The organism is Deinococcus betulae, from assembly GCF_020166395.1.
GTDB classification, from domain to species: Bacteria; Deinococcota; Deinococci; order Deinococcales; family Deinococcaceae; genus Deinococcus; species Deinococcus betulae.
Window position 1 is genome coordinate 1 of record NZ_JAIQXU010000032.1, and the last position, 50,056, is coordinate 50,056.

A 50,056-nucleotide genomic window follows, 5' to 3' on the forward strand; every position below is an offset into this window, starting at 1 on the left:
CAGAGCAAGTCAGCGCCTCTACCGACCCGCCTTTCTGCTCTCTGGTGCCGCCCGTTTTTTGTACCAGTAAGCTCAGTGGCGACTTACCGCCACTTCTGCCCATTCCACCCAGACCCGAACAGCGGGCATACGCCGCCTTCTGCCGGTGGGTGTCTTTTCCGCTCGGCTTGAATCGCAAGCTGTCTGGGAGTGGTTCTCAGTACGGTCGAGGGCAGCTCTTTACCGCACGGAAGCGAGTGACCTCACGAACAGTGGCTTCCGTGAAACTGAATGCCACTGTTACCGCTGGGACACAATAGACCTCCTGCGAAAGTGTAAGACTGAGTTGGTTGAGTGAAATACGATCGCTTGGAACGCACGTCAAAAGCAGATCAGACACGATTTAACCGTCATACGGAGATCCTCTTGCTCCATGAATTTTAAATGATATTCAGTCTTATTAAAGGAGTCTGTGCTAATCTTTGAACTACCGACAATTTTATTATCTTTTGTCTCTATAACTCTAACTTCCCCATCTTTATGGTAGGTACAATTCTCGTTAGTTCTTTTGCATCCCACCAACCGCTATATAATGAGATCCAAGTGTTCTCTGACGTGAGAACATTGATTGTGAATATTGCTGAATCCCCTTTCTTTAATGAGGCTATCTCGGATCGCATACCTTTGACTGTTAATGGTTTCTTAGGATCATCGTTTGTTTCGATTGTTTTTAGACTTAGCCCGCTGTCGTCACAACTCTTGAATTTCTTCAGTTTGTCCCAGCTGCTGGCCATACTAGGATTTTCAACGTCGAATGATAAATTACCGCTTTCAAGCAAAGACCTTTCGCAGCTCAGAATATATTGAATCTCAGGCTTGTTTAAGTCCAATCTATTCCCTGTGCCTTCCGTGATGTATGAAATTGGAAAATTATCTCCTTTCATATATTCTTCATGCAGCACGATTGTCTTTCCCGACTTTGATGTTACAGAAATTTGGATCGGACCATACTTTCTGCTCACCTCAATGCTCGAATGAAGGGAGAAATCCAAATCTAACCCAATGCTTTTATAATACGGAATTTCCCTCTCAACACCGACCACAGGATCGGCACAATTTGTGCTGATCAGTCTGCCATCACGAATATTCCGAGTGAAACTATCTGTGCAGGCCAAGAGAAGTTTATAAGACGATTCATCAATACCTTTCGGCACTAAACCTAATGCAGCAGAACTAAAAGTAGTTAAAAGAGCGAAGACAGCCTGAGGACGAAGCATTGTTGTGATTATAACGCCTTTTCCGTCCCCTGATTAGACCTCCTGAGGAAGTCATGTTTTGGTTGCTGTGGCGTGATTGCAGAGGGCGGCGATGAGATGCGCACGCAATGCAAATCGCCGTCTTCGATGACGATAGACCTCCTTGAGCACCCGAAAGATCTTCAGTTGCCGAATGACGTGTTCCACCCGCAGGCGGGTAGTGGCCAGGGCGCGGTTTTCGCATCGTTGCTCTACGGTCAGTGGTGTGTTTTTGGAAGCTTTATGCGGCGTGATGGCATGGCCGTGATCGACCCAGAGGCCCTGATAGCCCGCATCGCCAATAAGGGCCGTCTCGCGGTGCACCCGCAGACCGGAGTGTCGGCAGAGGGTCAGATCATGCATGGACCCAAAGGCGGTAGCAACACACGTAATCATGTGTGTCGCGACGTTGATGACCACCTGAGTCTTGAGGGTATGGCGTTTCTTCTTGCCGCTGTACCAGGGGCGCTGCTTTTTTTAGGCCGCTCACATGGCGTTTCCGCCGTGTCAATGGCGATGATCTGGAAGACGTTCTCCGCTTCCCTGAGACCCTTTTTGCCTGGGAGACGAAACTGCCCACTGGCAATCAGGGCCGCTTCGACCCGTTCCACTGCGCTGCACGGTGGTTTCATGAACGCCCCAATCATCGCCCAGGTGTGCGAAGGTGCGGTACTCTCGCCAGAATTCCAGAGTCAGCAGCAGTTGTTCGGCAGGACTGAGGGCTGCGGGTCGCCCCGATTTCTTCTTGGCAGCCTCCCGTTCCACGAGGACCGCTTCCATTAAGGTGAAGGTTTCCGGATAAATTCCCGTGCGCCGCTTAAACCGCGTCCGGTTCATCTTCAGCGTGCGTTCCAAGCGATCGTGCTTCACTCAACCAGCTTAGTACTGCACTTTCGCAGGAAGTCTAATGGACCACCGCTGTAAATCCTGTCTTATTCCTTCTCGAACACCCAGGTCTGCTCCTCGGCGGTCAGGGTCAGGGTTCGGCCGCTGACACGAAGGGTCGGGCCCCCCTCCAGAGCGCTCAGCAGTGGCAGCGTCTGGTCCTCGGGGCACATCATGCGGGTGCTGATCAGCGGGCCGTCTACCAGTAGGCGCCCGCCTTTTAAGCTGTAGGCGCCGCCAAATGAATTGCAGCCGTCGGTACCGCCCACCCGGGCCCCATCCAGGGTCAGGGTCACAGGGCGAAAGGTGGAGGGCGCCGCCTGGCCATCCAGCAGCTTCAGGCGGTAGGTGCCGCTGACGGCTGGGGCGGCGGGCGGCGTCACGGGCGCCGGGCTAACCGGGGCAGGGCTGACAGGCCCCGCGCCGGTCGCGCTGCGGGTCAGGGTTAAGGTGCCGGCGGCGCCGGTTAGGGTCAGGGTGGTGCCGCTCAGCGCGGGCGTCAAGGGGCCACGCAGCAAGGTGGTCAGCGCCTGCTCAGCCTGGGCCTGTGGGGCCGAACACAGCATACGGGTGCCTGCCAGCGGCACGAACTGGAACTGACCACTGCCCAGGCGGGTGCCCGCTGCGCGCAGAGTATTGCAGCCCACCACGCCCGTGACCGCCAGTTGGGGGCCGCTCACGGTCAGACTCAGCAGGCCGTGCAGGGGCACGTCCTGACCGCCCAGGGTCAGGCGGCGGGCCACATAGCCGCCGTCCAGAGCTGCAACAGCGGAAGATGAGGTCACGGCGCCTCCGGTGAAGGTCAGGCGGCCACCACCGGCCACCAGGGTCAGGGTACTGCCGCTCTGCTCAAAACGGGTGGTGCGGGCCAGCAGGCTCAGGTAATCCTCACGCAGACTCAGGGCGGCGTCGGGACAGGTCGCGCTGCTGCCGCCCTGAAGCCCACGCAGCAGCAGCGCCTGACCTTTGAGGGTGCCGGCGCCGGTCAGGGGACTGCAACCGGTGCTGCCCGATACCCGCAGCGCCGCGCCGCTGGTGTCCAGACGCAGGGTGGGCCGCGCCAGGGCCGGGCCGGGCGTGATGGGCACCCCCCCTGGCACCTGGATGCTTTGCAGCGTCCAAGTAGTCCCGACCGGAGAAGCGGCGGCAGTACCCAGCACCGCCAGGGTCAGAGAAGCAGCCAGAGGAAGGGCGGTCAGCAGCGCACACATGGCTTGGTTGTACACCCCTGGCCTGATGGCGGCGTGATGAGCTGACAGCAGCTGCTCGCTCCACCCTGGAGGTCACAGCACACCCCTCAATTCTGCCCACGCCGCTGCCTGTGGCAGCGCCTTACTTCGTTCGCCCCAGGGCGGCCAGGGGCGACACCCCTTGGCCCCTCTGGGTTCTGCTGTAAGTGGCGTCCAGGGGCGGCCTGCCTTCATAGGCCGCCCACCGCGTACAATGAAGGCAAACGCTCGTTAGGAGCGGGGACTGCAGGAGGAACGTATGGAAGACCGCCGCATTCGGGTGCTGATTGCCAAGCCGGGCATGGACGGCCACGACAGAGGTGCCAAGGTGGTGGCGCGCGCCCTGCGTGACGCTGGGATGGAAGTGATTTACACCGGCCTGCGCCAGACCGCCGAAATGATTGTGAATGCCGCCGTGCAAGAAGACGTGGACGCCATCGGCCTGAGCGTGCTGTCAGGGGCGCACATGCACTATTTCCGCGAGGTCATGGGCCTGCTTAGGGAGCGGCAGGCCGAGGACATCATCGTGTTTGGGGGCGGCATCATCCCTGACCAGGACCTGCCCACGTTGCAGGAACTGGGGGTGGGGCGCGTCTTTACGCCCGGCGCCAGCACCGAGGACGCGGCGGCCTACCTGCGCGGCGCGGTGCAGGCCCGCTGGCGGGCCCAGGGCGAGGCGTGACCCCCGCCCGCGCCCGTGAGTGACGCGGCCGGGCGCACCAAGCCGCTGACCTTCAGTCGCCTGGCCCCGCTCTATACAGCGCAGGCCCTGGCCACGGGGGCCACGACCGTCAGCACGGTGCTGTCCAGCCTCATCATGAGTGGGCTGGGGCACGAGGGCCTGGCAGGGCTGCCCGCCACCCTGATTAGCGCCGCTGCCGCCCTCTCGGCTGGTTTCTTTGGCGCGTGGATGCTGCGCGCAGGCCGCCGCACAGGCTTGAGTGCGGCGTTCGTGCTGGGCGCTGCGGGCGCCGTGGTCGGGTTTGTGGGCGCGCGCGCGGGCCTCCTGCCCATCTTTTTGCTGGGGGCGGCGCTGGTGGGCGCGGCGCAGGGGGGCTACCAGCAGGCGCGCTACGCCGTGGCCGAGAGTGTCCCCGACGCCCGCCGGGGCACCGCCCTGGGAACCCTGATGCTCATGAGCGTGGCCGGCTCTTTTCTGATGACCGGCCTGGCGCGGCCCATTGAAGCGCTGGGGGGCGCCCTGGGCAGCACCCCCGAACTGGCCGGCTGGCTGGTGGGCGCCGCCCTGCTGGGGCTGGCCGCGCTGCTCATTCAGACCTGGCAACCGCTGCGGGCGCCTGTCAGCGCGGCGCAAGCCCGCCTGAGCCTGCGCGCGGCCTTTGCCATTCCGGGCGTGAAATCCACCGCCCTGGCCCTGGCCACCGCCCAGGGCCTGATGGTTACCCTGATGAGCCTGACGCCGCTGCGCGCGCACCACATGGGCCTGGAACATGCCGGGGTGGCCGCGCTGATCAGCGGGCACATTCTGGGCATGTTCGGTTTTGGCTGGCTGACGGGACCGGCCCTGGACCGCTACGGCCTGCGCTTTGGCTACCTGGGCGGCGCGGCGCTGCTGGCGGCGGCGGCCCTGACCGCGCCCCTGCACGGCACGGCCTGGCTGGCGGTCAGCATGTTCGTGTTGGGCCTGGGCTGGAACCTGGCCTTCGTGGCGGGCAGCAAAGCCCTGACCCGCTTTCCCGCCGCCCAGGGCGTGACGGATGGCCTGGGCTATGTGGCGGCCGGCGCGGGCACTCTGCTGGGCGGCGCCGTGATTGCCCGCTTCGGCTTTCCTGCTCTGGCCCTGACCTGCGCGTTCCTGCCCGGCCTGCTGCTGGTCAGCGCGTGGCGGGTCAAAGGTCAGTGAGACAGTCACTGACCCCACCAGTTGCGTCAACGGCTCAATCCGGACAGATTGGGAAAGGAGCGGGGCCGATAAGGTCGCGCCGTGGCACAGGCAGACCTGTGTTCTTCCAACTCATAGGCGTGAGAGAGGGAACCCCAAAGCGGTAGGAGGCGTGCCATTTTTTGCACGCCTCCCACCGCTTTGGGGTTCCCGCACCTCTGCTGCCCACCCTGTCCCCTGACCGAGCCTTGAGGTCTGGCGTCAATCCCTCTGGAACACCCTCCAGCCCCGACTCGCTTTCCCTGCTGTAGCCACTCACCACCTCCAGCTTTTACGGATTGGGCGCACTGGCGAAGGTGTCGTCTCCCGGCGTCACCGTGCCCTTGCCGCCCTGCTGGTCGTAACGGACGCCGCTATTCATGCGGGCGGCGGCTGCCGCCTGGGTGTTGGCCGCGCTCACGGCGCCGCCGGGCGCAAAAGAACGGGTCCACATGTACCAGCGCGGGGCCACGCCATGCTTGCGGGCCAGGCCGCTGGCAGGGTTCAGGTCGAAGATGTATTCGGGGAAGATCTCGGTGCGGCTGACAAACCGGGCCATCTGCAGATTGTTGTCGCCGCCCAGGTCCAGCAGGCGACTGCTCTTGATCCATTCCACGGCCACGCCGCTGGCCTTCAGGGTCTGGGCAATGCGGGCGCTGCGGGCCGCTGGGGTGGCATCGGGGCTCAGGTAAGCGTAGCTGTGGCCGCCACCTGGGCTGGCTGGCGACCAGAACGGGTCGGCCAGAATGACGCGGCCTGGCCGCCTGACGGCAGGCAGGGTGGGGTCGCTGTACGCCTGGTTGGCCAGGGCCAGCGCCATCTGCGCCCCCAGCGAGTGCCCCATCACCCGCACGCGCTCGGGGCCGCTGTATGTCCAGGCTGACAGGGCGCTTTTGTAAGCCGCGTAGAAGAGCCCCCCAGCGCTGACCGTGGGCATCCCGGCCTGGGTGTAGCTGCCGTCCGGCTGGCGGTAACGCATGTTGATGGTCTGGGTGCGCCCCAGCGCGTCGCGGTAGCTGTAGGTCGGCGTCCAGATTTTGGCCTGGGCGTGATAGGGCACGGCGACCGTGCCTTCATCGTCGGCCAGCTGGGTCCAGTGGTACAGCGCCACGTTCCAGCCCGCCTGAATCCAGGCGTCGGCCACGCTCTGACCCGCCTCGCTAAAGTAAAAGCTGTCGCGCTTGCCGGCCTTGGTGTTGCCGTCCTGCCAGCCGTGAACAAAGATCATGACGGGCCTGGCCGGGTCGTAATACCCCGCGATGGCGCCGCCGTCTGTCCGGGCCTTGCAGCCCACGCCGCCCGGAGCCCCGCTCTCGGCCTTCGAGTACCAGTACACCCCCGTATCCAGTCCCGAGGCCCCAAACGGGAGCGCCAGCCGGGTGGGACAGGCCGCCGCCTGGGTGCTCAGGGCGCTGCTGCCTGACCCCAGGGCCGTCAGGGCCAGTTGCGCTTCACTGAAGCCTGCCGGAATAGCAGGGTCCGGGGTCAGAGCAGGCGAAGGCGCAGAAGTGCAGGCCGCCAGCAAACTGCTGAGCAGCAGTGCCGACGCAGGATGGGACAGGTAGGCAGGCATGAAGACCTCCGAAGGAGCAAGGCAGCCGCCGGAAACAGTCTTCCGGCACAGGGGTTCGGTTGTGTGTGCGGGCCGCACCGTACCCCACCCGCGCTCCGAATACCAGCCCCTGAAGTTCAACCAGCAGCCCAAGCGGCCGACCCAAAAAAGCCGGAACCTCTGGGCAGAGGTTCCGGCCGGGTCTGGCGGAACGGGAGGGATTCGAACCCTCGATAAGCTTGCACCTGTATACGCTTTGCAGCGCTCACTATCTTAGATGGAAAGATAATCCCTTTTACTCAAGGAAAGCCAGGCGCTTAAAATATAAATTGGAAAACTGGATTCATAATCATCAAATTTCTCCTCCTTCAGTCAAAATTTCTCAATCTTAAATCCAGATGCATTACATAAATGGTAGTAACAGCGTTGGGAGCAAGTAAAAGAACCCGAACATCACCCAGGCTTGACGCTCGTGACGAATCCCCAAGTGCCCTGACCAAACTAAAACTGGTAGGCCAATCAAGGCTATGATTAGGCACCGGTACATAGTCTCTTCCCAGGTCAAGCCTCTTATAAAACGGCATAAGCTGAGTGTGAGGATAGGTGGACCTCCCAAGTTTAGCCAAAGCGGAAACTCTATAGGTATACGCATGTAGATCTCTTAATTTAGCAAGAGTCTGAGGGAAAGATTTAAATCGGTAGTCAACTACCTACTTATAGGGTCACAAACAGACATACGACTTAGGCGGTATAAACTTGATAAAAGAACGTCCTGAACAGATTTTCTCCATTCAGGACGTTCTTTTGTTTTGGCGGAACGGGAGGGATTCGAACCCTCGATAAGCTTGCACCTATACACGCTTTCCAGGCGTGCTCCTTCAACCACTCGGACACCGTTCCAGCGGCAGACAATCTAGCGGGTGCCGGGGCGGAATGCAACCCGAAAGCCGTGCCAGCGACGGGAAAACTGGGTCAACCTTATCTCAGACGTGGTTTCTGACCAGAGGGGCGCTTCAACTCCTCTCCCCCGGCGGCAGCGGCCACCTCTCCCAGACCTGCCTGGCCCTGGACGCCTGCCTGCCCGCTTCACCTATGATGCGGGCGTGACTTTGCTGGCCGTGCTGACGGTACTCGCGTCCTACCTCGTCGGCTCGGTGCCGGCGGCGGCCTGGGTGGCCCGCACGCGCGGCGTGGATATTCGCAAGGTGGGCAGCGGCAACAGCGGCGCCACCAATGTGCAGCGGTCGCTGGGCAATGGCCCGGCCCTCTTGGTCGCCCTGTTCGACATCCTGAAAGGCGCGCTGGCGGTCTGGGGCGCGGCCTGGCTGGGGCTGGGGCTGCCTGTCATGGCGGCGTGCGGGATGGCCGCTGTGATCGGCCACAACTTCAGCCCCTTTCTGGGGTTCCGGGGTGGCAAGGGCGTGGCCACCACTTTTGGCACCATGACTGCCCTGCTGCCAGTGGCGGGCCTGGCCTTTGCGGCGCCCATCTTTTTCCTGACGGTCGGGCTCACGCGCCTGGTCTCGGCCGGCAGTCTGCTGGCCGCTGCCGCCGCCGCCCTGAGCGCCGCGCTGGTGGGGCCGCCCTGGCTGGCGCTGGTCTTCGCCGCCTTGGCCCTGCTGATGGCCTGGCAGCACCGCGAGAACATCCGCAAGTTGCAGGCCGGCACCGAGCGGCGCTTTGGCGAGAAGGTCTGAAAGCAGAAGTTAGCAACGACTCTTCGGAGCAGGGGTCCCGATGGGTTGCACGGCTTGTGGCTGACGCCATACACCGAAATTGCTCTGACTTCTTCCCTGACTGCGCCACCCACTGAAGCCCCAGACCCCCCTAGAAACAGCGCGGCACCCTGAGCTGCTGACCGCCTGGCCGTCCCGTCCTGGCCTGCGCTATGCTGACTGGGTCAAAACAACAGGGGCGCTGGGCAGGGCGGCGCAGATGCAGGGGGAACATGTCGGCCAGAATTCGGGTATACGGCAAAGAAGCGGTATTTACGCAGGGCCAGTGGGACTGCGAGGACGAGAGCTTACAGGCGATGCTGCAGGCCCTGGCCGACCCGCGCGCCGTCACGGACGAGCAGGAGCGCGAACATGCCCTGTACGCCGCCGGACGACTAGGCGGCCTGATCGCCACCGCCTACGGCTGGGAAGCCGCTCCGCACCCCGAGGCCGAGATTCGCATGGAAGATTTTGCGCCGGCCCGGAAACCTGAACGCGCCGGCTGGCTGGGATTTCTGAAGAAAAAGCGGTGACCGCAAGGCAGCGGGATGCGGCGCCCTCTTCCGGCTGGGCGGCCATCAACAGCGGCCCCATCAGCCTCACTTGAGGTCCGACCCTCTGACAGAGAGCAGAGGGTTGCCGCACGCCTGCCCAGCGAATCTACTGGCCTGCGTCCCGCCTCTTGCTGACAGCCTCCCCTGCCCCCGCTTGACCCCACCCCCCCAACCCCCTACCCTGAAGCGCATGAACGCCCGCACGGTGACCACGACCACGTAAGGGCGGTGTCTGTGAGGACGGCCGCCCTGCGAGACACGCGGGGCGGTTTTTTGTAAAGAGTTGCCAGGAGGGGTGCGTATGCGCGTAGCGATTGTTGGAGCAACCGGAGCGGTCGGCCACGAACTTCTGAAGGTGCTGGAACACAGCAGCCTGCCTATCGACGAGCTGCTGCTGTTTGCCTCGCCCCGTTCGGCGGGCAGCACCCTGACGTTCCGGGACCAGGCCTTGACGGTGCAGGTCACCCCCGACGGCCCCATTGACGCCGATGTCGTGCTGGCCTCGGCGGGCGGCAGCGTCAGCAAGGCCCTGGCGCCCGCCTGGGTGGCGGGCGGCGCCCTGGTGATTGACAACTCCAGCGCCTTCCGCTACGACGCCGGCGTGCCGCTGGTGGTGCCCGAGGTCAACGGGGACGCTGCGCTGGCCCACCAGGGCATTATCGCCAACCCCAACTGCACCACCGCGATTGCCGTGGTGGCGGTCGCCCCCATTCACCGCGCCTACGGCGTGCGGCGCATGATTGTCAGCACCTACCAGGCCACCAGCGGCGCCGGGGCCAAGGGCATGGATGAGCTGCTGAACGAAACCCACAAGGTGCTGCACGGCAAAGAGGCGGGCGCCGAGGTCTTCGCCCATCCCATTCCCTTTAACGTCATTCCGCACATTGACGCCTTTCAGGACAACGGCTACACCAAAGAGGAAATGAAGGTGGTCTGGGAGACTCGCAAGATTCTGGGCGACGATACGCTCCAGATTTCCTGCACCGCCGTGCGGATTCCGACCCAGCGCACCCACAGCGAGGCCATTACCCTGGACCTTGAGCGGCCTGCCACACCGGCGGCCGTGCGCGAGCTGCTGGCGGGATCGGCCGGTGTCGAGGTGCGGGACGCGCCGGAGGACAAGCTGTATCCCATGCCCCTGACGGCCAGCGGCAAATATGACGTGGAGGTGGGCCGCATCCGCGAGTCGCTGGTGTTTGACGGCGGTATTGACCTGTTTGTGGCGGGGGACCAGCTGCTCAAGGGGGCGGCCCTGAATGCCGTGCAGATTGCCGAATACCTGCATGCCAAGGGTGCACTGAAGGCCAAAGTGCGCGTGTAACGCAGCCCATCCCCGAGGAAAGGAGGCCGCTCCCGTGCTGGCCTCCTTCCTCTTTTCCCTGCGGCCTCTTTAGACTGGGGGCGTGCATTCCTCTTCCCCCACGGCGCCGGCGCGCCGCACCTCACCGCTGCGCGCCGCCGCGCTGACGGGCACCCTGATTGCGGGCCTGTGGGTGCAGGAGGTCACCGATCTGGTGGTGTTCGGCGGCGACCTTGACCAGTACGGCATCGTGCCGCGCGAGCCCGGGACCCTGGGGCACATCCTCAGTGCGCCCTTTTTGCATGCGGGCTTTGCTCACCTGCTGGGCAACACCGTGCCGCTGGCGGTGCTGGCCTTCATGAGCGCCCTGCGCGGCACGGCCCGTTTTCTGGCGGCGCTGGCGCTGATCGTGGTGGTGGGCGGCGCGCTGGTGTGGCTGCTGGGGCGCGGGAACAGCATTCACCTGGGCGCCAGCGAGCTGGTGTTCGGTCTGCTGGCCTACCTGCTGGGGGTGGGCTGGTGGGAGCGCACGCTGGGCGCCGTGCTGGTGGCCGCCTCTGCCTTCGTGCTGTACGGCGGCCTGCTGTGGGGCGTGTTGCCCTCGAATCCGGCGGTGTCCTGGGAAGCGCACCTGTTTGGCTTTGTCGCGGGCCTCCTGGCGGCGGCGCTGCTGCACGGGCGCCGGCCACCCCGTGCCGGTCAAAGGCCCTGGATGCCGCCGCGCTGAAGGTCCGTGGCCACCTGCGCCACCAGCGCGGCCTGTTCCGGCCAGAACAGGGGCGGACAGGCGATGAGCGGGTGCCATTCCAGCAGAAACCCCGGTTCCAGCGGCGCCGCCGGCTCTGCTTCCAGGGTCACGCCCAGAAAGTAGCGCGTGACTTGCCACTTGGTTTTGACATAGTTCAGCCGCTCCAGGGTGCCCAGGTGCTTCACCAGCCGCACCGCCTGAAGCCCGGCCTCTTCACGCAGTTCGCGGTGCAGGGCGGCTTCGGGCGTTTCGCCGGCCTCCAGGCCACCCTTGGGCAGTTGCTGGTACGGCCCCAGCTCGACGACCACCGCCACCTGCCAGCCCGCCGCGTCTGGGCGCAGCACCACCGCGCCCACACTGGGGCGCTCGGGGACGCCAGGTGGCCGGCAGTAGTGGCCCGCATCAGGCGGCGGCAGGCGGGGGGTCACAGTTCGACCAGACCCTGTGGTGTCTCCAGCACGGCGCGGAGTTCGGGCTGAGGCGCCTCATAGACCTCGACCTCGCCGCTGAACGTCAGGCGCGTCAGGGTGTCTCTTAGGGCGTCGGGGGTCGAGGTGCCCAGATGCAGGCTCAGAAGGCGCACCCCGGCGTCGGGCAGGCGGGTGGGGGGCGGCGGGGTCTGCCAGGCGATCAGGGACGGCTGCACACCGCCGCTGGGTAGGGACCCGTCTTCCGGCACAGTCAGCGTCCAGCGGTGCTCGCCGCGCGACAGGGCCAGCACCTCCGGCCCCGGCGGCAACGTGGCCACTGCCGCCACCCAATGAATCAGGGCCGGGCCGTGCACGAGGCGAGCGCGCAGGTCCGGCGTGTCCAGCCCAAACCAGCGGGGACGGCCAGGCGACGGCGCGGCCGGATTGACCGCGATCACCTCCAGGTACGCCTGCGGCCCCAGCGACAGCAGGGCGTTGTGGGTGCCAAAGAGGTCATGCTCGCCGCCCGGCGCCAGGGAGACATGCAGCCGACCTTCCAGCCACGCACGGCCCTCGTCCAGCGTGCGGGCTGCCACCACCAGATGATCCAGCGTTGCCGTCATGGCGCCAGGATAGAGGGAACCTGGCCCCAGGCAGACCAGGGACAGGCTTGCCTCAGGGGCGGCGCAGTTCGCCCTGCAACGTGGCGCCGCCCTTCATGATGAGGGTGCTCTGGTAGGCCGGACCCTGCGACGAACTGTAAAAGAAGCTTGTCCCCGTCAGGCTGCCCGTTTCGGCGGCGCCGTCCAGCAGGGTGACGGAGAAGAACAGGCCGGACGGCACCGGCGAAGTCTGGGCGAGCAGGACCCTCGAGCCCCGGAGGGTGCCCTGGACCGTCAGGGTCCGGCCGCCCACCGACGCGCTGCCGGTCAGGCTGGCAGTTTCCGAATTAAGACGGGTGGCCGTCACATTTAGCGTGACGGGCACCGACGGCTCGGCCGGGAGGTCATAGGCCGCGCTTCCCCAGGGGCGGAAGCTGTAGAGCTGCTGATCGCTGCCAGCGCTCACGCCCTCAGGGGTCACGGTCAGGTTCATGGCGCTGCCCAGCGCCTGGGCTGCACTGGCTTCGCCGGTTTGCACGTTGATTTGCCCAGCTTCGCCGGCGCGCGTGACATAGACCACCGTGCGCCCGTCCGAGTACAGGTCCACCACCGGCGAGCAGGTGGCTGACGCCTTGAAGGTGCGCTGCACCGCGCCGTTGGCTGCGCGCAGTTCGATGGTGCCGTCCGACCAGCCCTGCAGGTACGCCGAGCCACTTTGAGGGCCAAAGGCCGCACTTTCAATGCTGGTGGGCGCCAGATTGCTGGTCAGGGCGCAGGGGTTGCCGTGTCCACTGGCGCCGCCGCTGCTCAGGCCATCTTTGGCGCGCAGGGCGCGGCCTTCACTCAACCACCACACGTCGTCGCTGCTGCGGTCGGTCAGGATTTTGCGCTCGTTGGACGTGGGCAGAGGCTTACCGTCGGCGGTGCCCACGCGGGCGTTGGCGGTGAAAGCGTCCGTTGAGGCCACCTCACCGTCCACGCTGAGGTGAGAACCCGGCACGTCGCGCGCCGCAGTCTGGACCAGCGTGCGGGGGTCATGCACGGTCAGTTTGCCGCCGCCCAGCACGTACAGCGCGCCGCTGGGACTGTAAGCGATGGCCTGGGCCTGGGGCCGCGCAGCGCGCGCCAGCACCCCCCCGGTGCGGGCGTCCAGCGCCACCACCTGACCCGCCGACGCCCGCAGGACATACACCACGCCCGCCCCAGCCCGCACGGACGACACCTGGCTGGGCACCACAAATTCCCCGGCCCAGCGGCCACTGAGAATCTTCGGGTCGGTCATCGGCACTTCGGGGGTCAAGGGTCTGGGGCAGGCGGTCAGCAGCAGGGTCAGACCAGCCAGGGCGGGAAGCAAGCGGCGCATGGCCCCACCCTAGCGCGACATGAGAAGCCTGTGGGAAAGATTTGACCGCCTTAAGCGCCGCGCGGGCGGCTCATGCCGGCTGGGTCGCCCAGGATGATAGCGGCGGCCTTTTCACCGCTTTCCATCGCCCCCTGAATCCCGCTCATGGAGGTGGCCTCACCGGCCAGCAGCACACCAGGCAGGCGGGTGGCGTGCCCACTGAGGGTCGAGGCGTATTCGGGCGGCTGGGGATACTGCGCGTGCCGGATGCGCTCGGTGAGCAGCAGGCGCAGCGTGGCCACGCCAGCGGCGCCGTACCAGCGGGCCAGTTCACCGCGCACGCGGGCGTCCAGGGCCTCATCGTCCAGGTCGGGCAGGCCCAGCACCGTCACGGTCAGGAGGTGCCCCCCGGCCGGGGCCCGCTCCGGAATGACATTGGAAAGCCAGTGCGCGTTCTGAATGAGCCCTGGCCCGGCGTTCAGCAGCAGGCGGCGCTCGCGGTCCAGGGGCGCGGGGGCGGCGTAGTGCAGGTAGGTGCTGCTCAGGTGGCCACGCGCCGCCGCCTCACCCGTCAGCTGCGCGGCGCTGCTGGGGTCCGTGGCCACGATGACGTGGCGGGCCTCCAGGTCGCCTGCACTGGTTTCCACCGTAACCGAGGCCGTGTGCGGCGTCAGGCGCCGGGCCTGAACCCCCAGGCTCAGGTCCAGGCCCTGGGCCAGTTGCCGGCTGACCTCACCCATGCCAGCGGCAGGCAGGGCCGCGCCGCCGTCCAGCAGCATGCGGAAGTAGTAGCGAAAGAGCCGCGCGCTGGTGTCCAGCTCTCTGCGCAGGAAGATGCCGCCAAAAAAGGGCCGGAAGAAGTGGTCCAGCGCCGCCTCACTGAAGCCGAAGCGGCGCAGGTAGGCCTCGGTGGTCTCGTCGGGGCCGCGCAGCAGTGTCCAGGGGGCCGGATTGCGTAGGCGCAGGGCCAGGGCCGCCACGCGCGCTTTATCGCCAAAGCCCAGGGCGCGCGTGGTCAGGGTCCCGCCCAGGGCGCCGGGATCACTGAAGGGCGACCCCACCACATCGGCCCGCTCGCCCCGGCGAATCACGGCGGCCGACGGGAGGGGCACGAGCCCCAGGGCCTCCAGCTTCAGCCAGCGCTGCGCCGCCGGGTACACTGGAAACAGCACCTGATACCCGGCGTCCAGCGTGAAGCCGTCCACCACGCGCGAGTGAACGCGCCCCCCCACCTGCGGCGCGGCCTCCAGAACCCGCACGCGCTGACCCGCCTGCGTAAGTGCGCGCGCGGCGGTCAATCCGGCCAGCCCCGCGCCAATGACAAGAACGTCGTGCATGGGCGCAGGCTACAGGGCGGCGGGGGCCGGGCGCGAGTGCCGCGCCCTCAGGAGCGCGACTCGGGCGGCAGGCCCTGCGACTCGCTGAGGTTGATCAGCCAGGCAAACAGCTGCATAAAGGCCAGCGCCAGCGCGGGCAGACCCGCCAGCATCATGATCCACCCAGAAATCTGCTGGTTTTGCAGCGGCGTCAGGTTCCACAGGCACAGCGCATTGACATACGGCGTGTACAGGACGCGGGGCGCGTACAGCCACACGCTGGCCACCGCCATCATGGGCAGGGCCGCCAGCAGCCCAAACCACCCGCGCGACCCGATACCGGCGGGCTGCACGCCCGGCAGAGGCCGCAGCACCACCCCCCACACCAGCAGGCTGCTCAGCAGATACAGCGCTGGCAGCAGCGCCCCGGCGGTGTTGGACACCACGCTGGCGTTGAACCCCGCCGGCACGTTCCAGAACACGATAACGGCCGTCCACAGCGCCAGGGCCACCCAGGGGTCCAGCAGCACGCCCAGCGCGCGCCCCAGCCCACTGCGGGGACCCAGGGGCAACGGCGGCAGGCCCAGCACCAGCAGCGGCGGCACCACTTCGGCCAGCACCATCAGGCGGCCCATGTACAGCGCCATGCTGCTCTGGGTCAGGGTGGCTGCGCGGCTCTGGGTGGTCAGCAGCAGCGCCAGCATGCCCAGGGCAAACAGGGTCACCCGCCAGGCAGGCCAGGGCGTCCCGGCCTGCCGCGAGCGCAGGTAGCCCCAGGCGTAAGCCCCCGCCGCCAGCAGCGCCGGCACCAGCAGCGCGGGGTCAAGGTGCGGCGTCAGCAGGTCGGCCAGCGTGGGACTGAGGCTGCTGGGCAGACTCACCGGGTCTCCAGAACGTGCTGGACATCGGCGCGCACCCGGTCCAGTTGCGGCAGCTGGGTGTAGTCCCACAGCACACGCAGGTGGCCCTGGGCGTCTATCAGGTAGGTGGCGGTCGTGTGGTTGATTTGGTAGGCCGCGCCCTTCACCTCGGCCCGCTGATAGGCCACGCCGTAGGCGCGCGCCAGCTGGCCCAGCGCCGGCTCGGGCACCCGCACACCTCGTCCGGCCCCGAAATAGCGGACGTAGTCGTTCAGGTCTTGCGGGGTGTCGCGTGCCGGGTCCACGCTGACCAGCACGATGTCAAAGCGCTTCTGGTCTTCGGGTGGCAGAGCGGCGCGCACCTTACTGAGATAGGACAGGGTCAGTGGGCAGATGTTGGGGCAGTGGGTGAACCCGAAAAACAGCGCGGTGACGCGCCCCTGCCCCGGCGTGAAGGTGTACCGCTGGCCGCCGGCCACCTCGCCCTGAAATCCAGTCGCGGCCGTGGCCGCCGGATAGGCCATGCCGTAAAACGGGTGCGGACTTTTCAGGCGGGCCACCCCCCACGCCCCCAGCAGCAGCAGCGTGACCGCCACCACCGCCAGCAGCGCCGACACGTACCAGGGCCGCGCAGCCGGGGGGGCCGCCTGGGCCGGCAGAGGCGCGGTCATCAGGGCTTGACCACGGGGGCGTCAAACGTATGGGTGCCGCCCGCGTCATCGGTGAGGGTCAGGGTCAGGGTCTGGCCTTCTTGCAGGGGCGCGCGCAGGCCCATCAGCATCAGGTGATCGCCGGTGTCGCTCAGGGTCAGGTCGCCGCCTGCGGGCACCGTCAGGGCCGGGGTGTCCTGCATGCCGGTCAGGCCAGCGGGGTCAGTCTGGGTCACCATCAGCATGCCGTGGCTGGCCGCGTCGGTCTGCACGCCGACCAGGCGCAGGGGCGCGGGGCCGGCGTTGTGCAGCGTGCCAAACACACTCGTGTCCCCCACGCTGGGAGGCACCGCCACCACGCGGGCGTCGTGAACACTGAGAACGCTGCTGGGCGTGCCCGCCTCATTCTGACTGTGGCCGGTGTGACCCGCCGGGTGGCCTGCCGTCTGGGGGGCCGGCCGGCAGGCCACCAGCGCCAGCAGCGCCGCGCCAAGCAACATCGAACGGGTCATATACGCGGACCTCCTTCTGGGGTCTTCTTCACCCACCAGGGCAGAGGCAGTCTAGTCCGGCCGGCCCGGCCGCTTTGTCCCCAGCAGCGGCAGGTGACGGCCTGGGCTACGTTGCCGTCCATGCCAAAGGAGCGAACAGGCCGAAAAGCCGCGCCAGAGCTGCTTTCAACTCGTTCTGCCGGCCCCCTGCTCACCCGAATCCTATGGAACCCTTTCCACGCAGCGGGTATGCTGGGGGGCAAATCATGCGCAAACCCACCATTCAGGATGTTGCCCGGCAGGCCGGGGTTGGCGTCGGCACCGTGTCACGGGTGCTGAACAACCACGTGGCCGTCAAGGGGGCCACGCGAGAAACCGTTCTCAAGGCCATTGCCGACCTTGATTACACGCCCAACCCCCACGCCCGCCGCATCGCAGGGGGCAAAAGCTACACGATCAGCGTGCTGCTGCCGGTGCTGACCACCGAATTCTATGTGCGGCTGCTGGACGGCCTGGAAACCGCCTTTCAGGAAGCGCGTTATGACGTGGCGATTTTTCCGCTGCTGGACCGCTCGCGGCTGGAACGCTACCTGGGGTCGCACACCCTGGCCTATCAGGCCGACGGGCTGGTCATGGCGACCTACAACCTCACCAAGATGTTTCATGAGCGCCGCCTGCGCACCCAACAGCCCACGGTGCTGGTGGACGCCTACGCCGACAGCGTGGATTCCTCGTTCATGGACAATGTGGCGGGCGGGCGCATGGCGGGCGAGTATGCCGTGACGCTGCCCGGCGCGCTGTACGCCGTGTGGGTGGAGACCGAACTGGACCAGCTGTTTACCACCCGCGTCTTCGAGGACCGCCGCAACGGCTTTCTGGGCGCGCTGCAAGCCGCTGGACGCGCGGTGGCCGCCGAATACACCTCCAGTTTCGATTCGCTGACGGCGCGCAACACCGCCTGCACGGTGCTGGATCAGGCGCAGGCGGCGGGGCTGCCCTGCACCGTGTTCGCCTCAGCTGACATGCTGGCGGGCGCCCTGCTGGACGAGGTGCGGCTGCGCGGCCTTCAGATAGGCACAGACGTGCGCGTGATCGGCTTTGACGACCAGCCCTGGGCCGAGAGCCGGGGCCTGACCACCCTGCACCAACCCGTCGAGAGCATGGGCTACGAGGCCGCCCAGCTGCTGCTGACGCGCCTGAACGGCTACAAGGGGCCGGCCCGCGCCCGCCGCTTCGAGCCGCGCCTGGTCGTGCGCGGCAGCGCGTGAATCTGCTGGACCGCCTGCTGGGGCACGACGCCTGGACCACCTGGACGCTGCTCAGCCGGAGCCGAGACCTGACTGATACGGATTCCGCTTAATTGCAGCACAGCCGGAAAGGCACCGCCTGAGCTTCCACATCGCGAAATCCGTATATTTTCCTTCTCGCTCCGCTCGGATTTCATCGAGCAGAATGCTCGATTCAATCGGAATCCTTATGAGGCGCAGCTGGACCAGCCGCATGACCTGGGCTGGCGCACGGTGCGGCACATCACCGAGAATATGGAGACCTGGACGAATCTGATGACCGGCCGCGTGGCCTCCGGCTGACGGCGATTCGCTCGACGATCTGGACCGTCGCCTGCGTGTGGTCGCCCCGCGCCTGGCCGCACTGGCGCGGCAGGTCGAGGCAGAGGGGCGGCTGGACGACACCTGGCTGGACGTGCTGGACTGCCCACCCCGGCCAAAGACCTATGGCGGCGCCATTGCCCACGTCCTGACCCACTCCATGCATCACCGCGCGCAACTGATTCAGATGCTGAGGGCGCTGGGGCTGCCCGGCGTGCCTGAAGGCGACCTGCTGGGCTGGGAAATGCGGGGGGCGCCGGCCCTCCCGCTCCCTGACCCTCCGAGCAGTCAGCCCTGAACGGTCTGGCCCACCTACACCCGCGCCCGGAGCCCCAGCAGCAGCCCGCCCGTAAAGGCGCCTGCGAACGGCAGATTGGCGGTCAGCACACGCATCAGCCAGGCGCCGCCCTGTTCCTGCCCCTGCCGCAGCCACGGCTCGGTTAGGGCCTGAACGCGCAGCCAGTTCACGCTGATCAGGTCAAAGTAGGCCAGCAGTTGCAACACCAGAACCAGCGTACCCAGCACAATCAGCGCGGCCCGGCCAATGTGGCGCAGCGCCACGCCGGTGGCAAAGCCCAGCAGCGCCCCCACGCTCAGGTCGGGCAGCAGGGGGCGCAGGGCGTCGGCCAGGGTCGCCTCTGGCGGGGGGGCGGCAACCAACGTCTGGACAGTCCGGGTCAAGCTCAAAGTGGGCGCATGGTAGAGCATGGGCCGCCGGGTTGGCGTGCGGGGACGGCAGAGGGGCGCTATGGTAGAAGGCAGCGTGGACGTGCCAACCGAAGTCTCCCCTCCCGACGTGATTTCCCCCGAGCTGCTCGCGCGGCTGACGGCTGGGGACGAAGGGGCGTGGTTTGATTTCGTGCAGGAGTACGAGGGCCGTATGTACGGCTACCTGTACCGCCTGGAGGGCAACAGCGAGGACGCCCTGGACCTGACCCAGGAGGTTTTCTACCGCGCCTGGCGCTCCATTCGCACCTTCCGCGTGGGCGAGCGGGTGTTGCCGTGGCTGTATCAGGTGGCGCGCAACACGCAAATCGAGTCGCACCGCCGCAAGCAGTTGCAGCGCTTCTCGCTGGAGCAGGCCCGCGAAGACGTGGGCTTTGAGGTGACCAGCGAAAAGCGCTCGCCTGTGCAGGCCGCCGAAAGCGCCGACGCCCAGGACCGGGTGCAGCGCGCCCTGCAAAAACTGCCGGCCGAATACCGCGAGGCCGTCGTACTGCGCTTTGTGGAGGACCTGAGTTATGACGAGATTGCCCAGATTCAGGGGGTGGCCGTGGGCACCGCCAAGAGCCGTGTCTTCCGCGCCAAAGAGCAGCTGGCTGACCTGCTGGCAGGCGTCGCCGACGTGCATTGAGAGCAGTCCTCAGCGCGGTTGAGGGGAGAAATCCTCAACCCCTCTGCTGACGAGTGGCGGCCGAAGACAGGGAGGGGAAGTGAAATTCAGGGATGGGCCGTACTCCCCAGGGTGCAAGTGGCTGCCGCTGTGATATCGGTCCTTCACACTATCCGCAGCGGATAGGCACCTTCAGCAACACCACTTCGCCCGCCACCTGGAGATAGAGCGCCGCTTGATAAGCCGACGTGCCTCAGCGCCGCCGAGTTTCAGCGCTGGGGTCTGTCCAGCGCTCTACAGCCGGACAAACACCTGGGTCCAGTAGCGGGTGTAGGTGGTGCCGGGCCGGTTGACATAACTCAGGCCAATCAGGGTGAAGTCGCCCATGATGTTGCGGCAGTGCCCTGGACTTTTCAGCCAGCCCTGCACCACCTCGGCCGGAGTCTGCTGACCGGCGGCGATGTTCTCGGCCACCGTGGTGGGGGTCAGGCCAGCTGCCTGAACCCGGCGCAGGGGCGTACTGCCGTCAAAGCCACTGGTATGGTCAAAGTAGCTGTACAGCGACATGCCCGCCGACTGGGCCTGAGCCGCCACCGTTAGGGTGGGGTCCAGTTTCAGGGGCGGCAGGGCGGGGCCGCCAGGGCGCTGCGACGCGCAGTTCCAGCCCTGGGCGCGCGCCTGGTTGGTCAGGCGCAGCACCTCAGCGTCGTAAGGGGCGCTGGTGGTCCAGGGGGCCACGGTGATGTTCAGGCGGTGCTCGGCCGTGCGGCCATCGCTGGTGGCAGCGCGCACCGTGGCGGCGTAGGTGCCGTTGGGCAGCCGGTTCGCCGCCGTGCCTACCTCACGGCCACCCAGCAGCAGGGTCGGGCGGGCCGGCGTATACAGCACGCTGCCCTCGGCACTCAGGCGCACCTCGCCGGGGGTGGGTTGCAGCACGGTCAGGGCGGCGCGCTCAGGGCCGGCGCTGAGCACCGGCAGGCTGGCCTCGGCGCGGCTGACCACGCGGCCCTGGGCGTCCAGCAAAGCCGCTTGAAGGCGGTAGGTGCCAGGCCGGTAATAGATGTGGTCGGCGGCCGGACCACTGGCGACTGCACCGTCCCCGAAGGTCCACTGCACGGTGTAGCCGGCAGGCGCTGACGCCTGAAAGGTTACCCGCAGCGGCGCCTGACGCTCGGCGCTGGCGCTATAACCAATGCGGAAGAACCCATCCTGGGCGTGGCCAGAGTCCAGGGCAGCCGAGCCGCCCAGCAGAGCCAGAGTAGACAGCAGGCGGCGGGCAGAGGTCACGCCCGCAGGGTAGGGCAGCGCTGCACGCCGCGCTGTAAGCGACTCGGGATTGTCAGGTGTAGATCAGCAGGCGGCGGGCAGGGGTGCTGTGTGCGATGGACGCAGACTCTCTTGGGGCACATACGGTGGGGCCGACTCGACCTCTCCAATGGCGCAACCCCTGGAGAATAGGTGCTGGGGATGGCGTGAGACCGTCTGTTCTTTCCGGATGTGGAGACGAAACCGGCCAAGGCCAGATCAGACGGACGCCGACCCCACCGCCTGCAACAACGTTTCAAGCTGAGCGACTTGGGAGCGAAGTAGGTTCTGGGCGTATCCCCTTACATGGTGTGCAAACGAAATCAGGTATGTCGAAGTCACCGGACAAGCGCACGAGTAGAGCGGCGCCAACTCGCTGAGCAAGCCAGAGGACAGACGGGACAACGAAGATCCTGATAAGGGTCCACCACGTCCCAGAGTCCCGTCCAAAAGCGTTGAATCCCACTGGAGCGCAGCGAAGAACACCCTGCTCACCGCCTTCCTGGCAAGGGCCTTACACAACCATACGGGGCTTTTCGCTCGCAAAGGGCTGCACCTGAGAACATTCCTGCAGACTGCTCTCAGTCAGGAGGAAGGCGCCGAGACCTCACTGGCTGGCGCGGGCTGTCCGAATGTCAGGGTCAGCAGCAGCCCGCCGCCGGCCGCTTGGGTCATGCTGATGTCGCCGCCGTGGGCACGGGCGTAGCGGCGCACCAGGGGCAGTCCAAGTCCCTGTCCCGCAGTCAGGCCGCGTGGACCGCGCTCGTAGGGCAAAAACACGCGGGCGCGTTCTTCTGGACCCATGCCGGCGCCAAAGTCGCGCACCCGAATGCGGGGCGCCCCGGCGTGGACATCCAGTGTGACTTCCACATGGCTGTCGGTGTATTTCAGGGCGTTTTCAATCAGGTTTTCCAGCATCTGCCGCACGCGCCCAGGGTCCACAGCCCACACCACCGGGTCTGGCGGATTGAGCACTTGCACCCGCGCCGATGCAAAGCGGTCAGTCAACTCGCGCAGGTCGCGGCGCTGGGGCCGCAGGGTCACGTCCAAATACAGGTCGTTCAGGCGCGTCAGGTCGGCGCGGCTGGCCAGCTGCCCGGCGCTGTCTTCAATCATGGCCAGCAGGTGCTGGCGCTCCTCGGGGGTCTGGGCCTGACGCAGCAGGTCGCTGGCCAGCATCAGCGCTTGGAGCGGGCGGCGCAGTTCGTGGCTGGCCAGGCTCAGGGCCTCGCGCTGCCGGGCCTCGCGGCGCTCGACGCGCAGGCGCTCACCCCGCCACAGCAGCAGCGCGCGCAGAATCAGCAGCACGCTGACCAGCCCCGACAGCAGCGCGGCCACGCCCAGCGTGCGGCGCAGGTCACTGAGGGCCTGGGCCGAGCGCAGCCCCAGTTCCCGGCTGTATTCGGCGGCGGCGCTGTTCAGGGCCAGACTTTCGGCCACCGCCTGCGCCACACTGGCGTCGGTGTCTAGCCGTAGGGCGCGCTCGACCACACCCAGCCGCGCCTCGCCCTGCCGCTCGATCTCGGCCAGCAGCACGAACTGCTGGGGATTCTGGGCACTGGACAGGGCGATGTCGCGCAGCAGGGTGCGGCGGGCCGGACGTTCCTGCGGATTCAGGCGCGCCACCTGATACTGCAACACGTCCTGCGCCAGCCCCTGATAGGCGTGGGGTTTCCAGCCGCCGCCGGTCTGAATCAGGGCGTCGTACGCGGGGCGCGTGACCACCACCAGCAGGCCCAAGCTCAGCAGCGCGGGCAGCAGCGCCAGCCCCAGTTCGCGGGCCAGGCGGCGGCGCGTCACCCCCGGCGGCACTGCCCGGCGCAGCGCACTCACGGCGCCGGGGCCAGGCGTTCGGCGTACCACACCCACGCGGCCGAGTACCCCGTGCTGTAAAACCGCGCTGGCTCTGGCGGCAGCACCACCGTCAGGGGCCCTTTCTCAAGAGTCGAGATGGCGTGGCCGTCGGCGCGGTAGGCCAGCATCACCGGAAACTGCAGGTAGTCGCTGGCGCGAATGGTCGCCGCAAAGCCGTTGGTGGCCGACACCCGCACGTCCTGTCCAGCAAAACCGCCCCGCGCCGCCAGGTCACGCAGCGGCACCCCCTCATAGACAAAGCGGCGCCCCAGCTGCGGGTGCAGGGTGGCGTAGCGCACGGTGGGCATGGCCTGAAGCTGCCGCACTGTGAGCTTGAGGAGACCGCGCGCCGTCTCAATGGTCAGCGCGGTGGCTTCACCTGGGCGGGGCTTGGGCGCCGCCTGGGCGAGCCGCACATAGGGAAATGGGGCCGCGCGCAGCTGAACGGTCACCGCACCGGCCAGCCCCAGCAGAGCGGCGCTCAGAAGGACTGCCTGAGAAAGACGCAGCTTGACCGGCAACACGCGCGCAGTCTACCAACCGGGCCGGGCGCAAAAAGGCCTGAGGCCACACGGCTGAGGCCAGTCGTCGCCCGGCTGCTCCGGTCCCAGTCCAGCTACCACATGAGGCCCCGCCCTCACACATGAGCAGGATATAAGCGGGCGCTCCGGCTGACTGGAGTGTGGCGTCAGGCCCAGGTCACTTAGCGGGCGCAGGGTAGAGCCATGAAAGTCATCCTTCCCCTGACCCTCCTCACGGCGGCCCTGGGCTGCAGCGCCCTGGCGGCGCCGACCCTCAGTGCCCAGAGCATCATCGTCAATCCGGCGCCCACCAGCCTGAGCGTCAAGGTTTGGACCGACCGTGACACCAGCGGCGCGGCCACACCCAACTACGCGCCCGGCGAGAAGATTCGGCTGTTTACCCAGGTCAACCAGGACGCCTACGTCTACCTCTTTAATGTGGACCCCAGCGGCCAGGTGGACCTGATTCTGCCCAACCGCTTTCAGGGCGGCGCCAACTTTCTGAAAGCCAATGCTGTCAAGGTGTTTCCGGCGGCGGGCGACCCCTTTACCTTTGACATCGCGGCGCCGTACGGCGTGAACAAGGTGCTGGCGCTCGCCAGTCTGAAGCCTCTGAACCTGGACCAGATTGCGACCTTCAAGAGCCAGCAGAACAGCTTTGCGGACGTGAATGTCAAGGGCCAGCAGGGCCTGGCCCAGGCGCTGAGCATCGTGGTCAATCCCGCGCCTCAGAACAGCTGGATCACCGATACCGCCTCTTATAACGTGGCCGCCCGCGCCAGCGCCGCGCAGCTGAAGACCACGCCCACCTCACCTGTGGCGGCGGCCCCCGCACCCACGACCTCGGCGCCTCGCACCGCGCAGGCCCTGTCGGTCACCGTCGGGCCCTGGGGAAATGCCCGCGAGTGGTCCACGACGGTAGACGGCCGCGCTGACCTCAAAGCCCAGCATGACCAGTACGCCGCCAAGCTGAAGGCCGAGGGCTACACCCTGGTCAAGACCAGCAGCAAACCCAGTGAAATCAAGAGTGAGTTCCGTAAGGGCAGCAGCAAGGCCGAGCTGACGGTCAAGCGCAAGGGCAATCGCCTGGAAATCAAGGTCGAGCGCAGTTCGTAAAACACGGCGCAGCTCAGAGGGGGGTCATCCGGCAGGGTGACCCCCCTCCCCCTTGAGGTCTGAAGCCGCGTTATCGCTTATGATTTCGGGGCACCACAAATTCACGCACCCACTCCGCAGCCGTGCGGGGTGTTCTGTGTGCTGGAGGTTTCAACTGTGAAACGTTCTGCCTTTTGGGGGGTCGTCTCGTCGGCCCTGCTGCTGTCTGCCTGTACTCAAACCCCAGCGCCTAGCCCTGCCCCATCTGGAACCGTTTCCAAAGATGCTGCGCTCACCGGCCAGGCCATCAGCGGCGCGAATATAGACGCCTGGCGGCAGCAGGTGATCTATCTCGTGTTGCCGGACCGTTTCTTTAATGGAAACTCTTCCAATGACACCCTGGGCGCGGCCAACTGCTTAGACCGCACCAGCGCTACCAAGTTTCACGGGGGCGACCTGGCCGGACTGCGCGCCAAGCTGCCCTACATCCGCGACCTGGGGGCCAGCGCCGTCTGGACCACCCCGGTCTACAAGCAAGTCGGGCTGGTCAATGGCAATTCGTGCGGTTATCACGGCTACTGGCCCGACTATGCCAACCCCAACGACACCGCCCTGGACCCCAAATTTGGCACTGGCGCCGAGTTGACCGGCCTAATTAACGACCTCAAGGCCGGCGGGCAAAAGTACATCATGGACATGGTCGTCAACCACGCCGGCTACGGCGCGCGCATTGCCTCGCAGCAGCCCGGCTGGTTTCACGGGAACTGCAGTGGGGACGAGATTGTCTGCCCGTTGGCGGGCCTGCCCGACTTCCGGCAAGAGGACAGCGCGGTGGCCACCTACCTGACCAACCTCTCCAAGAGCTGGGCGGCCACCTACGCCGTGGACGGGATTCGGATGGACACCGTCAAGCACGTGCCCAACAGCTACTGGCAGAACTCGTGGGTACCGGGGGTGCTGGCCACCCGTCCCAATACCTTCTTGCTGGGCGAGGCGTTCCTGTCGGGGAGTGCGTCGCAGCTCAAGCCTTTCCTGGACGCTGGATTCGATTCCACCTTCAACTTCCCGCTGCGTCAGGCCCTGGTGGACGGCGTCGGCAAAGCCGGCAGCCTGGACCGGGTGGCCGCCAGCATGAGCGACACCCTGGGCACCCTGGGCCTGGACCGCACGCTGCTGCAAGTGAACCTGCTGGACAACCACGACGTGCCGCGCTTCGTGAACGAGCCGGGCGCAGGCGTGGCCGAAGCCGACATCCGGGCCCGCTACCAGAACGCCCTGGGCCTGCTGATGACGCTGCCGGGCATTCCGCAGCTGTACTACGGCAACGAACTGGGCATGTACGGCGGCTCCGACCCCGACAACCGCCGCGACATGCCGACCTGGGCCTGGACCGACAGTGGCCGGAACGCCGCGCAGGCCAACTTCGTGGCGGGCGGCGGCACCCCCAAAACCACCTACGACCTGACCAAAAAACTGATCGGGATTCGCACGGCCAATGCGGCACTTTGGAAAGGCAATTACGCCGAACTGTGGCGCCCCAACGGCGGCCAGAACGTCTACGCCTTCTACCGGGGCAGCGGCGCCAACCGCTTTGTGGTGGTGGTCAATACTTCAGGCAGCAGCGCGGCGGTCAACTTGGACCTGGCTGGCAACAGCGGCATCAGCGCCGCCGACAAGAGCGCGCTGACGAACGGCACGGTCTTTAACGACCTGCTGGCCGAAGGTGCGCCGGCCAGCGCCACGGTGACGGCGGGCAAGCTGCCGGTCACGCTGGGGGCAGGCAAGATGGGCATCTACCGCGCTGGGGCGTCTGGCACGGGCGGCGGGGGCACGGCCGTGCCGGTCACTTTTCAGGTCACAGCCAGCACCTACTTCGGCCAGGACGTCTATCTACTGGGCGACCGAAGCGAACTGGGCGCCTGGAACACCGCCAGCGCCCTGGCCCTGACCCCTAGCAACTGCAGCGGCAGCACCTGCACCTGGAAAACCACGGTCAGCCTGCCGCCCAGTGCCGCCTTGCAGTTCAAGTTCGTCAAGAAGCCCGGCGACAGCGGCGCCAGCGTCACCTGGGAGGGCGGCAGCAACCGCACATACACCGTGCCGGCCTCGGGCACAGGCACGGTCAACGGCGGCAGCTGGAGGCCGTAAGGGGGTTGCAGAACGTGATGTATAGGGGGTAGAGAACTGCTGTTCTCATAAGCCGTTCTTACTCTTCCTTTGTGCAGAGGCTGGATTCAGAGAGCTTTCCAGCAGGAGGAAGCCAGGACAGATTCTCTCCTCAGGCTACCTACCTGACCTCCTGACCGGAAGAACAACCCGTTAACCTCAAGCGCTCCTTCTCCTCCCCCGTCCCCATTCAACAAACGAGCGTTTGGTCCCTCTGCCTCCCGGCTGCTACGCTGGGAGGCATCCATCTTGCGGGGCTGACCGCCCGCAACCCAGTGTCCTGTCATGCCTGAGCCTCTGCCCTGCCCCCTGCCCGGTGCGCGCCGACTGTTAAACCAGCGCCGCGCGCCCTGACGGCGCTTTTTGAGCAAGCAGGGCGCGGGGTCACTGCGCCTCAGCTGCCTGCTTCTGGCCTGCTTCCGGTTCATTCCCCCTCAAGGAGCCTTCCGCATGACTTCACCCAAATCTGTTCCCACCGCGCCGGAATCAGGCGAGACCGACCGCGCCTTCCAGGCCGCGCAGGCCGCCTACGACGCGGCCCAGCAGGATGACCGTATGGTGCAAATCGTGGCGCCCGACGGCAGCGTGCTTCGCCCCGACCTGCTGCCCGCCCCCGAGATTCGTCTTGAGCTGTACCGCCAGATGCGCCGCGCCCGCCACTTTGATGAGCGCGGCTGGGTGCTGTACCGCCAGGGCCGCCTGGGCGTCTTTCCGCCGTTTGGCGGCATGGAAGCCAGTCAGGTGGGCACCGCCGCCGCGCTGACCAAGAACGACTGGCTGTTTCCCACCTACCGCGACACCGGCGCGGCCCTGACCCTGGGCCTGCCGATTGCGCGCACGCTGGCCTACTGGCGCACCTCGCCGCACGGCTGGCACATGCCCGCCGACCTGAAGGTGCTGCCCTTTTACATCCCGATTGCCACCCAGTACCCGCAGGCGGTGGGCGCCGCCCTGGCCGAGCGCCGCAAAGGCACCCGCAACGTGGCGATGGCCTTTATTGGCGACGGTGGCAGCAGCGAAGGTGACTTTCACGAGGCCCTAAATTTTGCTGGCGCCCTGAACGCGCCGTGCGTCTTTATCCTCCAGAACAACGGCTGGGCCATCTCGGTGCCCACGCGCACCCAGACCAAGGCCACCGACCTCTCGCGCCGCGCCGACGGCTACGGCATTCCCGGCGTGCGGGTGGACGGCAACGACGCTCTGGCGACCTACCACGTTACTGCCGAGGCTGTGGCGCGCGCCCGAAACGGCGAAGGCCCCACCCTGATTGAAACCGTGACCTACCGCGTCAAGCCGCACACCGTGGCCGACGACCCCAGCCGCTACCGCACCGAAGCCGAGTTGGAAGGCTGGGACGCCAAGGACCCCGTGCTGCGCCTGCGCACTCACCTGCTGAACGAAGGCCTACTGACCGAGGAGAGCGAGGCCGCGCTGCTGGCCGAGGTGGCCGCCGAGTTCGAGGCGGCGCTGCAGGAAGCCGACAGCTACCCCGAGCCAACACCAGCCGAGATTCTGGACCATGTGTTTGCCGAACCCACCCCGCAACTCCAGAAACAGCGCGAGCAGATTCTCGCGGAGGACGCCCAATGACGGCCACTGCCACGAACACCAAGACCATGACGATGGTGGCCGCCATCAACGACGCGCTGGACCTTGCCCTCAGTGCCGATGAGGCTGTACATATCTTCGGCGAGGACGTGGGCGTGATGGGGGGCGTCTTCCGCGCCACCGATGGCCTTCAGGCCAAACACGGCGTGGAGCGCGTCTTTGATACCCCCCTGGCCGAAGCGGCCATTGTGGGCATGGGCATTGGCATGGGCCTGGCGGGCCTGAAACCCATTGCCGAGATTCAATTTGCGGGCTTTCTCTACCCGGCGCTGGACCAGATTCTGTCGCACCTGGGCCGTTTCCGGCACCGCACCCGCAGCCGCTACCACCTGCCGATGGTGATCCGCGCGCCCTACGGCGGCGGCGTGCATACCCCCGAGCAGCACGCCGACAGCCCCGAGGCCATCCTGGCCCACACGCCGGGCGTCAAGGTCGTGATTCCCAGCACCCCCGCCGACGCCAAGGGCCTGCTGCTGAGCGCCATCAACGACCCCGACCCGGTGTTCTTCTTTGAGGCCATTAAGCTCTACCGCAGCGTCAAGGAAGAGGTGCCGGTAGGCGACTACCGCGTCCCCCTGGGCAAAGCGCGCGTGGCGACGGAAGGCGACGACGTGACGGTCATCTGTTACGGCGGCATGGTTGAGGTGGCGCAGAAGGCTGCCGCCGCCGCCAAGAACGCGGGGATTGGGGTTGAAGTCATTGACTTGCGCACCCTGGTCCCGATGGACACCGAAACCGTCCTGGCCAGCGTGGCCAAGACCGGCCGCGCCGTGGTCGTCACCGAGGCGCCCCGCACTGCCGGATTTCACAGCGAAATCAGCGCCGTGATTGCCGAAGAGGCCATTGAATACCTGCGCGCGCCGATTGTACGCGTGACCGGCTTTGACGCCCCGTATCCGCCATTCACCGCTGTAGAGGACGTCTACCGCCCCAACCCGGTGCGTGTGGCGAAGGCCATCAAGCAGGTCATGGCGTACTAAAAAGCGGGGAGTGGGTTGTGGGAAGTAGGGGGTGGGAACAGCCTTCAGGGCACGGGTGAGGCCCTGGCCATTTACTCTGGCCCCACCACCGCTCCACGCCCGAGGTCTTCAGGGTTCACCATCTCCTTCAAAGCCAGAAATCCAGGGGACGAGCCAACTCAATGTGGCTCGCCCTTTTCCTTCCCAAACGGCGACCTTGGCCACGTTTGTACCTCAGCGCGGCATCATGAAGGGCACGGACCATAAGGGGATGCGTCTTCCTGTCCTGCTGCTGACCGCTGGCCTTCTGGTGGGGGCCGGCGCTTTTGGCGTGAGCCGCTGGCAGGCTGACAAGACCCGGCCCGTGCCAGCAGCGCAAACGGTAGTTCCACCAGTCACCCCGGCGGCGCCGGTTCCCCCAACTATTGAAGCCCAGCCCGAGGTCACGGTCGACCCAGAACCGGCCGCTGAACCCGCCCCGACCCCCAAGCCTGACCCGGTGCCTATGCCCAAGCCAGCACCACCGCCAGCTGTCCTTCTGCCGGCCCACGCCAGCGTCAGCGGTATCCGCCACGAATACCAGCGGCTGAACAACTGCGGGCCCGTGACCATCGGCATGGCCCTGAGCCGTTGGGGCAGCACGCTGACCCAGTACGACATCGCTCCGAGGCTCAAGCCCAGCAAGGGGGACGTGAATACCTCGCCGGACGAACTGGCCGCTTACGCCCGCTCGCAGGGCATGGACGTGCACCTCGCCCGTGGGGGCGACCGCACGATGCTGCGTACCCTTCTGGCGGCCGGCTTTCCGGTCATCGTGGAGACGTGGTTCATCACCCACGACTCGGGCGGCATGGGGCATTACCGCCTCCTGACCGGCTACGACGACGCCGCGCAGACCTACAGCGCCCTGGATTCCTACCTGGGACCGCTGAAGATGGACTACGCCAAATTTGACGCCCTGTGGCGTTCGTTTGGCCGCACCTTTCTGGTGGTGTCGGCCCCGGCCAAAGCGGAGCAGGTGCGGGCCCTGCTGGGCCAGCGCGCCGACCCGGCCGCCGCCAGAGCCGAGACCCTGCGCGTCGCCCAGGCCGAGGCCACCCGCCTGGGCGACGCCGTGGCGTACCTGAATCTAGGCGAGGCCAAGCTGGCGCTGGGCGATTCGCAGGGCGCGGCCCGCGCCTTTGATCAGGCGCTGGCGGCCCACCCCGACCCGGCCCTGGACCCCACGCGCCCCGGTTGGGTGCAGGGAGGCCTGGCCTGGCGGGCGCTGTGGTACATCTTCGGACCGTTCGAGGCGTTTACGCGCACGGGCCAGTACGACAAGGTGCTGGCGCTGACGGGGGCGGTGCTCCGCTCGGTCCCCACGCACGAGGAAGCGCACTACTGGCGGGCGCGGGCCCTGGCAGGCTTGGGCCGCACCGCGCAGGCCCAGGCCGCCTACCGCGAAGCGCTGCGCCTGCGCCCTGGCTACGCCGCCGCCCAGCAGGAACTGGCCCGGCTGTAGACCAGAACTGCCAGAGCCAGTTACAGCCCGAGACAAGAAAGCCCCCGCCTGACCAACACAGGCGGGGGCCTCTTCACTGACCACTTTATTTTTTCGGTGCGTCAATCACCTTGGTGGTCTTTGGCGTGTTCGTGGGCCGGGCACCCGACTTCTCGACCCTCTGGCCGATGGTGGCGGTTTCCCGCTCTACCTGCTTGTTAATCAGCACCTGCTGAACGATGCCAATCAGGGTGGACAGAATGATGTAAATCGTCACGCCTGCCGGGAAGGTCAGGGCGAAGTACAGGAAAATCAGGTAGATAAACGCCTGCTGCCGGAACATGTCGGGCGTCTTGCGCGTCATCACGTACAGCTGTCCGATGTTGACCACCAGATACACCAGAGCCAGCAGGTAAAAGGGGTCGGGAATCGCCAGGTCAGGCAGCCACAGGAACCCGCTGTCGAACTCGAAGTTGCGGATTGTGGACCACAGCGCAATCAGCACCGGAAAGGGAATGAACGTGGAGAGGCAGCCGGCGGGGTTGAAGTTGTAGTCGCGGTACAGCTGCTGCATCTCGGTCTGCATGGCGCGCTGCGAGTCCAGGTCCTTGCGCTCTTTGTACTTCTCCTGAATCTCCTTGATCTTGGGCTGCATGACCTGCATCCGGGCGGTCGTGCGGCCCTGCGCCTGCATCAGCGGCCACATCACGGCGCGCAGCAGCACCGTCAGGATGACCAGCACCAGACCCCAGTTCCCGATCAGGCCGTACAGCCACTCCATGAACTTGACGATATAGAGGCTGATCTGCCCGAAGAAGTTGGGCTTAAAGAGGCCTGGCAGGCTGGTATAGCCGCTCTGGTACAGGTGAATCAGTTCGTTGCGGCCGCCGTAAATTTCCAGGGTGCTGGTGGCCGGAACGCTGGCGGTAATCAGGCTCTGGGCGCCGCCTGCCAGCGTCACATTTACCGCCTGAGAAGCGTCAGCTGGCGCAGAAGCCGGGGTGGCGGTGCTGCTGGCGTCGCCGGCCTGGGGCCGCAGAATCAGCGCGTGGGCCACCTGGCTGGGGTTTTCCTGAAGGGCCGCATACTGAATATTCTCGACCGACAGCTTCCCACTGCCCTGCACGGCGGCTGGCTGGGCGCTGCCCACGGTCAGGGCCTGCACCCGCGGGTCCCCTGCCTTGCCCAGACCGGGGAACAGCAGGTTCACACGCTCAGGGCCGCCCGCGACCTCGGTGCGGACATCCACCTTGAAGTTCCGGGGGTGCAGCGTGACCGTCTTGGTCACGGTCGCGCCGCCCTGGGTGTAGCGGAACACCGCGTCCTGGCGGTTGGCCTTGAGGTCGGTGGTCAGGCCCGTGGGGGCAGTGACCTCGGCGGCGGCGGCCGGATTCAGGCCACCGGCCGCCTGCACGGCCAGCGCCTTGCGGCCCGCCACCAGATTGACGATGCCTTTCTGGTCACGCAGCGCGGAAAAGTCGTAGGTGCCGTCGGCACTCCGCTTGATGTACGGCGTCCCGGCGTAGTTCTTGACGTACCAGCCAATCACCTCGCCCCGGCCGTTAAACACCACGTCCTGCAGGTTGCTGGTGGCGATGTACTCGTCACCCGGCAGACCGTCGAAGTTGGTGGTGATCCATTCAGGGGTGATGGCCTTGCCGAAGGTCGGCAGGGGGCCGGTGGTGCTGCACCCGGTCAGGAGCAGCGCGCCGCCCAGGGCGGCAAGAGACAGCAGATGTCGGGTCTTCATGGGGTCTGGGGTGGCCTCTTGGGAAAATGGTCGGGCACCGGGTCGGCGCCGCCCGGCACGAAGGGATTACAGCGCGCGATGCGCCACGCGGCCAGCCAGCTGCCCTTAACGGCGCCGTGCCGTTCCAGGGCCTGCACGGCGTATTCCGAGCAGGTGGGCGTAAAGCGGCAGGTGGGCGCCGGCTTGCGCGGCGACAGGTGCCGCTGGTAGGCGCGCACCGCCCGCACCAGCCCGCGCTTCACGCGGGGCCGCCGGGCGTCACAGGAGGGGAAGGCACAGGGGCAGGTACGCCGCTGGCGCTTCCTGGGTTCCCGCCGCCCTTGCTCCGGCGGCTGGGCGCACGGGCCAGCGCGCGGGCCAGCGCCTGTTGCAACTCGCCAAACGGCACCTTCAGGACCGCCGGACCGGGCATCAGGATGGCGCGGCAGGCCGGCAGGCCGCCCGGCAGGGTGCGCAGGGCTTCCCGCACGCGGCGCCGGGCACGGTTGCGGTCCACGGCGCGCTTCAGGGTCTTTTTGGGCACCACGATGCCAATCACGGCGCCTGGGCGCCAGGGCTGCCCGTGGCGGGGCCGGTACTCGGTGACGCGCAGGGTAAACAGCGGGTCACGGACCACGGCGCCGTGGGCACGCACCTTGCGAAATTCGCGGTCCCCCCGCAATGAATCCAGCGCCACCGGACGGCGGGGCCGTGCCTGCGTGGCGCTGGAGGTGGGGGACTGCGAAATGGTGGCCGCTCCCGGTAAAGGGGGCTTACTCGTCCGCGACGGTGAGCTGGTGGCGGCCCTTGGCGCGGCGGCGCGCCAGGATGTTGCGGCCGGCCTTGGTTTTCATGCGGGCGCGGAAGCCGTGGGTCTTGGCCCGCTTGCGGACGTTGGGCTGGTAGGTACGCTTCATGGTGCTTCTCCTTGACCACTCGCGGAGCGGGTGCACGGCTCTTCTCAGAACAGAGTCGGCGGCGTCACGCGAGAGCGCCCCCCTGGGGAGGCAAACTCCGGAAGTGTAGCATGCCGCAGCAGAGGCGGCCAAGAGGCTGGGCCGTCCTCAGCGGTTGGCGCTTCCTGTCAGCTCAAGGCCGGCACTCAGCGCGTCAGGCCCAAAAGGACGCGAGGCTTTCCATGTGCGGGCTGGGCTGCAAAGCGCCTGAGCGCAGAGCAACTCGGCCTCCTCAGGCCAGAGAGGTCAACACACGCCCACGCCCCGCCTCCACATCTGCGGCAACAGCTGGAATCCCTCTTCTCTAAGCTGACCGCATGTCCAGTCCCTTCCTGCCCTGGTCGCTGCCTCTGGCGGCCGGGGTGCTGCTCACGGCGGCCCTGAGCCTGGGGCCCGTGCTGCTGCCGCGTCCACAAGCGCCAACGGTCACGCGCACGTCCCTGCCGCCCGTGACCGCGCCGCAGAGCACCGAGCCGCCCACCTACCCCACCACCGCCAGCGTTCAGCCGCTGATTTCGGGCCGGGTCAATCTGAACACGGCGTCGCCAGAGCAGTTAGAAGCCCTGCCCAAAGTGGGGCCAGCACTGGCGGGGCGCATTCTGGCCGGGCGGCCCTACCGGTCGCTGGCCGACCTGGACGCCGTGAAAGGCATCGGGCCAGCGGCCCTGAAAGCCCTAACGCCCCTGGTGACGTTCTGAGCGGGGCCACCCTGCCGGCCGCAGCGCGGCCCAGCACCAGCGCGCCGGCCCGCGCCGGCCGACTGGCCTGGCCGCTGCCGGCCCTGCTGGGCGCCATCGGCGGCATTCTGCTGGCCCTGGGCCACGGCTGGGGCGCGGCGGTGCTGGGCCTGGGCGCGGGGCTGGCGGTCTGGGACGCCCGCCCACTGCTGGCAGGGCTGGCGCTGGTGGGCGGCGCGGCCGGATGGTGGGCCGCCACCACAGCCCTGAACCGTCCCGAGCCCCTGACACCCTGGCTGGGGGCGCAGGTCACGCTGCGCGGCGAGTGGGACGGCCAGTTTCTGACCTTGCAGGCGCCGCGCGCCCGCGTGGCGCTGGCGCCCAAACCCACCCAGGGACCGGGGCAGCTGGAGGTGGCTGGCCGACTGGTGATCCCCGAGGGCCGCCGCACGCCCGGCGGCTTTGACCAGGCGGCGTGGCTGCGCTCTCAGGGCGGCCTGTTCGTGCCCGCACCCGGCGCGGTGCTGGTGGCGGCCAGGGTGCAGCGGCACGTCCCGGAAGGCGGCCTGCGCGGCTGGTTTCGCCGGGGGCTGACGGCAGGCCTCTCGGGGCAGCAGGCCGCGCTGATGCAGGCGGTGGAACTGGGCGACCGGGGCGACATCGGCCGCGAGAGCTTTGGAGACGGTACAGAAGTCAGGGACGCCTTTAACCGTGCGGGGCTGGCGCACCTGATGGCGCTGTCGGGACAGAACGTCGCCCTGATTACCGGCGTGCTGGTCTGGCTGCTGATTCGCGCGGGCGCCGCTCCTGCGTGGCGTTACGGTCTGCCCGCCGCGCTGCTGGCGCCCTACCTGCTGCTGCTGGTGCAGCCGTCGCCCAGCATCACGCGGGCGGTCATCATGGGCGCGGCGGTGCTGCTGGGCCTGACCGCCGGGCGCGGACGGCCCGACCCCCTGGCCCTGATCTCGCTGGCGGCGCTGGCCTGCCTGCTGCTGTTTCCGCTGTGGCTACTGGACGTGGGCTTTCAGCTGTCGTTTCTAGCGGTGCTGGCCCTGACCCAGACCGAGCGCGTGGCCGCCCGCCTGCCCGCGCGCTGGCCCCGCTGGCTGAAACTGGCGCTGGTCGCCACGGTTCTGGCCGAGCTGGGCACCCTGCCAGTGGTGGCCGGCACCTTTGGGCAGATTCCGGTGGTGGGCCTGCCCGCCAATCTAGTAGCCGGGGCCATCATGGCGGCGCTGGTGCCACTAGGCTTTCTGGCCGGTCTGCTGGGGCCGCTGGCCGCGCCCGTCAACCTGCTGACAGGACCTCTGGCCTCGGCGCTGCTGGCGGTGGCCGAAACCTTTGGCCGCGCGCCCGTGCTGACCTGGGGCAGCATCGGCGCGGCGGGGGTGGTGGCTTACGCAACCGCACTGGGGGCCGGCTGGCTGTGGCTGATGAACCGCGTCCGGCTGGAGGTGGCGCTGGGCACTGTCCTTGCGGGCCTGCTGCTGACCGCCCTACCGGGCTGGCTGGCCCCGGCGCGCGAGGTGGTGTATCTGGATGTCGGGCAGGGCGACAGCACCCTGATTCGCCTGCCGGGCCTGACCATGCTGATTGACGCGGGCGGTTCGGTGGGCAGCGACTACGATGTGGGCGGCCGCACCGTTGTGCCGGCCCTGCGGGCACTGGGAGTCCGCAAGATTGACGTGCTGGTCGCTTCGCACGCCGATACCGACCATATCGAAGGGGTGCCGGCCGTGCTGCGCGCCCTGCCGGTGGGCGAGCTGTGGATTGGGCACCACAAACGCGGCGACCCTGTGCTGGACGCCGTGCTGGCCGAAGCCCAGGCCCAGGGCGTCCCCGTGCGCGAGGTGCGGCGCGGGGACCGCGTGCAGGCGGCGGGCGCGGCCCTGACGGTGTTGTGGCCAGCCGGGCAGGGCTGGCACCCCGAAGACAACGAGAACAGCGTGGCCCTGACCCTGGAATCGGGCGCCTGGCGCGCGGCGTTTCTGGGCGACCTGAACCAGCAGGGCGAGGTGCTGGCCAGCCCCGGCAACCTGGATGTCCTCAAAGCGCCCCACCACGGCAGCCGCTACTCCACCGGCGAGGCGCTGCTGGCCCAGGCCACCCCCGCCGACACCGTGCTGAGCGTGGGACGCAATACCTACGGCCACCCTCACCCCGACGTGCTGGCGCGGCTGGCACAGGCCCAGTCCAGGGTGTGGCGCACCGATCAGGTGGGGACCATTCGGTGGGCGATTCCGTAGGGCAGGAAAGAAGAATCGATTAGAAAAGGGAGCGCAGGCCGTCCCAGCCGTCGACCAGTTCCGTGAAGCGGGCAGCGCCGTGCAGGTGGGCATCAAGAACACTGGGGAGCCACGGCAGCACATCGGGGGGCAGGCGGTCTGGGGCAAACCAGGCCACCTCAGAGGTTTTGTCCAGAGGCCGAGCTTCCCCTGCCCAGGTCCGGGCCAGGAAAAACACGTCCAGGCCCTGCGTACCGTCCAGGTCGTAGCGGCAGGCGCCCAGGCAGGTCAGGGCGTCTGGGTGAACCACCAAGCCCACCTCTTCCAGCGTCTCGCGGGCTGCCGTCTGGGCCAGACCCTCGCCCCGTTCCACCCGCCCGCCCGGCAGCCCCCAGAGGCCGTGGGCATACGAGGACCCGTCGCGGCGGCCCAGCAAGAGGCGCCCGGCCCCGTCCTGCACCGCCAGCCACGCCACCAGCTGAAAGCTCATGCCAGGCCACCCAGCGCGCGTACCTGGCGCACGTCCCGCAACTGTTCTGTAACGGGCACGCCCCACGCCAGGTGGGCCTCCAGAACGGCGGGCAGCCAGGGCAGGCACTTCGATGGGAGCGCCGACGGCAGAACCCAGGCAACGGCCGAGGTCTTGTGCAGCGGCTGTGGCTCACCTGTCCACTGGCGAGCCAGAAAGAGAAAATCGGTGCCCTGCGCGCCGTCCACCTCGTAACGGCGCACGCCCAGGACCGACAGGACCTGCGGGTGCAGCGTCAGCCCAGTTTCTTCCCGGACCTCGCGCGCCGCCGCTTCGGGGAGGCCCTCGCCGGGTTCGACCTGCCCGCCTGGCAGCCCCCACAGCCCGTGCCCGTACACTGACCCGTCTCGCCGCCCCAGCAGCACGCGGCCCCCAGCGTCTTGAAGCACTGTCCACACCAGCAGATTGCGCATCATGCCTCAGGGTGACACGCCAGACGCGCCCTTCTGGCCTAGCATCAGGGCAATGAGCTGCATTCTGCGCGTCTACGGCTACTTTGATGTGACCGCTTTTCTGGCCGAAACCGCGTTTGCCTCACATTGGGTGTGGCGGGAAGGCGACCTGCTGGGGCGCCCACCCCGTCCTGTAGGAGACTCTGGCTTTCTGCTGGCAACCAGTCAGGCCGAATTTGACCAGCCAGGCCAACAAATTGAGGATACCATCCTTTTCCTAGAGACGCACCACGCCAGCCTGCTGGCCCTGCACCAGCGGCTGACAGCCACAGACCCCACGCTGAACCATAGCGACATGGAACTGGACTTTGGGATCGAGGACCGCGTCGGCATGCTGGACGAAAAGGGCCGTGAGATCGTGCACCAGTCTGACCATTTTCCGGCGGCACTGATTCGGCTGGCGGGTGAGGTAGGCCTCAGCCTGAGCGTCTCCCGTTACCCCCGAACGCTGCCGGAAGACGAAGACCTCTGACGCCTGACAGGAGCCGCCCGCTCTGCCCTGGGGAGACGGCACAGCCCTCACTTCCGTTGACACCGCAGGCTATGCCCCCCCCTCTGCTCTCTCTGCTGCGCAGCTTTTCAGGGCGCTCGAAGACAACCCTCAGGCGCACTGACTCCCCCTGTGCGTTCTGCGCTATCCTCGCGGGTGCGTCACCGGGGGTGCCGAACCGAAGCAGGTTTGGCTGAGACTTACCCCAGGAACCTGATCCGGGTCATTCCGGCGGAGGGAGCGTGACCGGCCCCGCCCTGCATACTGGCGGCGGCCCCCGCTTCCCCTCGTGACGCGAGGGGACTTTTTTATGCGTAGAACACTACTGACCGCTCTGCTGCTGGGGGGGGCTGCCCAGGCCCAGACCACCCTGACCGTCATCACCCACGACTCCTTTGACGTGGATAAGAAGCTGGTGGCGGCGTTCGAGACCGCCAATGGGGCGAAGGTTCGCTTCATCAAGGGCGGCGACGCGGGCGAACTCCTAAACCGCCTGATTCTGACCCGCCGCGCCCCGATTGCTGACGTGGTCTATGGCCTGGACAACAGCCTGCTGCCGCGTGCCCGCCAGGCCGGGATTCTCGAAGCCTACACGTCACCTGCGCTGGCCAAGGTGCCAGCCGCCTACCGTCTGGACGACGCTGGCCTGCTGAACACCGTGGACTACGGATTTGTGGCCCTGAACTACGACCGCGCGTGGTTCGAGAAAGCGGGCCTGGCCCTGCCCAAGAACCTGGACGACCTGAAAACGCTGGCCTACGCGAAGCTGACCGTGGTGCAAAGTCCGGCGACCAGCAGCCCTGGCCTGGCCTTTTTGCTCGCCACGGTCAACCACTACGGCGAGGCGGGGGCCTGGCAGTGGTGGCGCGCGGCCCGTGCCGGCGGCATGAAGGTTACGCGCGGCTGGAGCGACGCCTACTACAAGGACTTCACCAGAAACGGCGGTAAATACCCCATCGTGCTGTCCTACGCCAGCAGCCCCGCCGCCGAGGTGTTTTACGCCGACGGCTTTAATCCTGCCAAATTGCCGGCCCAGGCCCCGACAGGCAACCTCTTTCTGCCCGGCAGCACATTCACCCAGCTTGAAGGCGTGGGCGTCCTGAAGGGCAGCAAGCAGGCCGCCCTGGCCCGTAAGTTCGTGGACTTCATGCTGAGTAGCCCCGTGCAAGCGGACCTGCCCACCCGGATGTGGATTTACCCCGCCGTCCAGGGCACGCCCCTGAATCCAGTGTTCAAGTTTGCCCAGGCACCGAAAGCCGAGGCCATCAAGCCCGCCGTGACGGCCAACCCGCAGCGGCTGGTGGACGCCTGGGTGACGCAGGTGCTGAGGGCGAGGTAAGGCGGACGGGTAGCGGTGTGGGGGGTGAGATGTCGCTTGCTTGCCCCACCCCCCATCCCCAGAGGGGACGGGAGAGCAACGTTGGCACTGGGGAGGGGTTGACTGGCGCGGCGGAAGAGAGTTGTCTTTCTACGCGGTGGACGCCGTGGCACACCTGTCGCCCATCGCCTCACGCCCGCGCGCTGCGCGCACGACGGCTTCCGTTGCTGGCCCTGGGATGGTGGCAGGTGAGGACGCTTAAGGCGCGAGATTCTACTGTTGAAAGGCGCTCAAGCAACAGCTTCTTTTTCAAAGTCGAACCTCTGGGCCGCACCAAGACCCCTTGCCCCAATCCCGCCCAGGTCCAGACGAGGCCAGACCCATGACCAAGTTGAGCAGACCCACCAACGTCAGTAGACACCCTGGCCGAGCGCAGCGCTGCTCGCCCTGTCATCAGGTTCCAGGCGCATCAGTCAAATCAGCAGCAACGTGCAGGCCGCCCTGCGCGGCGAAGTCGTCCCCCTTTGTGGGCTGGGGAGTGAGGCACACGCACAGAGCAACTGGTTGCCCATGACCCGTCTCACTTCCTTTCTGCTCACCCTGCCAGGCCTCCTCTTCGTCACCCTCTGCCTGGCCCTGCCCCTCGCCCGCACCATGCTCGAAGGCGGCGTGACCCTGGCCGTCTGGGCCGACCCCTATTTCCAGGGCCGCCTGCTGTGGACGCTGGCCCAGGCCGTCACCACGGCTGGTCTGGCCCTGCTGCTGGGCGTGCCGCTGGCTTTTTTGCTGGCCCGCTTTCAACTGCGCGGCCAGCAGACCTTTCTGCGCCTGCTGCTGCTGCCTTTCGTCACGCCCACGCTGGTCGCCGTGCTGGGGCTCTCGGCGCTGCTGGGGCCGCAAGGTTGGGTCACGCGCCTGACCGGCCTGGACCTCAGCGACACGCCCCTGCTGCTGGTGCTGGGCAACCTCTTTTTCAATCTGCCGGTGATGGTGCGCCTGAGCTACGCCAGCTTTGCGCGGGTGCCGGCCGGCCTGCTGGGGGCGGCGCGCAGCCTGGGCGCCAGCGCAAGGCGTGCGGCGTGGGACATTGCCCTGCCACTGGCCCTGCCAGGGGTGCTGGCCGGAGCCGTGCTGGTCTTTCTGTATTCCGCCCTGAGCTTTGGCCTGCCCCTGGCGCTGGGGGGCGAGCGCTACGCCACGCTGGAGGTCGAGATTTACACCCTGACCGCCCTGCAACTGCGGCTGCCCGAGGCCAGCGCGCTGATTGTGGGGCAGCTGGGCCTGACGCTGCTGGCCACCTGGACCTACGTGCGCCTGACGCGCGGCGGCGTGGGCGTGTCGGCGGCAGCCCGGCCCCCCGCACGCGGCGCCGCCCGGCTGGCCCTGCTGGGCCTGGGGGGCCTGACGGTCCTGATCTGTTTTGCGCCGCTGCTGGCTGTGGTGGCGCGCGGCCTGCTGGGCACAGGCGGCCCCACCCTGTCCTACTGGCAGGGCGTACTGGCCGACGACACCACCCCGCTGCTGGCCTGGAACACCATGCGCTTTGGCCTGATGGCTCTGGCCGGGGCCACAGTGCTGGGGGGGCTGTACGCGCTGGGGGCGTGGCAGGCCCGGTCACGGGTGCTTGACCTCGTTTCGCTGCTGCCACTGATGGTCTCGCCGGTCAGTCTGGCGGTGGGCTACCTGCTGGCCTATCCGGCGCTGGCCGCCAGCCTGCCGCTGCTGATCGCGGCCTATACCCTGCTGGCCTGGCCGCTGGTGGTGCGCTCGGTGCTGCCGGCCCTGCGCGCCATTCCGCCCCGGCTACACGAAGCGGCGCGGTCACTGGGCGCCAGCAGTGCGGCGGCTTTCCGCACCGTCACCTGGCCGCTGGCGGCGCCCGCCCTGCGCGGCGGCGGCGCACTGGCCCTGGCCACGGTGCTGGGTGAATTTGGCGCGACCCTGGTGCTGACCCGCCCCGAATGGGCCACCCTCAGCACCGGCCTGTATGACCGCCTGGGCCGCCCCGGCGAGCGGAATCTGGGCGAGGCGTGTGCGCTGGCCACCCTGCTGCTGGTCCTGGCCGGGCTGGCCTTTACCCTGCTGGACGGCGGCGAAGGCGAGGTGACCTAGGATGCAGGAGCCCATGACCGCCCCCGCCCTGACCCTCAGCAGCCTTCACAAAGCCTTTGGCCCCGTCCAGGCCGTGCAGGACGTGTCCCTGACTGTTCAGTCTAGCGAAACAGTGGCGCTGCTGGGGCCGTCGGGCTGCGGCAAGAGCACGGTGCTGCGACTGGTCGCTGGACTGGACCGGCCTGACAGCGGCGCCGTGCAGATTGGCGGCCAGGACGTGACCGCTCGCCCCCCCGAAGCCCGCCGGGTGGGCCTGGTGTTTCAGGACTACGCCCTCTTTCCGCACCTGAGCGTGCTGGACAACGTGGCATATGGCCCCCGCGTTCGCGGCGCCCCGCGCGCCCAGGCCCAGCGCCGCGCCCAGGAAGCTCTGGCGCTGGTCGAATTGACGGGGCTGGAGGCCCGCCGCCCCGCCCAGCTGTCCGGCGGGCAGGCGCAGCGGGCGGCACTGGCCCGCGCCCTGGCCACCGACGCGCCCCTGCTGCTGCTGGACGAACCGATGTCCAACCTCGACGAGCGCCTGCGCGCCGAGCTGCGGGCCAGCCTGCGGGCGCTGTTTGCGCGGGTGGGGGCAGGCGTGTTGCTGGTCACCCACGACCAGCGCGAGGCGCGCGCGCTGGCCAGCCGCGTAGCAGTGATGCGGGCCGGGCAGCTGATCCAGACAGGCCCGGCCGAGGCGGTGTTCACGGCCCCGGCCACCGCCTGGGTCGCTGCCTTTCTGGGCGAAGCCAACCTGCTGCCCGCTGGGCCTGGCCAGGTGCGCCATATCCCTGAAACGGCCCTGCACCTGGGGGCAGGCGAGGCGTGGCCAGCGGTGGCCGCCCCAGCCGGCGAGGGCGGCACGCCCGTCACCGTGACCCACCCCCTTGGCCCGCTGCACCTGACCCTCAGTCCGCGTGAGGCGACACTGCTGGAGGGCGGCAGGTTGCGCCTGACGGTGGACGACGCGCAGGTGCGCCTGCTGCCCGACGACCGGGAGGGCGCGTGATTGCCTGGATTCTGGTGGGGGGCCGCCTCATCCTTTCGCCCCTGCTGGGCATGCTGCCGCGCCCAGACCTCGTGATCGCGGCGGATGGCGGCGCGCGCCACGCGGCCCTGCTGGGGGTCCCAGTGGACACCTGGGTGGGCGACTTCGATTCCTCGGAAGGGGTGCACATCAGCGCGCCGCGAGAAGTTCACCCCACCGCCAAGAACGCCACCGACGCCGAACTGGCTGTACAGGCCGCCCGCAGCCGCGGCGCCACCGAACTGGTCGTTCTGGGCGCCTTTGGGGGCCGCTTCGACCACGCCCTGGCCCTGGCCCTGGGCGCTGCGCGCCTGACCGGCGAGGGCCTGCGCGTCACCCTGACCAGCGGCGATGAATGGGGCTGGCCGCTCCTTCCCGGCTCTCCCCTGTCGCTGGCCCTGCCCCCCGGCGCCACCCTGAGCGTGCTAGCACTGACCGAGCTGCGCGCCCTGACCCTGCGCGGCGTGCGCTGGCCCCTGACGGGCGCCAATGTCCCCCTGGGCAGCGGCTGGACCGTCAGTAATGAGGTCCAGGAAGAGCGGGTCACCGCCGAACTGGGCGCGGGCCTCGCCCTGCTGACCCTCCTTCCCGACACAGAAGAGGAGCCGCGCTAGGGCCGCTCCTCTTTTCTCCCTGCTCAGCTCAGGGACACGCCTCCACCCCGGCCCGCGTGCCGCGCGTGAACCGGCAGCCATACGCCGCCTCGGCGACCACGCTGGGGGTGGTCACGTCGTCGCCGGCGGGTTTGGCCCCGCCCGCTTCCCACTTCACCAGGTCGGTAAAGGCTTCGACCAGTTCGGCCGGCGTAAATTCGCAGTGGCCGGCGGCGCGCACGGCCCGCTGCACCAGGCGTTCGCCATTGCCAGCCGCATTCACCGCGGCGCGGTACAGCTGCTGGTGCTTGAACGGCACGTAAAAGTCGCCCGTGGTGTGGACGGTCAGCACCGGCACGCTGATGTCGCCGTTCACACGCGGCAGGAAGCGCACGGTGCCGGGGCGGGCCGGGTTGGGGTCGGCGGCGGGCGTCACGCGCAGGATGCCGGCGTTAAATGTCTTCTCGGCCTCGGTGGGGACCGCGCCCGGTGTCCAGCGGTAGGTGGTGCCCGCGTTGCCGTAGAGGTTGCGCGGCAAGATGCCCATCACAGTGCCGTCGGCGCCGCCCGTGCTCAGGACGGCCTGCTGCCACTGGGCGGTGCGGAAGCCCAGATCAAAGACCGGCCGCGCCCCGCCGGTCAGGTTGCGGGCAATCTCGCGCAGTTTGGCGCCCTGCGTGGCGTTCTCCTGCCACAGCGCGCCGCCCACGCTGCTGAAAGTGGCGGCCAGAATATCGGGCAGCAGCGCCCGGTAGGTGTCCTGGCCCTGGGGAAAGGTTTTGGGCCCCAGGCCGGCCAGTTGCGCGGCCACCAGCGGATAGTCACCCAGCCACTGAAACTCGTACTCCTCGTCCATCACGCCGCACAGAGGCAGGGCGGCGGCGTAAGCCGTCTTGTTCTTTGCCGTAGCCTGCGTTTCCTTTTCCACGGCGGCGCCGGCCACGTGCCCGCCCATACTGACGCCCACAATCAGGGTCTTTTTTCGGCGCGGCGTACTTGCCGCCCGTCAGGGACACAAAGGCGTTTGCCAGCGCATTGGTGTCTTCCACCCCCGCCTGCACGTCGTAGGAGTTGGCGCTGTACGAACTGGCGGCCCAGGCGTACCCCTGACTCAGCCACAGGGCGCGCAGGGGCGGCGCCTGCACACGCAAGTCTTTGCCTTCGCCCGCATAGCCGTGGGCGTACATCACCAGCTGGCCGTTCCAGTTGGCCGGGACCTCAAGGGCGTAACTGGCCTCGCCGTGCAGACCTGGCAGCTTGCCCTGATACAGGTCAGCGCCGGGCTGGGCACTCAGCGCAGGCACAATGGCCGTAAAGGTACGGCTGTCGTGCAGGCGCGTTTCGGTGGGCAGGGGCACGGGCTGGGTGCGGGTACAGGCACTCAGGGCCAGGGCCGAGAGCAGAGCGGCAGAGACGCGCATGAAGGAACCTCCGGGGCTGAGGACGAATTGAACTGGGTTTAAAGATTGGAACGCCGCGATGATAGCGCCCGGAACCTCCCGCCGCCCAGCCTCGTACAGTGCAGGCATGAGACAGGTTGGGATGGGCGGGCGTGGACGAGGACTGGGCTGCGGGTGTCTGGGCTGCGGCGGCAGCGCCCTGCTGGTGGTGGCCCTGTTGGGCGGCCTGGCGTGGTTTTTCGTGATTCAGCCGGCCCGGTCGTTTCTGGCCGGATGGCAGGGGCCGGCGCAGACCCAAACGCAGCCGCCGTCCGGTCAGGCACAGCCCCCCGGGGGCGCCACCTCCACCGGCACCGCGAATGCCGCCCTGACGCGCCAAGACGTGCAGCAGTTCGTGCGGGTGCGCCGCAAGGTGCGCGACGCCCTGGGGTCGTCGTTTACCGGCGTACAGACGGTCTGGACCGACGTGCAGAACGGCCAGAATCCCAACGTCTTGCAGATGCTGGGCGTGCTGCGTGAGGTGGGCAGCAGCGTGGGAGCCGCGCGCCAGGCCCAGGCGGCGGCGCTGAGCAGCGAAGGCATGAGCGCCGAGCGCTACGCCCAGGTGCGCGCCGGAGTCAACCGCGCGCTGGGCCTTCCCAATGTGGACTTTGCGCAGGCGGCCCAGGCCTTGCAAAGCGGACAGGTGCCTGACCTGAACAGCACGGTGCAGTCGGGCACCGCCCAGGAGCGGGCGCTGGTGGAGCCCTTCCGCCGCGAACTGACCGCCACGGCCGCCGCAGGACTGCTGGGGCTGTAGGTCAACCCGGCCTCTCTTCCCCCCTGGTGCTGGTATGCCAGGGGGCTTTTCTGTATCGGCTTCTCTAGGCCTATGATGACCAGAGGCCCAGCTGCTGCGGCGCTGGCCCCCGCCCCGTTCCTTTCTGCTGTTCCGAGGAGGCACACATGACCCGATTTCACCGCTCGCTGAGGGCCGCCGCACTGCTGGGGGCCGCGCTGGGAGGCGGCGTGCTGGCCGCCGCAACCCTCAAATCCTTCTCGATGGACGCCGAAAACGCTTCGGGCAGCGAGAAGTACGTCATCACCGGTAAGGCGCCTGGGACCTATGAGGCCGATACCTTTTTCAAACGGCTCGAAGACGACGACCGCGACGTGACCATGAAATTCCGCGTGGCCAGCACCCTCGTCACCTACGACGTGGCGGCCCCGCGCAAGGTGCTGCGCAGCGTGAAGACCTCCACCCGGCAGCTGCTGGTGCTGGACACGCAGGGCAACTCCAGTTTCTCGGAGCGCTACCACCTGGGGATGTCGGTGGCGGCCAAAGGGGTTCCTGGCCGCTTTGTCTTCTGCGAGGCCAGCGCCGACACGCTGGCGCCCATGACCGAAGCCATCGCCATCTGCGACTCGCTGACCGTCAAGAAGAAGTAATACGGACGCCGATTCAATCGTTTGCAACAACGGTTTGATCCGAGCAGGGCGGGTTCCGGGCGTGGAGTTTGCGAGCCAGTTCTGTTCTGATGTATCAACCGAACAGACGGAACCCGTATCAGGCGAATTCCGGCGCCTCTGTGGGCCAGCAAGGCCACCCGGTCGGCTCCATAGATAAAGGCAGAGGAGCAGACGGGGCCGGGCGTGACACACTGGGGCGCTTTTGATGGGCCCCTGGAGTCGCCTGAGCATCAGCAGAGCTAACGCACAGGGCCGGGGCCAACTGTTGCCCACCTTGCGCCTGACGGGTTGCCGCTTCCGCTAAGGTGAGCGGCATGACCACTGACCTTCTGGCGGTGCCTGCGGCCACCACGCGCTCTGAGGCGCTGTTTGCGCGGGCGCGGGCCGTCACACCCGGCGGGGTGAACAGCCCGGTGCGGGCCTTTCGCAGCGTGGGCGGCACCCCGCGCTTTATCGCCAAGGCCGACGGCGCCTACCTGACCGACGCCGACGGCACGCGCTACCTCGATTACATCGGGTCGTGGGGACCGATGATTCTGGGGCACAACCACTCGGCGGTGCGCGAAGCGGTGGCCGAAGCCCTGCCCCTGGGCACCAGTTACGGCGCCCCCAGCGAGCGCGAGGTGCTGCTGGCCGAACTGGTCACGCGCCTGACCGGCGCCGAGCGGGTGCGCTTCGTCAGCTCTGGCACCGAGGCCACCATGAGCGCCCTGCGCCTGGCACGCGGCTTTACTGGCCGCAAGTACACCGTGAAATTCCGGGGCAATTACCACGGCCACGCCGACGGCCTGCTGGTTGAGGCGGGCAGCGGCCTGCTGACGAACGCCGACACCCTGGGCGCGGCGGCCCCCAGCAGCGCGGGCGTGCCCGAGGACTACGCCCGCCTGACCCTGGTGAGCGAATACAACGACCCGGCGGCCCTCGACGCCCTGATGGCCGCGCGCGGTGACGAGATCGCCGCTGTCATTTTTGAGCCGGTGGTGGGCAACGCCGGGGTGCTGATTCCCACCCCTGACTTCCTGGCCGCGCTGCACCGCGTGAAGGACCGGGGCGCGCTGCTGATTGCCGATGAGGTGATGACGGGCTTTCGCCTGTCGCTGCGCGGCGCCACCGGCCTGCTGGGCCTGGAACCCGACCTCACCTGCTGGGGCAAGATTATCGGCGGCGGCCTGCCGGTGGGCGCTTACGGCGGCCGGGCCGAGGTGATGGATTTCGTCTCGCCGCAGGGGCCGGTGTATCAGGCCGGGACCCTCAGCGGCAATCCTCTGGCGATGGCCGCCGGACTGGCGACCCTGAAGACGCTGGAAGCCGATCCTGGGCTATATGCCCGGCTGGACGCCTACACGGCGGCGCTGGCAGGGGGCCTGCGGGCGGCGGCCCAGGAGGCGGGCGTGGCGATCAGCATCAACCACGTGGGCAGCATGCTCACGGCCTTTCATCAGGGGGTGCCGGACGGGTCTATTCGCACCTACACCGACGCGGCGCGCAGCGACACTGCCGCCTTCGCCCACTGGTTCCAGGGTCTGCTGGCGCGCGGCGTGTACTGGGCGCCCAGCCAGTTTGAGAGCATCTTTGTCAGTGCCGCCCACGGCGACGAGGAACTGGGCCTGACCCTGGAAGCCGCGCAGGCCGCCTACGCCAGCCTGGGAGCCAGCGCATGACCCTGCGAATCTCTGTCCCCCAGATTCGGCAGGTGCTGACCGACCACAAGGTCATCGCGGTGGTCGGATTTCATCACGACTCCATGCGCCCGGCCTACTACGTTCCCGAATACATGCACCGCCAGGGCTACACGGTCATTCCAGTCAATCCGGCGCTGGCCGGGCGGGGTCAAAGCTACTTCGGCCACAAGGCGGTGGCCACCCTGGCCGAACTGGACGTGCCCGTAGACATCGTGGATGTCTTTCGCCGCAGCGACAAGGTGCATGAGCATCTGGACGACATCCTGGCCATGACGCCGCTGCCGAAGGTGGTGTGGCTGCAACTGGGCATCCGCGACGATGCCACAGCCCAGGCCCTGACGGCGCGCGGGATTGATGTGGTGCAGGACCGCTGCCTGCTGGCCGATCACCGGGCGCTGCTCTAAGCGTGGCCGATCTTCTGGTGGTGGGGGCGGGGCTGGCCGGGCTGGCCTGCGCGCGCGACGCCGAGGCGGCCGGCCTGCATGTCCTGCTACTGGACAAGAGCCGGGGGGTCTCGGGCCGGGCGGCCACCCGCCGCGTCACGCTGCCGGGCGGTGAGGTCGCCCGGTTTGACCACGGGGCCCGCTTTTTCACCGCCCGCCATGAGCGCACCCGCACCCTGGCCGAAAGCGGCGTGCAGAGCGGCTGGAACGCTGTCTGGACGCGCGGCTTGGCCCAGTGGGCCGACGGGCAGGTTGAGCCTGCCGAGGACGGCCATCCCCGGTATGCCCCACCCGCAGGCTTAAGTACCCTGGGCCACACGCTGGCGCGCGGGCTGGAAGTCCACAGCGCCGCCGAAATCACCAGCCTGGAGAGACGGGTAGGAGGCTGGCGGGTCCATGCCCGCGACGGGCACAGCTGGGAAGGGGCGCGCCTGGTGCTGAACCTGCCGGCGCCTCAACTCCTGGCCCTGCTAAACGATGTCCCCCTGGAGGGCACCGCTTCTGAGGGCGCCTGCTGGACGGCGGCGCAGGTGAGGTTCGCGCCGTGCTGGGCCGCTGGCCTGGTGCTAGCGCGGGGCCCGGCCTGGCCGCACCGGGCCACCCAGGTGCGTCACCCCACGCTGGACTGGGTGGCCCTGGAACACACCAAGCGGCCCCCCGGTCATCCGCCGGCGCTGCTGGTGCAGGCGAATGCCGACTGGAGCGTTGCCCATCTAGACGCGACCCCCGAGGATGTGCTGCCGGTTCTTCAAGCCGCTGCCACCGAGATCATGGGCGAAGACCTGGAAGTTCAGGCGACCTTTGCCCACCGTTGGCGCTACGCCACCCCGACCCGGCGGGCGCCCGGCCCCTGCCACTGGGACGCTGAACTGGCTCTGGGCTGGTGCGGCGACTGGTTCACCCCCGACGAGCATGGCCCACGCGTTGAGGCCACGCTGTTGAGTGGGTGGGCGCTGGCACGCTGGCTTCAGGCGCCGGTCGGGTCCAGCTGAAAAGGCTTGGGTCTGACCTGTAGACGAACACTGTCCAACCCAGGCGACTCGAACGTAGGCATTGGATGGCAGCGGGACACAAGGTAACACGGCTTCCGATTAAATCCGTCATAACATGAGGGATGGGGCGAGCGTTGCAAGTGGCGTTTCAACACAGTACAGAGGTGCTGTGGCAGCAGTATCAGGCAAGTATGTGTGCGGTGGAGCGCCGTCGGCTCCAGGTGATGGCGTTGCTGGCCGAGGGTCGCTCCAGAGCAGAGGTCCTGACGATCACCCGCTACAGCGTGCCTCGCCTGGTCGATCTGATCCACCGATACCATGCCCAAGGGCTGGAAGGCCTGCGTGACCGGCGGCACCGCAACAGCGGTGCCCCCACACTGCTGACCGACGCAGAACTCCTGCTGTTGGCGCAAACGATTCGAGCAGACTATACCGAAGGGCTCGTCTGGAACGGCCCGAAGGTGCAGCAGTGGATCAAGACGACCCTGGGCAAAGAGCTGTACGTGTCACGCGCCTATGAGTTCCTTGACGCCATCGGCTTCAGCCAACAGACGGCCCGGCCTCGACATGTCGAGGCCGATGACGCGGCGCAGGACAAGTTTAAAAAACACGCTCGTTACGCAGCTCCGTGCAGCTGAGGCGCGTCATGACTGCGTTGAACTCTGGTGCATGGATGAGCACCGACTCGGCCTGAAACCGATCCTGGGCAAAGTGTGGGCACCGCGCGGTCAGCGGCCTATCGCCCGCGTCCAACACCGCTACGAGTGGTTGTACGTCTCGGCCTTTGCCTGCCCAGAGTCCGGCGCCAGCCAGTTCTGGCTGACGCCACGGGTCAATACCCGAGTCTTCGAAGAGGTGTTGGCCGCCTTCGCCCGCAATGTCGGAGCAGGGTCCGAACGACACATTCTGGTGGTGCTCGATGGTGCGGGGTGGCACACCTCGGGCACGCTGCGCGTGCCTGAGGGCCTTGAACTCGTCGTGTTGCCACTGTATTCGCCCGAGTTGCAGCCCGCGGAACGGTTGTGGAGACTCACTGACGAGCCGCTCAAGAATCAGCATTTCGCGTCTTTGGCCGCGCTGGAAACGATTCTGGGCGACCAATGTCGCAAGCTCGAACACGCTACAGATCAGATTCGTGCCGCCACCCGCTTTCATTGGTGGCCTTATGCTTCATTGCGGATTTAATCGGAAGCCGTATAAGACAAAAGGCAAGTTCATTACCTAGCGATGGTTACCTTAGCCATAACCTTGAGATAGGACTA

General features: G+C 67.2%; 50 protein-coding genes, 1 tRNA gene, 1 pseudogene and 1 riboswitch. Of the genes and pseudogenes, 28 read left to right on the forward strand and 24 right to left on the reverse strand.

Translation table 11 applies throughout. The features are described 5' to 3' along the window. Positions 1–494: 494 nt before the first annotated feature. The 4 genes and pseudogenes from K7W42_RS18880 to K7W42_RS18895 form a co-directional block, all read right to left on the reverse strand. On the reverse strand, positions 495–1,256 hold the full coding sequence (locus K7W42_RS18880; RefSeq protein ID WP_224576624.1) for a hypothetical protein: 762 nt from the start codon (positions 1,254–1,256) through the stop codon (positions 495–497). A 51-nt stretch (positions 1,257–1,307) separates the two neighbouring features. Further along, positions 1,308–1,736: pseudogene (locus K7W42_RS18885) on the reverse strand (transposase family protein); the annotation flags it as partial. Positions 1,737–1,781: 45 nt separating this feature from the next. Beyond that, positions 1,782–2,144, reverse strand: coding sequence for a helix-turn-helix domain-containing protein (locus tag K7W42_RS18890; protein ID WP_224576625.1), 363 nt, complete (start codon positions 2,142–2,144; stop codon positions 1,782–1,784). 62 nt (positions 2,145–2,206) lie between these two features. After that, positions 2,207–3,370 carry an META domain-containing protein gene (locus K7W42_RS18895; RefSeq protein WP_224576626.1) on the reverse strand — a complete coding sequence of 388 codons (1,164 nt, stop codon included), beginning with the start codon at positions 3,368–3,370 and terminating at the stop codon, positions 2,207–2,209. Between the two features lie 277 nt (positions 3,371–3,647). Between K7W42_RS18895 and K7W42_RS18900 the strand changes: the two genes are divergently transcribed. Continuing rightward, positions 3,648–4,070, forward strand: coding sequence for a cobalamin B12-binding domain-containing protein (locus K7W42_RS18900; protein ID WP_224576628.1), 423 nt, complete (start codon positions 3,648–3,650; stop codon positions 4,068–4,070). Positions 4,071–4,085: 15 nt separating this feature from the next. Further along, positions 4,086–5,252 (forward strand): MFS transporter, encoded by a 1,167-nt coding sequence (locus K7W42_RS18905; RefSeq protein WP_224576630.1) that lies wholly within the window; start codon positions 4,086–4,088, stop codon positions 5,250–5,252. A 310-nt stretch (positions 5,253–5,562) separates the two neighbouring features. On the opposite strand, the gene K7W42_RS18910 is transcribed toward K7W42_RS18905, so the two are convergent. Further along, complete coding sequence (locus K7W42_RS18910) at positions 5,563–6,843, reverse strand: alpha/beta hydrolase family protein (RefSeq protein WP_224576632.1); 1,281 nt, start codon at positions 6,841–6,843, stop codon at positions 5,563–5,565. A 789-nt stretch (positions 6,844–7,632) separates the two neighbouring features. Then, positions 7,633–7,722, reverse strand: a tRNA-Ser gene (locus tag K7W42_RS18915). 203 nt (positions 7,723–7,925) lie between these two features. Between K7W42_RS18915 and plsY the strand changes: the two genes are divergently transcribed. The 4 genes from plsY to K7W42_RS18935 all read left to right on the forward strand — a co-directional run bounded on the left by plsY (position 7,926) and on the right by K7W42_RS18935 (position 11,118). After that, positions 7,926–8,519 (forward strand): glycerol-3-phosphate 1-O-acyltransferase PlsY, encoded by a 594-nt coding sequence (gene plsY / locus K7W42_RS18920; protein ID WP_224576634.1) that lies wholly within the window; start codon positions 7,926–7,928, stop codon positions 8,517–8,519. A 251-nt stretch (positions 8,520–8,770) separates the two neighbouring features. Further along, positions 8,771–9,070: a hypothetical protein gene (locus K7W42_RS18925; RefSeq protein WP_157458590.1), complete on the forward strand. Its 300-nt coding sequence runs from the start codon at positions 8,771–8,773 to the stop codon at positions 9,068–9,070. A 322-nt stretch (positions 9,071–9,392) separates the two neighbouring features. Beyond that, complete coding sequence (locus tag K7W42_RS18930; protein ID WP_224576636.1) at positions 9,393–10,412, forward strand: aspartate-semialdehyde dehydrogenase; 1,020 nt, start codon at positions 9,393–9,395, stop codon at positions 10,410–10,412. A gap of 82 nt (positions 10,413–10,494) precedes the next feature. Beyond that, positions 10,495–11,118, forward strand: coding sequence for a rhomboid family intramembrane serine protease (locus K7W42_RS18935; RefSeq protein WP_224576639.1), 624 nt, complete (start codon positions 10,495–10,497; stop codon positions 11,116–11,118). Here K7W42_RS18935 and K7W42_RS18940 read toward each other — a convergent pair. From K7W42_RS18940 to K7W42_RS18970, 7 genes are read right to left on the reverse strand one after another with little or no spacing between them, the layout of a single operon-like run. Next, a complete protein-coding gene (locus tag K7W42_RS18940; protein ID WP_224576641.1) occupies positions 11,091–11,567 on the reverse strand; it encodes an NUDIX domain-containing protein in 477 nt (158 codons plus the stop codon). The genes K7W42_RS18935 and K7W42_RS18940 overlap by 28 nt on opposite strands. Further along, positions 11,564–12,172, reverse strand: coding sequence for a VOC family protein (locus tag K7W42_RS18945; RefSeq protein ID WP_224576642.1), 609 nt, complete (start codon positions 12,170–12,172; stop codon positions 11,564–11,566). The genes K7W42_RS18940 and K7W42_RS18945 overlap by 4 nt, the downstream gene beginning before the upstream one ends. A 52-nt stretch (positions 12,173–12,224) precedes the next feature. Continuing rightward, positions 12,225–13,514 carry a hypothetical protein gene (locus tag K7W42_RS18950; RefSeq protein WP_224576644.1) on the reverse strand — a complete coding sequence of 430 codons (1,290 nt, stop codon included), beginning with the start codon at positions 13,512–13,514 and terminating at the stop codon, positions 12,225–12,227. A 50-nt stretch (positions 13,515–13,564) separates the two neighbouring features. Next, on the reverse strand, positions 13,565–14,830 hold the full coding sequence (locus tag K7W42_RS18955; protein WP_224576645.1) for an NAD(P)/FAD-dependent oxidoreductase: 1,266 nt from the start codon (positions 14,828–14,830) through the stop codon (positions 13,565–13,567). Between the two features lie 47 nt (positions 14,831–14,877). Continuing rightward, positions 14,878–15,690, reverse strand: coding sequence for a cytochrome c oxidase assembly protein (locus tag K7W42_RS18960; protein WP_224576646.1), 813 nt, complete (start codon positions 15,688–15,690; stop codon positions 14,878–14,880). Then, positions 15,687–16,340, reverse strand: a complete 654-nt coding sequence (locus tag K7W42_RS18965) for an SCO family protein (RefSeq protein WP_224576647.1) — start codon at positions 16,338–16,340, stop codon at positions 15,687–15,689. Before K7W42_RS18965 ends, K7W42_RS18960 begins: the two co-directional genes overlap by 4 nt. Beyond that, complete coding sequence (locus tag K7W42_RS18970) at positions 16,340–16,831, reverse strand: copper chaperone PCu(A)C (RefSeq protein ID WP_224576648.1); 492 nt, start codon at positions 16,829–16,831, stop codon at positions 16,340–16,342. Before K7W42_RS18970 ends, K7W42_RS18965 begins: the two co-directional genes overlap by 1 nt. Positions 16,832–17,076: 245 nt before the next feature. Between K7W42_RS18970 and K7W42_RS18975 the strand changes: the two genes are divergently transcribed. Both K7W42_RS18975 and K7W42_RS18980 read left to right on the forward strand, forming a co-directional pair. After that, complete coding sequence (locus K7W42_RS18975; RefSeq protein WP_198170473.1) at positions 17,077–18,078, forward strand: LacI family DNA-binding transcriptional regulator; 1,002 nt, start codon at positions 17,077–17,079, stop codon at positions 18,076–18,078. 358 nt (positions 18,079–18,436) lie between these two features. Beyond that, positions 18,437–18,715: a DinB family protein gene (locus K7W42_RS18980; protein WP_369411393.1), complete on the forward strand. Its 279-nt coding sequence runs from the start codon at positions 18,437–18,439 to the stop codon at positions 18,713–18,715. Between the two features lie 14 nt (positions 18,716–18,729). Here K7W42_RS18980 and K7W42_RS18985 read toward each other — a convergent pair whose 3' ends face one another. Next, positions 18,730–19,098: an FUN14 domain-containing protein gene (locus tag K7W42_RS18985; protein WP_224576649.1), complete on the reverse strand. Its 369-nt coding sequence runs from the start codon at positions 19,096–19,098 to the stop codon at positions 18,730–18,732. A 67-nt stretch (positions 19,099–19,165) separates the two neighbouring features. Here K7W42_RS18985 and K7W42_RS18990 point away from each other — a divergent pair, with 67 nt between their 5' ends. Beyond that, the gene (locus tag K7W42_RS18990; RefSeq protein ID WP_198170476.1) at positions 19,166–19,771 is read left to right on the forward strand and encodes an RNA polymerase sigma factor; all 606 of its coding nucleotides are present in this window, start codon (positions 19,166–19,168) and stop codon (positions 19,769–19,771) included. Between the two features lie 273 nt (positions 19,772–20,044). On the opposite strand, the gene K7W42_RS18995 is transcribed toward K7W42_RS18990, so the two are convergent. From K7W42_RS18995 to K7W42_RS19005, 3 genes are all read right to left on the reverse strand, one after another. Beyond that, the gene (locus tag K7W42_RS18995; protein ID WP_224576650.1) at positions 20,045–21,037 is read right to left on the reverse strand and encodes a CAP domain-containing protein; all 993 of its coding nucleotides are present in this window, start codon (positions 21,035–21,037) and stop codon (positions 20,045–20,047) included. Between the two features lie 603 nt (positions 21,038–21,640). Beyond that, on the reverse strand, positions 21,641–22,888 hold the full coding sequence (locus tag K7W42_RS19000) for a sensor histidine kinase (RefSeq protein ID WP_224576651.1): 1,248 nt from the start codon (positions 22,886–22,888) through the stop codon (positions 21,641–21,643). Beyond that, a complete protein-coding gene (locus tag K7W42_RS19005) occupies positions 22,885–23,433 on the reverse strand; it encodes a hypothetical protein (protein WP_224576652.1) in 549 nt (182 codons plus the stop codon). The genes K7W42_RS19000 and K7W42_RS19005 overlap by 4 nt, the downstream gene beginning before the upstream one ends. A gap of 201 nt (positions 23,434–23,634) precedes the next feature. Between K7W42_RS19005 and K7W42_RS19010 the strand changes: the two genes are divergently transcribed. The 5 genes from K7W42_RS19010 to K7W42_RS19030 all read left to right on the forward strand — a co-directional run bounded on the left by K7W42_RS19010 (position 23,635) and on the right by K7W42_RS19030 (position 30,762). Beyond that, the gene (locus K7W42_RS19010; RefSeq protein ID WP_157458602.1) at positions 23,635–24,546 is read left to right on the forward strand and encodes a DUF4384 domain-containing protein; all 912 of its coding nucleotides are present in this window, start codon (positions 23,635–23,637) and stop codon (positions 24,544–24,546) included. Between the two features lie 156 nt (positions 24,547–24,702). Continuing rightward, the gene (locus K7W42_RS19015) at positions 24,703–26,673 is read left to right on the forward strand and encodes an alpha-amylase family glycosyl hydrolase (protein WP_224576653.1); all 1,971 of its coding nucleotides are present in this window, start codon (positions 24,703–24,705) and stop codon (positions 26,671–26,673) included. A gap of 468 nt (positions 26,674–27,141) precedes the next feature. Further along, entirely contained in the window at positions 27,142–28,281 is a 1,140-nt protein-coding gene (gene pdhA, locus K7W42_RS19020) for a pyruvate dehydrogenase (acetyl-transferring) E1 component subunit alpha (protein WP_224576654.1), read from the forward strand. Continuing rightward, positions 28,278–29,279, forward strand: a complete 1,002-nt coding sequence (locus K7W42_RS19025; RefSeq protein WP_224576655.1) for an alpha-ketoacid dehydrogenase subunit beta — start codon at positions 28,278–28,280, stop codon at positions 29,277–29,279. The genes pdhA and K7W42_RS19025 overlap by 4 nt, the downstream gene beginning before the upstream one ends. Positions 29,280–29,529: 250 nt before the next feature. Then, positions 29,530–30,762: a tetratricopeptide repeat protein gene (locus tag K7W42_RS19030; protein ID WP_224576657.1), complete on the forward strand. Its 1,233-nt coding sequence runs from the start codon at positions 29,530–29,532 to the stop codon at positions 30,760–30,762. Positions 30,763–30,847: 85 nt separating this feature from the next. Here the strand turns inward: K7W42_RS19030 and K7W42_RS19035 are convergent, their stop codons facing one another. From K7W42_RS19035 to rpmH, 4 genes are all read right to left on the reverse strand, one after another. Further along, positions 30,848–32,491 carry a YidC/Oxa1 family membrane protein insertase gene (locus tag K7W42_RS19035; protein ID WP_224576659.1) on the reverse strand — a complete coding sequence of 548 codons (1,644 nt, stop codon included), beginning with the start codon at positions 32,489–32,491 and terminating at the stop codon, positions 30,848–30,850. Further along, positions 32,488–32,733: a membrane protein insertion efficiency factor YidD gene (yidD, locus tag K7W42_RS19040; RefSeq protein ID WP_224576661.1), complete on the reverse strand. Its 246-nt coding sequence runs from the start codon at positions 32,731–32,733 to the stop codon at positions 32,488–32,490. Before yidD ends, K7W42_RS19035 begins: the two co-directional genes overlap by 4 nt. Further along, the gene (gene rnpA, locus K7W42_RS19045; protein WP_439648872.1) at positions 32,730–33,167 is read right to left on the reverse strand and encodes a ribonuclease P protein component; all 438 of its coding nucleotides are present in this window, start codon (positions 33,165–33,167) and stop codon (positions 32,730–32,732) included. Before rnpA ends, yidD begins: the two co-directional genes overlap by 4 nt. A 76-nt stretch (positions 33,168–33,243) precedes the next feature. Continuing rightward, a complete protein-coding gene (rpmH, locus tag K7W42_RS19050) occupies positions 33,244–33,387 on the reverse strand; it encodes a 50S ribosomal protein L34 (RefSeq protein WP_157458609.1) in 144 nt (47 codons plus the stop codon). Positions 33,388–33,743: 356 nt separating this feature from the next. On the opposite strand from rpmH, the gene K7W42_RS19055 reads away from it, so the two are divergent. Further along, positions 33,744–34,124, forward strand: a complete 381-nt coding sequence (locus K7W42_RS19055; RefSeq protein WP_224576663.1) for a ComEA family DNA-binding protein — start codon at positions 33,744–33,746, stop codon at positions 34,122–34,124. A gap of 140 nt (positions 34,125–34,264) precedes the next feature. Continuing rightward, positions 34,265–36,349 (forward strand): DNA internalization-related competence protein ComEC/Rec2, encoded by a 2,085-nt coding sequence (locus K7W42_RS19060; protein WP_224576665.1) that lies wholly within the window; start codon positions 34,265–34,267, stop codon positions 36,347–36,349. Between the two features lie 19 nt (positions 36,350–36,368). Here K7W42_RS19060 and K7W42_RS19065 read toward each other — a convergent pair whose 3' ends face one another. Continuing rightward, positions 36,369–36,818 carry an NUDIX domain-containing protein gene (locus K7W42_RS19065; protein ID WP_224576666.1) on the reverse strand — a complete coding sequence of 150 codons (450 nt, stop codon included), beginning with the start codon at positions 36,816–36,818 and terminating at the stop codon, positions 36,369–36,371. Then, positions 36,815–37,273 carry an NUDIX domain-containing protein gene (locus K7W42_RS19070; RefSeq protein ID WP_224576668.1) on the reverse strand — a complete coding sequence of 153 codons (459 nt, stop codon included), beginning with the start codon at positions 37,271–37,273 and terminating at the stop codon, positions 36,815–36,817. The genes K7W42_RS19065 and K7W42_RS19070 overlap by 4 nt, the downstream gene beginning before the upstream one ends. A 49-nt stretch (positions 37,274–37,322) precedes the next feature. Here K7W42_RS19070 and K7W42_RS19075 point away from each other — a divergent pair, with 49 nt between their 5' ends. The 5 genes from K7W42_RS19075 to K7W42_RS19095 all read left to right on the forward strand — a co-directional run bounded on the left by K7W42_RS19075 (position 37,323) and on the right by K7W42_RS19095 (position 42,849). Next, on the forward strand, positions 37,323–37,781 hold the full coding sequence (locus K7W42_RS19075) for a hypothetical protein (protein WP_224576670.1): 459 nt from the start codon (positions 37,323–37,325) through the stop codon (positions 37,779–37,781). 174 nt (positions 37,782–37,955) lie between these two features. Beyond that, a riboswitch (TPP riboswitch) is annotated at positions 37,956–38,057 on the forward strand. A gap of 52 nt (positions 38,058–38,109) precedes the next feature. Continuing rightward, a complete protein-coding gene (locus tag K7W42_RS19080) occupies positions 38,110–39,138 on the forward strand; it encodes a thiamine ABC transporter substrate-binding protein (RefSeq protein ID WP_224576672.1) in 1,029 nt (342 codons plus the stop codon). Positions 39,139–39,687: 549 nt separating this feature from the next. Next, positions 39,688–41,229 carry an ABC transporter permease gene (locus K7W42_RS19085; protein WP_224576674.1) on the forward strand — a complete coding sequence of 514 codons (1,542 nt, stop codon included), beginning with the start codon at positions 39,688–39,690 and terminating at the stop codon, positions 41,227–41,229. Positions 41,230–41,242: 13 nt separating this feature from the next. Next, positions 41,243–42,217, forward strand: a complete 975-nt coding sequence (locus K7W42_RS19090; protein ID WP_224576676.1) for an ABC transporter ATP-binding protein — start codon at positions 41,243–41,245, stop codon at positions 42,215–42,217. After that, positions 42,214–42,849: a thiamine diphosphokinase gene (locus tag K7W42_RS19095; RefSeq protein ID WP_224576678.1), complete on the forward strand. Its 636-nt coding sequence runs from the start codon at positions 42,214–42,216 to the stop codon at positions 42,847–42,849. Before K7W42_RS19090 ends, K7W42_RS19095 begins: the two co-directional genes overlap by 4 nt. A 28-nt stretch (positions 42,850–42,877) precedes the next feature. Here the strand turns inward: K7W42_RS19095 and K7W42_RS19100 are convergent, their stop codons facing one another. Then, entirely contained in the window at positions 42,878–43,771 is an 894-nt protein-coding gene (locus K7W42_RS19100) for a hypothetical protein (RefSeq protein WP_369411396.1), read from the reverse strand. Between the two features lie 584 nt (positions 43,772–44,355). Between K7W42_RS19100 and K7W42_RS19105 the strand changes: the two genes are divergently transcribed. From K7W42_RS19105 to K7W42_RS19135, 7 genes are all read left to right on the forward strand, one after another. Beyond that, the gene (locus K7W42_RS19105) at positions 44,356–45,027 is read left to right on the forward strand and encodes a hypothetical protein (protein WP_224576680.1); all 672 of its coding nucleotides are present in this window, start codon (positions 44,356–44,358) and stop codon (positions 45,025–45,027) included. Positions 45,028–45,173: 146 nt separating this feature from the next. Further along, positions 45,174–45,656: a hypothetical protein gene (locus K7W42_RS19110; RefSeq protein ID WP_157458628.1), complete on the forward strand. Its 483-nt coding sequence runs from the start codon at positions 45,174–45,176 to the stop codon at positions 45,654–45,656. Between the two features lie 335 nt (positions 45,657–45,991). Next, the gene (gene hemL, locus K7W42_RS19115) at positions 45,992–47,338 is read left to right on the forward strand and encodes a glutamate-1-semialdehyde 2,1-aminomutase (protein WP_224576682.1); all 1,347 of its coding nucleotides are present in this window, start codon (positions 45,992–45,994) and stop codon (positions 47,336–47,338) included. Then, entirely contained in the window at positions 47,335–47,763 is a 429-nt protein-coding gene (locus K7W42_RS19120) for a CoA-binding protein (RefSeq protein ID WP_224576684.1), read from the forward strand. Before hemL ends, K7W42_RS19120 begins: the two co-directional genes overlap by 4 nt. A 2-nt stretch (positions 47,764–47,765) precedes the next feature. Then, positions 47,766–48,794 (forward strand): NAD(P)/FAD-dependent oxidoreductase, encoded by a 1,029-nt coding sequence (locus K7W42_RS19125; RefSeq protein ID WP_224576686.1) that lies wholly within the window; start codon positions 47,766–47,768, stop codon positions 48,792–48,794. A gap of 164 nt (positions 48,795–48,958) precedes the next feature. Beyond that, positions 48,959–49,432, forward strand: coding sequence for a winged helix-turn-helix domain-containing protein (locus tag K7W42_RS19130; RefSeq protein ID WP_224576687.1), 474 nt, complete (start codon positions 48,959–48,961; stop codon positions 49,430–49,432). After that, on the forward strand, positions 49,374–49,979 hold the full coding sequence (locus tag K7W42_RS19135) for an IS630 family transposase (RefSeq protein WP_224576688.1): 606 nt from the start codon (positions 49,374–49,376) through the stop codon (positions 49,977–49,979). The genes K7W42_RS19130 and K7W42_RS19135 overlap by 59 nt, the downstream gene beginning before the upstream one ends. The last annotated feature ends 77 nt before the right edge of the window (positions 49,980–50,056 follow it).

Coding starts and splice junctions, on each gene's coding strand:
- K7W42_RS18880 (WP_224576624.1), bottom strand. CDS start 1,256: ATGCTTCGTCCTCAGGCTGTCTTCGCTCTTTTAACTACTTTTAGTTCT.
- K7W42_RS18895 (WP_224576626.1), bottom strand. CDS start 3,370: ATGTGTGCGCTGCTGACCGCCCTTCCTCTGGCTGCTTCTCTGACCCTG.
- K7W42_RS18900 (WP_224576628.1), top strand. CDS start 3,648: ATGGAAGACCGCCGCATTCGGGTGCTGATTGCCAAGCCGGGCATGGAC.
- K7W42_RS18910 (WP_224576632.1), bottom strand. CDS start 6,843: ATGCCTGCCTACCTGTCCCATCCTGCGTCGGCACTGCTGCTCAGCAGT.
- K7W42_RS18925 (WP_157458590.1), top strand. CDS start 8,771: ATGTCGGCCAGAATTCGGGTATACGGCAAAGAAGCGGTATTTACGCAG.
- K7W42_RS18930 (WP_224576636.1), top strand. CDS start 9,393: ATGCGCGTAGCGATTGTTGGAGCAACCGGAGCGGTCGGCCACGAACTT.
- K7W42_RS18945 (WP_224576642.1), bottom strand. CDS start 12,172: ATGACGGCAACGCTGGATCATCTGGTGGTGGCAGCCCGCACGCTGGAC.
- K7W42_RS18950 (WP_224576644.1), bottom strand. CDS start 13,514: ATGCGCCGCTTGCTTCCCGCCCTGGCTGGTCTGACCCTGCTGCTGACC.
- K7W42_RS18955 (WP_224576645.1), bottom strand. CDS start 14,830: ATGCACGACGTTCTTGTCATTGGCGCGGGGCTGGCCGGATTGACCGCC.
- K7W42_RS18965 (WP_224576647.1), bottom strand. CDS start 16,340: ATGACCGCGCCTCTGCCGGCCCAGGCGGCCCCCCCGGCTGCGCGGCCC.
- K7W42_RS18970 (WP_224576648.1), bottom strand. CDS start 16,831: ATGACCCGTTCGATGTTGCTTGGCGCGGCGCTGCTGGCGCTGGTGGCC.
- K7W42_RS18975 (WP_198170473.1), top strand. CDS start 17,077: ATGCGCAAACCCACCATTCAGGATGTTGCCCGGCAGGCCGGGGTTGGC.
- K7W42_RS18990 (WP_198170476.1), top strand. CDS start 19,166: ATGGTAGAAGGCAGCGTGGACGTGCCAACCGAAGTCTCCCCTCCCGAC.
- K7W42_RS19010 (WP_157458602.1), top strand. CDS start 23,635: ATGAAAGTCATCCTTCCCCTGACCCTCCTCACGGCGGCCCTGGGCTGC.
- pdhA (WP_224576654.1), top strand. CDS start 27,142: ATGACTTCACCCAAATCTGTTCCCACCGCGCCGGAATCAGGCGAGACC.
- K7W42_RS19025 (WP_224576655.1), top strand. CDS start 28,278: ATGACGGCCACTGCCACGAACACCAAGACCATGACGATGGTGGCCGCC.
- K7W42_RS19030 (WP_224576657.1), top strand. CDS start 29,530: ATGCGTCTTCCTGTCCTGCTGCTGACCGCTGGCCTTCTGGTGGGGGCC.
- K7W42_RS19035 (WP_224576659.1), bottom strand. CDS start 32,491: ATGAAGACCCGACATCTGCTGTCTCTTGCCGCCCTGGGCGGCGCGCTG.
- rpmH (WP_157458609.1), bottom strand. CDS start 33,387: ATGAAGCGTACCTACCAGCCCAACGTCCGCAAGCGGGCCAAGACCCAC.
- K7W42_RS19055 (WP_224576663.1), top strand. CDS start 33,744: ATGTCCAGTCCCTTCCTGCCCTGGTCGCTGCCTCTGGCGGCCGGGGTG.
- K7W42_RS19065 (WP_224576666.1), bottom strand. CDS start 36,818: ATGAGCTTTCAGCTGGTGGCGTGGCTGGCGGTGCAGGACGGGGCCGGG.
- K7W42_RS19070 (WP_224576668.1), bottom strand. CDS start 37,273: ATGATGCGCAATCTGCTGGTGTGGACAGTGCTTCAAGACGCTGGGGGC.
- K7W42_RS19075 (WP_224576670.1), top strand. CDS start 37,323: ATGAGCTGCATTCTGCGCGTCTACGGCTACTTTGATGTGACCGCTTTT.
- K7W42_RS19080 (WP_224576672.1), top strand. CDS start 38,110: ATGCGTAGAACACTACTGACCGCTCTGCTGCTGGGGGGGGCTGCCCAG.
- K7W42_RS19085 (WP_224576674.1), top strand. CDS start 39,688: ATGACCCGTCTCACTTCCTTTCTGCTCACCCTGCCAGGCCTCCTCTTC.
- K7W42_RS19090 (WP_224576676.1), top strand. CDS start 41,243: ATGACCGCCCCCGCCCTGACCCTCAGCAGCCTTCACAAAGCCTTTGGC.
- K7W42_RS19105 (WP_224576680.1), top strand. CDS start 44,356: ATGAGACAGGTTGGGATGGGCGGGCGTGGACGAGGACTGGGCTGCGGG.
- K7W42_RS19110 (WP_157458628.1), top strand. CDS start 45,174: ATGACCCGATTTCACCGCTCGCTGAGGGCCGCCGCACTGCTGGGGGCC.
- hemL (WP_224576682.1), top strand. CDS start 45,992: ATGACCACTGACCTTCTGGCGGTGCCTGCGGCCACCACGCGCTCTGAG.
- K7W42_RS19120 (WP_224576684.1), top strand. CDS start 47,335: ATGACCCTGCGAATCTCTGTCCCCCAGATTCGGCAGGTGCTGACCGAC.
- K7W42_RS19135 (WP_224576688.1), top strand. CDS start 49,374: ATGACGCGGCGCAGGACAAGTTTAAAAAACACGCTCGTTACGCAGCTC.